This window comes from Pseudoalteromonas sp. NCIMB 1079, from assembly GCF_040567695.1.
In the GTDB taxonomy this organism is placed as follows: domain Bacteria; phylum Pseudomonadota; class Gammaproteobacteria; order Enterobacterales; family Alteromonadaceae; genus Pseudoalteromonas; species Pseudoalteromonas distincta.
Genome location: NZ_JBEWZA010000001.1, coordinates 1,672,475 through 1,730,145, shown reverse-complemented (window position 1 = coordinate 1,730,145; position 57,671 = coordinate 1,672,475). Strand labels below are relative to the sequence as shown.

Below are 57,671 nucleotides of genomic sequence, written 5' to 3'. Positions count from 1 at the left end.
AAGTACTGCGGCATTAAAGCTGTGGATGGAACGCGTTGGCTTTAAAGATGTGCAAATAAAAGATTGCGCTATTACCACGCTTGAAGAACAACGCAAAACCGACTGGATGGAAAACGAATCGTTAATCGACTTTTTAGATCCAAACGATACAAGTAAAACAATTGAAGGCTACCCCGCTCCACTTCGAGCCATATTAACCGCAAAAGCATAGCTGTTAATTTAACGCCGTTAATACTAAAAAAACGCCTACGGGCGTTTTTTTGTTTATTTAAACAACAAACAGCGGACAAGTGTCCTTGTTAATTATTTCGAAATTACATTTACGCTAGCCGCGACCTTGCAATTGTTGTAAAATACGCGCGTTTCTAAGCAACCCAAAACAACTATTTTGAGGAAAACCTGTGAGCGAACAAAAACAGTCTCTAAGCTATAAAGACGCGGGCGTAGATATCGACGCTGGTAATGCACTTGTTGAGCGTATTAAAGGCGTAGTTAAAAAAACTCGTCGTCCTGAAGTAATGGGCGGAATTGGTGGTTTTGGCGCACTTTGCGAAATTCCCGAAGGCTACAAGCAACCAGTATTAGTTGCAGGCACAGATGGCGTTGGTACTAAACTACGTTTAGCAATCGACTTAAAAAAACACGATACGGTTGGTATTGATTTAGTTGCAATGTGTGTAAACGACTTAATTGTTCAAGGTGCTGAACCCCTGTTTTTTCTAGATTACTATGCAACTGGTAAACTAGATGTAGACACAGCAGCTGACGTAGTGACAGGTATTGGCAAAGGTTGTGAAATTTCAGGTTGTGCCCTAATTGGTGGCGAAACAGCTGAAATGCCAGGTATGTATGATGGTGAAGACTACGACATGGCAGGCTTTTGTACAGGCGTTGTAGAAAAATCAAAAATTATTGATGGCACTAAAGTAGCAGCAGGCGATCAGCTTATTGCACTTGCTTCAAGCGGTCCTCATTCAAATGGCTTCTCTTTAATTCGTAAAGTACTTGAAGTGTCAAAAGCTGATACCAGCGCTGACTTTGAAGGTAAAACTTTAGGCGAAACTTTACTTGAGCCAACTCGTATTTACGTAAAACCTTTACTTGAGTTATTCAAAAACGTTGACGTACATGCGCTTTCGCATATTACTGGCGGCGGTTTTTGGGAAAACATTCCACGCGTATTACCCGCTTCAGCAAAAGCTGTAGTTAAAGGTGATAGCTGGCAGTGGCCACCAATTTTTAATTGGTTACAAGAAAACGGCAACATTACTACACACGAAATGTACCGTACATTTAACTGTGGTGTAGGCATGGTTTTAGTAGTCCCTGCTGACAAACTTGAGCAAAGCTTAACAATGCTAAAAGACTTGGGCGAAAATGCATGGCACCTTGGTGAAATTCAAGATGCAGCAGCTGGCGAAGAGCAAGTTGAAATTGTAGGTGGTGCTAAGTAATGGCACCGACTCGTCTGGTAGTTTTAATCTCAGGTAGTGGCTCTAATTTACAAGCCATCATAGATGCCTGCGAACGTGGCGAGATAAACGGGCATATAGCGGCTGTTATTAGTAATAAAGCAGACGCTTATGGCCTAGAGCGTGCAAAACAAGCAGGTATTGCTACAAAAGTGCTCAGTCATAAAGATTTTGACTCGCGCGAAGCGTACGATGCGCAATTAATGAACGTTATCGACTCTTTTATGCCAAATCTAGTTGTATTAGCTGGGTTTATGCGTATTCTTACTCCTGGCTTAGTGCAAAAATATGTTGGGAAAATGTTGAACATTCATCCATCTTTGTTGCCTAAGTATCAGGGGCTGAATACCCACCAAAGAGCAATTGATGCAAAAGACGATGTTCATGGCGTAAGTGTTCACTTTGTTACTGAAGAATTAGACGGCGGTCCCGTTATTCTTCAGGCGCAAATACCTGTACTCAAAGATGATACAGCAGAAACATTAGCAAAACGCGTGCATGAGCAAGAGCATATAATTTATCCTTTGGTGGTCAAGTGGTTCAGTGAACACAGACTTACTATGGAAGCAGATTATGCAGTTCTTGACAAAAAACAACTTCCTGCACACGGCGCGCACTACCCACAATAAAAAAATAAGTGCCCTGTTGTTATGTGCGGGCGCTTTACTTCCAACTAGCCTAATTGCAGGCGAATTGACCCAGTATCAAGCTAATTACGATATTTTACGCAAAGGTAAAAATCATGGTGAGGCTGTTCGTGAGCTCAAAAAAACGGGCGACGATACTTATGAACTTACATACCACAGCAATATTGAGTGGATGATTTTCTCTGACTCTCGTGAAGAAACATCAAAGTTTACCTTTAAAGATGGCAAGGTTACCCCGCATCATTACAACATGATTCGTACAGGGACAGGCCCAGATAAAGATTACAAAATTGATTTTGATACAACAAACAAAGTAGTGACTAGCAGCGCTAGTGAATACCCACTTAAATGCGAATGGACTGATGAATTTCAGGATGCTATTTCGTACCAAGTGCAAGTGCGCGAAGGATTGAAAAAAGGCGAAACAAGCTTTTCATTCCCTCTTATAGATAAAAAAGGTAACCGCCGCGACTACAACTTTGAAGTTGTTGAAAAAGAGATGATCTCCCTACCTATCGGTAATGTAGAAGCCATTAAAGTGAAGCGTTTATACGATAACGATAAACGCCAAGCAATTGCATGGTTTGCGCCAGAAATGGATTACATGCTGGTACGTATGTGGAAAGGCGAGAAAGGGATGGAACAGTTTGAGGTGCAAATGAACTCGTTTACGGTTACTCAACCTGTCGCAGCTCCTGCAGCTATAGCAGACAATAGCGATGCTAGCGTAGAGACGCCATAACATCTATTTGCAATAACTAATTATGTAAGCTGATAAAAATATATATTAAATAAAAAACGCGATTTTAAATCGCGTTTTTTATGTTTTTAATTTTAGCGCTAAATTAGCTCACCCATTTTAAATAACACAAATTCCCCAGGCTCCATTTTTTGCCAGCGCTCATCATTCGTCAAAGGCCTTGTAGCTATAACCGTTACAACATCGTTTGGTGTGGTCTCTTGTTGAAAATCAACCACCATGTCGGCATCAATCAACGTGGCTTTACCAAATGGCGCACGGCGCGTTATGTAATGTAAGTTATTAGTGCAATACGCTAAAACAAACACCCCATCGGTCAATAATATATTGAACACGCCTTTTTCGCGCAGCGTATGCGAAAGCTTAGCGGCGTATCTAAAAACCGACGCCATATTAGATGGACGTTTTGGATATTTTTCGCGAATTTTATCAAGTAACCAACAAAAAGCGAGTTCGCTATCGGTGTTACCTACTGGCCGATAGTACTCTGTTTTTAAATCATGATAATTAGATAATTGCCCGTTATGTGCATAGGTGAGCTCGCGCCCCCACAACTCTCGTGTAAACGGATGGGTGTTCTCAAGGCACACTCTCCCACGGTTCCCTTGGCGAATATGGCTAATAACCGAGACACTTTTAATGGGGTATGCTTTAACAAGCTTTGCTATTTCAGATTGATAACTCGGCTCAGGATCTTTAAAGGTTCTACAGCCTTTACCTTCGTAAAATGTAATACCCCAACCATCTTTATGAGGACCTGTATTACCACCACGCTCTAAAAGGCCTGAAAAACTAAAACAAATATCGGTAGGCACATTGGCTGACATGCCAAGTAATTCACACATTAATAAAATAACCCTTAAAAACCATACATTAAAATAAATAGCGAATATTTATGTATTAAGCGTACACTAAATTGCAGCCTGCTATAACGGCTATACTTACTTAAAAAGTGTCATTTTGCTATTAGATTTATTTATTTTTACGTTAACACTACTTACGGCTAATGCTTTGACTAAACGATAGTTATGGCGCGTTCCTCTGTCGGGTAATTAAATATCGTATTAAAGTTACTTTCTACTACAATTTAACATCGTTATGTACTTGAAAATTACTGTTACTAGCGCTACTCTAAGTGAGGTGGTCTGACCTCTATTAAGGAATAAAAATGACACTCATATTTACACTGGTTCTAATCGCGTTGCTTTGCACTGCGGTTTACCACAGAGCAAGTTGGAACACAGCACTTGGTGTTTCGGCTATAACTTTATTAATTGGTACCTTTGCGGGTGCTTTTGGTTTAATTAGCTGGTTGATCTTTTTGATCATCGCGGTTCCTCTTTCTGTTACTGGCCTTCGTCAGCAATATATCATCAAGCCTATTTTTGCTACGTTTAAAAAAGTAACGCCAAGCATGTCTGATACTGAAAAATCAGCTATTGATGCCGGTACGACGTGGTGGGAAGCTGACTTATTTTGCGGTAACCCAGATTGGAAAAAACTTCACCAATACCCAGTTCCTAAACTTACTATTGAAGAGCAAGCCTTTGTTGATGGCCCTGTTGAAGTAGTTTGTAGCATGTTGGACGATTGGGAAGCAACGCACGAACTAACCGACCTTCCTCAAGATGTGTGGCAGTATCTAAAAGATAATAAATTTTTTGCCATGATCATCAAAAAAGAATACGGCGGTTTAGAGTTTTCTGCATTTGCACAGTCTTGTGTACTTCAAAAACTAACAAGTAAATCAACATTACTTTCGTCAATTGTTGGTGTACCGAACTCTTTAGGCCCAGGTGAATTATTACAACACTATGGTACAAAAGAGCAAAAAGATCATTACTTACCGCGCCTAGCGAGCGGTCAAGAAATTCCATGTTTTGCATTAACTTCGCCAGAAGCGGGCTCTGATGCAAGCTCAATTCCAGACTACGGTGTGGTATGTAAAGGGCAATGGAATGGTGAGGAAGTTGTGGGTGTTAGTTTAACGTGGAATAAGCGTTACATTACACTTGCCCCAGTGGCTACCGTACTTGGTCTTGCGTTTAAGTTACAAGATCCAGATGGGCTAATTGGCGACAATAAAGAGCCAGGCATTACCTGTGCACTTATTCCAACGGACACTCCTGGAGTTGAAATTGGTCGTCGACATTTCCCGCTTAACGTACCATTTCAAAATGGTCCTACTCGCGGTAAAGATATTTTCGTACCACTTGATTATATTATTGGTGGTCCAGATATGGCTGGTCAAGGCTGGCGCATGCTGGTTGAGTGTTTATCGGTTGGTCGTGCAATTACATTGCCGTCAAATTCTGCCGGTGGCATTAAAATGATTGCCGTTGCAACGGGTGCGTATAGCCGCATTCGTCGTCAGTTCCGTTTACCTATTGGTAAAATGGAAGGTGTTGAAGAGTCACTAGCAAAACTTGCTGGTTACGCTTACAGCTCTGATGCTGCGGTTAGTATGTCTACGGGTGCGGTTGATTTAGGCGAAAAGCCATCGGTAGTTTCTGCCATTATTAAATACCACCTGACAGAGCAAATGCGTGATGCAACTATTCATGCAATGGATGTACTTGGCGGTAAGGGCATCATGCTTGGGCCAAATAACTATTTAGGTCGTGGCTATCAAGGGGCACCTATTGCCATTACCGTTGAAGGTGCAAACATCTTGACCCGTAATATGATTATTTATGGTCAAGGTGCAATTCGCTGTCATCCATTTGTACTAACCGAACTAGGTGCGTGCGAAATTGAAGACCGCGAAGAAGCGCTTAACGTATTTGATAAAGCGCTAATGGGTCATATTGGTTTTACTATGTCGAACCTTGTACGTACTAAATGGCTTGCACTTACCGGCGCTCGTTTTACAAGTGTGCCGTACAACGACGAAACCGCTGAGTTTTACCGTATAGCGTCACGCTTTAGTGCATCACTTGCTCTTATGTCAGACATTAGCATGGCAGTATTTGGTGGTTCTCTAAAACGTAAAGAACGTATTTCAGCACGTTTAGGTGACTTACTTAGTTACTTATACTTAGTGTCTGCAACGCTTAAGCGTTACAACGATGAAGGCCGTAAAAAAGAAGATTTTGCTCTAGTAAAATGGAGTTGCCAAGATCACCTTTACCATTGCCAACGTGCACTTGCTGATTTAATTAATAACATGCCTTCGGCTCCACTACGTGCCGTGTTAAAAGTATTGTTATTCCCGTTTGGTCGCCCGGTTCGTAAACCAACTGACCAACTTGAGCATAAACTTGCGCAACTACTACAAGTACCTAGCGAAACGCGTAACCGTTTAGCAAGCTATGTGTATTTAACAAATGAGCCGCTTAACCTTGTAGGTCGTCAAGAGCAAACGCTTAAAGACGTACTTGCTGTTGAGCCATTATTTGACCGTGTATGCAAAGAAAAAGGTCTTAAACTGCCATTCTTCCAGCTTGATAAAGTAGCGCAAATGGGGCTTGAAGCAGGCATATTAAGCCAAGCAGAGGCTGATAAACTAGCTGCTGTTGAGCAATCTCGTTTAGATGTTATTAACGTTGATGACTTCGACCCTGCTGACTTACTTGCAGGCAAAGCCGCGCGTAATAGCGTTAAAAAAGAAGCTGATGCTGCTTAATTAACTAAGTAAGCATTTGAATACTAAAAGCCAGCGCCTAATGCGCTGGCTTTTTTGTGTAAAATAAATTCTTATATATCAAATCGCACATATCAAGCAATCAAATACTCGACGATAAGTGTAAATTAGCGCTTAGTTATCAATCGCTTCCATGCTAAAACTATGCCTGTATACACTAAAAAACATGCGAGCAATGATGCCAAGCCAGCTAATGTTTGCCCTATAAAACCAAAGTATTCACCGGTATGTAAAAATCGAGATGTTCCCCATGCTTGATCGCCTCGCGTCCAATCAGATTTTTTTAGCGTTTTAATTGCATCACCAGTGCGAGTATCTAAAAATAATGAATATGCATATTCTTGGCGATTCCCGATACTGGTATCAATATAAAAACGTGCTTCGTGTTTTTTGTCACCTAATTCTAACCACATCGAATACCAATCAGTGGCACCATTATGAATTGCATGTATTTGAGCTAGTTGGAATAAAGCATCGTAAGGTACTTTATCAGCCGATAAATTTAATACTGGTAGATGCTTTTCTCGCTCGGGTACGTTTTGCCCAAACGCGCCATATAACGCTTTATTCGCCCAATCAAAATGAAACAAAGTAGCCGTTAATGACAAAACGAGTAAAACCGGCAAACACCAAATTCCAAAAACTAAATGCCACTGCCTATTTCGATGATGTGATGATTTGTAACTCTTTGCTAGTAAAAAATATCCTTTTAATGCAGAGCGATTAAATCGCTTTGGTAACCACAGATAAGCACCCGATAGTAGTAAAAAGATAAAAAATAGATTAGCGTAGCCATTTATATTTTTGCCAATCACTTGTGAAGCGCCATGCAGTAATAAATAACGATGTATATCAGTTACAACGTGAAAAAAACCAGCCGCTAGCCCCTCTCCTTCACGAATAACATCTCCCGTATAAGGGTGTAATAAGTAGCTATTTTTTCCCGCCCAGGCAGGAATAGCAGCCCCTTCTCGATTTACCCAACGAATATAAATATGTGATTGACTCGGATGCGATTTTTGCAAAATATCTACAACAGCATCAGTCGATAGCCGCTGTTGAGCATAAGTGTTTTTTACAGTAAATCGCATTTCATCTAGCTCAACAATCTGTCGTTCATAGGTTAATAAAAAACCAGTGAACGACATGCTGAAAATAAATAAACCGGCGATTAAACCTATAATTAAGTGAGCCCAAAAGACCCACTTTTTAAACAATTTTAAGAACATAAAATAAGTTACTTATTCTTAAAACTGATAAGAAATCGATAAGCGAATATCGCGCCCAGATTCGTATGGACCAACAACAGTGTCAAATACTTCACTGTAATCACCCACACTTGAATGATCGATATATAACTCATTAAATAAGTTAGTAACAGCAACATTAAATAATAATGCATTCGTCACATTCCACTGCCCATATAAATCAACAGTGGTATAGCTTGGTTTATTTAGGGTATATAAAGAATCAGTCCAATCAAGGTCAACAGCTTGATGAAGAGTATCAATATCGAGTGAATCGACTTTAGTTACACTAAAACCAACCTTTGCATTGGTGTTAATGTCGTAATCAACGCCAGCAACCCATGTATTGCCTCTACTATTACCTAAACCGACAAACTCATAGCCATTAATATCAATTGCATCATAACTTACACTGTACAACCCATCACGTGGGTCAAGCTCTGTATCAGTAGCTGAAAATCCAATGAAGAAATCAAATGAATTTAAACGATATGCTAGGTCAAACTCAAATCCTTTAGTCTCTAACGTGCCTATATTGTTATAAACCGAGTTTCCTTCATACCCTTCAAATATCACATCATCTAAAGACGAATTATAAATACTTGCCTTAGCGGATAAATTTTCATTAGTGTATGTTATGGATGCTTCAATATTAGCTACGGTCTCAGGTACTAAACTTTCATCCGCTACTGGAATATCTGAACCGTCATATAAATATCCATCAATGGTAAAGCCATCCCCTATTTGTTTACCACGCGCGGCTTCAGCATACCCAAGCCCTACTGTCCAAGCTTCATTAATGTCATATGCTAAACCGATATTAAAGCTCACTTCATTGTCGTCTAAACTCGATGCACTTTCTGTAATTGCAGTGCCATAATATTCATCTAATAGGATGTCTTGTTTAAACTTATAACTATCAAAACGCACTCCATAACTCAGTAAAAGTTGTGGAGTAATATCACTATAACCTTGTGCATAAACACCCAGTACACTGCCTTGTTCTGAATTTTCTTTTGCACCTGCTGCAGACCCACTCGATACTTCATCATTTCTATAATCAACGCCATAAACAAATTTATGTTCATCAATAATACTTGTATTACGAATATCTAAGCCATATGTGTCAATGTCAGCAAGCCAAGCAAATCGGCCGCCATTAAAAGATGATTCGGTTTTGTATGCTGTCGCCTCTAAATACAATAAGTTATTGTGAGAAAATATATAATTAGCAACGTAAGTCTCTCGCTCTGCTTCACTTGGATACAAAGCATCACCTTCTTGTACCGCCCAGTTAGGGCGTGCTGAAAAATCCCCTTCTTCGTCGCGTTTTTCAATACTTACCGACAAATGATGATTATCTGCTAACTCACCACTGGCTTTAATAAACATCATATCTTGATCGGCGGCCGTACCATAAATAGTATCGCCATCACCATTTTCCATGTTCTCGCGATCCACAGTACTGAAATACCCTAGTACGCCCCATGTATCACTTAATTTACCGTATACACTGGTGCTTAAACGCGTACCGTCATTTGAAAAGTAACTTGCTTTAACACGTCCACCAAATTGTTCACCTTGATTAAGTAAGTCTTGCGCGTCTTTAGTTTTAAAGCGGATAGAGCCGCCAATCGCACCAGGACCACTTGTTGCTTCTCCGGCACCTGCTTGCACATCTATTTGCTGTAATAGGTCAGGATCTATTGTTACACGACCAATATGATGAAATAACGTTGATGTTTGCTGTGCACCATCAACCGTTATATTTAATAAAGAATCTTCAACACCACGAATATAGATCTTTTGTGCAACGCCTACCGAGCCACCCACACTAACAGAAGGTGAATGTCGAAAAATGTCAGCCAGATCACTTGCTTGATATTGTTCTATTTCTTCAGCTGTAATACTCAAATTAGTTGCAGAACCAACTACAGATATTTTTTCAACAGACGCTGTATTTTTAGCAAGTTCTTGCGCGTATATAGGTGAACTAAATGATGCACAAATGGCACTCATTAGGGCTAATTTTTTCAAGGGGGACGTTCCTTCTTAATTACAAATAAGAAGAATTATCATTTTCTTTTTATTGAAAGTATAGCAACTTTACATTTGTTACATTTAGGACATATACAAAGACGCGTTAGGTGCAATCTACTTTAGTTGCCTAAAAATATGTAAGTAAGGGCGTGAACAGGACGAGAAAGCGTTGCTCAGTTTTTACAAGCACAATATGAAATGTAATTTATACACCTTTAGGAACCGTTACAGTCATTACTAAACCACCTGCAGTATCATTTTTAGCAAATACTGTCGCAGCAATCGCATGTAATTGCCTTTGTGCTAAAGCAAGCCCTAAACCAAAGCTATCACTGTTGCATGAGCGAGCTGAATCAATCCGGAAAAAAGGTCTAAAAATAGTATTTAAATGCTCTTTAGGTACTCCTGGACCTTGATCTGCAATAATAATTTGATATTCATGTTTATAATCAATGAGGCTAATCCATACTTTTTTATTAATGGGTGTGTAACGTAGTGCATTTCTAAGTATATTCTCCAGTGCTTGACCTAATGCTCTGTGATTACTGTTTTCAATATGGGCTTGATTAGGTAAGTCAGCAAAAATAAGTTTATCTGGGTACTCAAAACGCCCATCTTCAATGAGAATTTCGAGTAAATCGACTAAATCCAAAGATTCGATACGCAACTGAGGTGACTCGTTATCTAACCAGGATAAAGTAAGCGTGTCATCCACTAACTTACGGATGTGCTGTGACTCTTTGTGAATACGCTCTAATTTGATTTGCGTGTCTTCTACACCCTTTTCTCTGTGAGAGAGTAAATTGTCAGTTGCTATATCTAAGCGTGTTAAAGGTGTTCTCAACTCGTGAGACAGATCAGTTAGTAATACACGTTGATGCATAATCTGATCACTGATCCGCTCTGCCATTAAATCAAATGTTTCAGCTAACTGGGATAGTTCATCATTGCGTGAGCCCAGCTGCTCTCGAACTCTGACACTAAAGTCTCCTTTGCTAAATGCTCTACTTGCTAAGTCGAGTTCTTTAATAGGATGCATAATATGGCGATATAACACAATCGATAAACACACCAATATCAGCATTGGCAATAAAACTTGTAACGACAAACGTGTTAAATTCCAAAGTGATCCTGGGCGCATTCTTTTAGGCAACTGCACAACAAGGCTAGTTGCACCATCTTTAAAGGGTAATTGCATAACGGGTGCATGCTCAAAATACAGATGGATTTTCCAATAAATACTTCGCCCCAAGTTATACCCTGTATACTCATAACGATGAGAGCGATTACCAGCTAACTCAACCACATTGGCTTTAGCAATTACAGCCCAAATACTCTCTTGTTGTTGTAAATCATCAACCCAACGCTCAAGTTCGCTCATATCGCCTTGATCAAATATAACCTCAGCCTTTTTTTGCCAATTAATTAACTCTTCTCGACTTGAGTCACTTAGCATGCTCATATCATTTTCAAAATGATTAACCGCGACATTAATTAAATAAAACATCGCAACAACACCAGTACCAATAATTAAGCACAGCTTCCAAAATAAACGTCGTGTCATTTAATACAGTACCCTTGCCCATGCACAGTGTGTAAACGGCTGCCATCCCAGCCGGCGTTATTTAATTTTTTTCGTATACGACTCATATGCATATCTAAACTACGATCGTACTGACTGAAACGCTTGTTAAGCGCCACTTGATATAAAAAAGGTTTTAACAGTATTTGTTCTTGGTTTTTCATTAAAATTTGCAGCAAGGCAAACTCAATAGGCGTAAAAGCTAATAGCTCACGATGCAGAAAAACCTGCTGGTGTAGGCTATCTATTTCAAGTCCATCAATATTAGCAATGTAAGGGGTATTTGTGTCTTGTTTAAAAACGCGCCTTAGTACTGAATCTACTCGTAGTAATAATTCTTGGCTATTAAACGGTTTTGCTAAGTAATCATCTGCACCAGCTGATAAACCTAAAATGCGCTCTTCTTCAGCATGTTTTGCCGATACAATTATTACAGGGGTGTTATTACAACTACGTAAAATATTAAGCACTGCTAAGCCATCTTTGCCCGGCAACATAACATCTAATAAAATAAGACTAAAACGTTGAGCAACCGCTAAATCAAGCGCTTGATTACCATCAAAACACTGTGTAACAGAGTATCCTTGGTTGGCTAGTAATTCAGTAATTTGATCATTAAGTAATGTATCGTCTTCAACAACTAAAATATCAAAATCAGATTTGTTACGTTGATAGGCCTGTGGTGCAGACATAGAAAGCCATAATTTTTATAGTATTAAAACAAATTAAAGCAAATGGTAATACAAATCAATATCAAAATCAGTGAGTGTGGAGAAAGTTGATTTTTTGAGTGTTTTGAGTGTTTTGAGTGTTTTGAGTGTTTTGAGTGTTTTGAGTGTTTTGAGTGTTTTGAGTGTTTTGAGTGTTTTGAGTGTTTTGAGTGTTTTGAGTGTTTTGAGTGTTTTGAGTGTTTTGAGTGTTTTGAGTGTTTTGAGTGTTTTGAGTGTTTTGAGTGTTTTGAGTGTTTTGAGTGTTTTGAGTGTTTTGAGTGTTTTTCGAGCATAAACTTGTCATTTAGGAAATAACAAGTGGCGGAGTGGACGGGACTCGAACCCGCGACCCCCGGCGTGACAGGCCGGTATTCTAACCAACTGAACTACCACTCCGCAGTGGTATGTGCATGGGGTAATGCACTTACTAATTTTAATCATGATATCAAATGGCGGAGTGGACGGGACTCGAACCCGCGACCCCCGGCGTGACAGGCCGGTATTCTAACCAACTGAACTACCACTCCGCAGAGATATCATTATACTTGTTATTACTTAATTTGTTGGCGGAGTGGACGGGACTCGAACCCGCGACCCCCGGCGTGACAGGCCGGTATTCTAACCAACTGAACTACCACTCCAGCATACAAACTTTGTAATATAACGTTGTTTAAATAGTTGGCGGAGTGGACGGGACTCGAACCCGCGACCCCCGGCGTGACAGGCCGGTATTCTAACCAACTGAACTACCACTCCAGCGCATATTTAAACTGTTATTTTTTCTTAATGGCGGAGTGGACGGGACTCGAACCCGCGACCCCCGGCGTGACAGGCCGGTATTCTAACCAACTGAACTACCACTCCATAATAAGAATATGTTTTACAACCATACGTTGTGTAAGTGTTGGCGGAGTGGACGGGACTCGAACCCGCGACCCCCGGCGTGACAGGCCGGTATTCTAACCAACTGAACTACCACTCCAGCTTTTACTTACAAGTTTTACGAAAATGGCGGAGTGGACGGGACTCGAACCCGCGACCCCCGGCGTGACAGGCCGGTATTCTAACCAACTGAACTACCACTCCATATTTTCGTTGCTGTTTAGGTCTCCCTGACAGCGGCGTGAATAATACGAACCAACCCCTATTTCGTCAAGGGCTTTTTTGTTTTTTTATAGGTTTTTTAGTCATCTGTCATCGAAAGGTTTAAAATTTCACCTGATCTGTCATTTTTTGAGCCATTTTTACCGACTTGATTTTTTTCAGTGTCGGCAACATCACCTTCACTTGTTTTCTTTTTCTTTAAAAAAGGCAGCTTCACTTTAAATTTAATCGGTTTTTTCTGAACAAATATACGAATTAACAACCAACCGAGTAATAAAATGAGTGTATTGCAGCCTGCAATTAAACTAATAATTGTCGATGTGGCCATTTTTTCTTCAGCAGGCTCACTCTCGATCATTTTATCTGGCGTAATAATCGTTGCAGGATCAATTTCGGGCACCGCTTCTATGGGTCGTTCTATCTCAAATTTATACGTTGGCAGCGTTGCCATAAATTCACGGCCATTAATATTAGTGCCAAAAACAGACAGTTCAACACTATATCTACCCCAATCATAATTTTTAACACTAAGCTGACGTGAGTCTTTAGCTGCAGCATCTATGGTAAACATTTGCTCTTCGTTATTGGGATAGTAGATTTTTCCCTGGATGATGACTGTCTCTGGCTTAACAATACTTGGGTCTATATTAATAGTTAACAGATGCTCGTCTGTGTCTTGCTCTGCTAACGCGACTTCGGTTACAAAAGGTGGCTCGTGCACTTCTATTGTATTTTGCACAATGCGACGCTGCAGCAGAGGTGTTGCCAAGTAAAGCTCTGGTGTCCATTCACCCGCAGGAAAATCTAAAGTAAACTCGCCGGTAAACACACCATCTTTAGGGCGCTCATCAAATCCACGTCCATCGTCTTTAAATTCCGCTACTTCTTGAATGCCTGCACCAAAGTTAGCAAAGTTTTCATTGTTGGTACTTACAAAGTCAACATTAAGGCTCACAACATCCCTAAATAGGTTTGTGTTAATTGGCTCACCGTCGTTTAGTATTTTCCCGGTGATTTTTATTGTCTCCCCCCTAAACAACATTGAAGGAAGAGGCTCTGCCTCAAGAGATATTTCGCCTAATACAACTATTCTGCTATCAGGCAAAATACTGCCTATTACTTGCCAAGGACCTGCCATAGGTTTCTTTATGGTAACTAAATCGTAGCTGAGTTCGTCAAACCAATCTAAGTTAGGGTTTTTAACTGAGTCAGTAGCAAAGTACTTACTGCCATCGGGCCGCACTAAAATAACAGCAGGTGCAGCTGATTTTCTAAAAAACAGCAGTGTTATTTCATCTATTTTGCTATCTATGCGAAAACGATTATCAAGTAAAGGGATCTCATTTTGATACCCATCGCGCTTGAGCACTTCTACTTGTTTTACGCCATATGCATTGCCAGTAAATAAACTAGCGGCACATAACGCTGTTACAAAATACATCGTTTTCATTAAATCGCCTTATTCAGCGCGCCATATACATTGGCCGCCTTCTTTGTTTACAAGATCTAATCGTGCTTCGTGTGCGCTTTGCTCAGCGTCGCTTGCTCGCAATACAACTAATGGGGCTCTATCGCTATTTAAACGCTTTATACCGCCTTTCTGTTGCTCGCTGCCGTCATCTTTGTTTTGATTCAAATTCAGCTTTGTTTGACCACCCGTCATGGCAAGGTAAACATCGGCTAAAATTTCAGAATCCAGTAGCGCGCCGTGAAGTGTTCGCTTTGCGTTATCTACATCGTAACGACGACATAATGCATCAAGATTGTTCTTTTGACCTGGATGCAAGTCACGCGCCATTTTAAGCGTGTCGAGAACTTGACAAAAAGTCTCTGTTTTAGGATAGCCCTGATTAAGTAGTGCAAATTCATTATCCATATGACCAACATCGAACGGTGCGTTATGAATAACCAACTCTGCCCCTTCAATATAGTCGAAAAACTCTTGGGCAATTTGATGAAACAGTGGTTTATCACGCAAAAACTCGTTAGTAATACCGTGAACGTCGATTGCTTCTTCTTCGCTTGGGCGTTGTGGGTTTATATAAACGTGAAAATTATTGCCTGTTAAACGGCGATTTACTAACTCCACACAACCAATTTCTATAATACGGTGCCCTTGTTTAGGGTCGATGCCGGTGGTTTCTGTATCTAAAACTATTTGTCTACGTGCCATATCGAATTTAGCCTGATTCTGGTATCTTTCTATAATCACTTTATTGTACATAAGATCAAGGTAAAACAGTGCAAAAAACCGTAGAGATTTACACCGATGGCTCATGTTTAGGTAATCCAGGCCCCGGCGGTTATGGTATTTTTATGATTTATAACGGCCACGAAAAAGAAATGAGCCAAGGTTATAAACTCACAACTAATAACCGAATGGAAATGCTCGCGGCTATTGTAGCCCTAGAAACACTCACTCGAGAATGCGAAGTAAACCTAACAACCGATAGCCAATATGTTAAGCAAGGCATTGAATCGTGGATCACTAACTGGAAAAAACGTGGCTGGTTAACATCAGCTAAAAAGCCAGTTAAAAACGTCGATTTATGGAAACGCTTAGATAAAGCCTGTAGCGAGCACAATGTAACTTGGAAGTGGGTTAAAGGGCATAGCGGCAATAAATACAACGAAATAGTTGACGATTTAGCGCGCGATGCCGCTGGCAGTAAAGATTTACTAGAAGATGTAGGCTACCAGCCTTAAATTTATTCTAAGCTAGTTGTTATACCAATTTTATTAAAAACATGTTCATTCTATCGCATTAAATAACTCACTAACTGCGTTAAAAATTATTCATATAGAACAACTATATGTCACAATTTTCGCCTTGTTAATGTGCTATTTTCTTAGCGCTATAATAGCTCACTTATTTAATGCAATTGGTATTATTTTTTTGCTCGCACGATTTAAAGTGTTGCTTTGACGTTTGTCTAAGCCCTGCCCCTTTTACTGGTGCAAATTGCGGCCTAGCATGCCACTTAGGTTTTATTGGCGTAAGTGGCGCAACTCTTTTTCGTGCCACCAGCATATAAACACTGCCCATTGGTTTTAAATACTGTTTTGCAAAAGTCCGCCAAAACTCAAATCTTGATAACCTGTTACCTCTTGCCAGTGATGAATAAATAAAACGTTCGTCACTTACAATTTCAAAACCCAATAAATTTAGCCAATCTTTAACCCTTGCAGGGGTAAAAAAGCGCCCTGTCCATGGTAATTTCTGACCACTAAAAGGCAGCATTTGTGCAAGCCCGCACAAACTAAACGGATTAAAACCAGTCACGAGTATATAACCGCCCGGAATAAGCGTGCGATGTGCTTCTCGTAAAATGTGATGTGGGTCTGAATGATACTCTAAGCAGTGGCTTAGTATGCAGGCATCAATACTGTGCTCGTAAAATGGCAATTCATCTATGTCAGCAACTACCCCGGTGTAAGGTCCTGGCTCTGCAACACACACTTGATGTTTAATCGTACTTATACTTGTGTTTAATTCGCCACTTAAATTACCCAACTTAAGCATATGATAGCCAAACATACGCGGCAGCCATTGCTCCATTTTGCGTTCAATATCTGCACGCAAATAATCCCCATGAGGAAACTGCTGCCACGACAGTGGTTTGGGTCCTTCTTGAAAACTAAGGGCTGGTTTCATTTTTTGAGCTCGTTATACTATGCGATAAGTGTCACTTTATAGAGCAATTTACCATGGTGCAAGTCAAAGCAATTAAAGCCTTTTCTGATAATTACATTTGGTGTTTAACTACCGATAACAGTAACCAAGCATGGGTCGTCGATCCAGGCCAAGCACATCCCGTATTAACGTACTTAGCTGAGCACAAACTAACGCTTGGTGGCATTTTAATTACGCATCATCACTACGACCACACCGATGGCGTAGCTGAATTAGTTAACGCCTATCCAGATATATCGGTTTATGGCCCCGCAAATAGTCCATTTAAAGGCGTCACTCATGCACTCACTGATGGACAAAGCATCAGTGTGCTTAATATTAACTTTACTATTTTAGCAACTCCTGGGCACACGCTTGATCATATTTGTTACACAAATGATGAACTTGCTTTTACAGGCGATACATTATTTAGCGGCGGATGTGGGCGCTTATTTGAAGGCACGCCAAAGCAAATGTGGGAGTCTTTCAATAAACTAAGAGAGCTACCTGCAAGCTGTGTTGTGTATTGCACGCACGAATACACGCAAGCTAATCTTGCCTTTGCCAAAGCCGTTGAACCACGCAATCCAGAACTCCTTGCGTACAGTAAAAAAGTAGATGAATTACGCAGTAATGATCAAATTTCTCTACCTACCTCTATTGGACAGGAGCTAAAAATAAATCCATTTATGCGTAGCGATTTGCCAACCATTACAGAGTTAGTGCCGGAGAAATTTATCTCGGTTACAAAAAACAATGAACCTTGGGGAAACTTTGCTAGTCTGAGACAGTTCAAAGACAATTTTTAATGCACAAACTAATACTTTAACATTTATTTTATTAGAATCATTAACTTAAGATATAGTGATGATTCTATCTCTGCGTTTTAAAAAGTCATTAAGTGGCAATGTTAACTCATAACAGGTAGTATTCGCCGAGTTTTTTACCCGATGTATTGGTATTTATGAATAAATCTCCCCTATTAGTAGCCTTGGCGTTAGCGCTAAGTGGTTGTCAAACACTGACAACATTAGAGTCAGACTCTAAAGTTGCCACGCAAGCAAACCGACAACTCGAAGGCGCAAGTCCTAACGACATTAACAATGCATTGATGGTAAACGCACAATACCAGCAAATTGACCCTGATGAGCAAGAAGCTCCCGTGTTTGATGATGTGTGGGAGCGAATTCGCTACCAACTTTCTATCGAAATACCGCAAAACCGCCCTGTTGTTACTGAACGTAATTATTACGCTCGCCACCAAGCCTATTTAGATCGTATTTCCAAACGTGCAGAACCTTACTTACACTTTATAGTTGAAGAAGTAGAAAAGCGCGAAATGCCAATCGAAATTGCACTACTGCCTATTGTAGAAAGCGCATTTGACCCATTTGGTTATTCTAATCGCAGCGCATCGGGCATTTGGCAGTTTATGCCTGCAACCGGTGAGCGATTCGATTTAAAACAAAACTGGTGGTACGACGGTCGTCGCGACATAGTGCAGTCGACTCACGCAGCACTTGATTACTTATCGTATTTACATAAAACACTTGAAGGCGATTGGCTAAATGCGATTGCTGCCTATAATTCAGGTGAAGGGCGCTTGATGCGCGCGATTAAAAAGAATCGTAAAAAGCATTTACCTACCGATTTTTGGTCTCTTGATTTACCAAGCGAAACAACAGCCTACGTACCAAAGTTATTAGCACTTGCCGATTTATTAAAGCGCTCAGATGATTTTAACGTTACATGGCAACCTGTAATTAATGCACAAGTGGTCGAAGTGGTTGATGTAGGCTCTCAAATAGATTTAGCGCTTGCCGCTGACATGGCTGATATGACGCTTACTGAGCTATACAGATTAAACCCTGGTTTTAATCGCTGGGCAACTGATCCTAATGGCCCACACTCTTTATTATTGCCCGTTGACAAAGCAGAGCAATTTAGCCAAAAACTAGCAAACACTGATGTTAAAAACAGATTACGCTGGCAACGTTATATTGTGGCTCGAGGCGACAGCTTATCAGTAATTGCCAAAAAGTTTACAACGAGCTCAAGTGCAATCCGATCGCTTAATAAACTCAAATCAAATACGATTAAAGTAGGCCAAGAATTATTGGTCCCGCTTACTGATGGCGCTATAAATAGCGAACATTTACCAAAGCAGATGCGTTTAGCTGCTAATAAAGCAACTCGCACAAAGCTTTCGCACACAGTTAAAAGTGGCGACACGTTATGGGACATTAGCCGCGAATATGACGTAACTATGGATGAGTTGGCTAAATGGAATAAGCTAAAGAAAAACTCTGTACTGCGCCTAAATCAAAAACTTACTGTGTATAAGTCAGCTAATAAACCACAAGCAACGGCAAGTACCAACCGTACTATTACATACAAAGTACGCCGTGGTGACTCACTTGCACGTATTGCGTCTAAGTTTAATCTAAGCGTTAACGAAATTATTAAGTGGAATAATTTAGCCGGTCAAAAATACTTACAACCTGGCCAAAAGCTAAAACTTAAAGTAGATGTCAGAAGTAGTTAATTTATAAAACTATATTAAAAGTAAAAAGGAGCGCATGCGCTAATGCCGATCAGTTAAGAAAATGACCGGTTGACCGATCCAAACGATCATGCAAAATCCGTAGTTAGGAAACTAACTACGGATTTTTTTTGTGAATATAGAACAAGCACTGCAAGCAACACTTGAAGAAAGCAGCCGATACCATACCTTTGAAAAATTATCAGAAATTCTTGACCCTGAAATCATTGAACAAGGCTTTCAACAAGCAGGGATTGCAACCGTTCGTAAGCGAAGATTACCGCTTGAAGCCGTTTTGTGGTCAGTTATTGGCATGGCATTGTTTCGAAAAGAATCAGTTTGGAATATCGCTAATAAGCTAGATATCATGTTACCTGGCAAGAACCAACTCGTTGCTCCAAGTGCGATGGTACAGGCGAGACAAAGGTTAGGTGATGATTCCGTTAAACACGTTTTCAATAAATCTGCTCAATCAATGTATAAGCAACAGTCATTCGAAACATGGAATGGTTTGAACCTATTAGCTGTTGACGGTGTTGTGTGGCGAACAGCCGACACGCCTGATAATCGTAAAGCCTTCTCTTCTGGTAGCAACCAATACGGTGATACAGCCTTTCCTCAAATACGCATGGTCTGTCATATGGAATTGACCAGCCATCAACTGCTCAGTAGCGAGTTTGATAACTATAAAACCAACGAGATGAAATTAGCTGAGCGTTTAATTGAACGTACACCAGATAATTCACTGACTATGTTTGATAAAGGATATTATTCTTTAGGCCTGTTAAACCGTTGGCACCAAACTGGGGAGATGAGGCACTGGTTGATACCAGCAAGGCCCGACTTACAGTATGAAATCATCTCCAGCGCGGGTAAAAATGACCATATCATTGAATTGAAAACAACAAAGCATGCACAAAAAAACTTTCCCGATGTTCCTGAAACGATTAAAGCGAGATTAATCAGTAAAACAATAAAGGGCAAAAGCTACCGTATATTAACCTCGATGACGGATAGATTGCGTTATCCAGGTAATGAAATTGTTGAATTATATTGTCATCGTTGGGAGATAGAACTTGGGTTTAGAGAAATCAAACAAACCATGCTTGATAGCGCATACCATTTAAGAAGCAAGCGTCCAGACATGGTGCGTCAGGAGCTATGGGTCGTGTTACTCGCCTATAATTTAATACGAAGAATAATGACGATGGCGGCGACAGTCACAGGGATATGGCCTAACCAGCTTAGTTTCTCTAGCAGTTCGATGGCTGTCATTCAGTATTTCTCGTCAGTATCTATAATGAGCCCAGGAAACATTCCAATACACTGGCAGCACTTACTCAATACACTGGTCTTATTTAAGCTTCCAGCTAGACGAGAGGATAGAAGATATCCCCGATGGGTTAAGCCAAAACCATCTAAGTATCCCCATAAAAAGAAAAATGCCAGTCAGCTTAACTGACTGGCATTAGCGCATGCGCTCCTTTTTAGTGGGTATTAAGCTAAAACAACAGTCACAGCTTGTAGCTTAAACCTAAGAATAAGCGTGGGCCGTAGTCATTCACCTCACCAAGGTTACCTTCAACAAAGAAATCTTGTGATTTAAGTGCGCTGAACAAATTAATTGCTTCTGCTTTAACTCTGAAGTGCTCATCGATTTTGTATGATGCGCGCATTTCCCACACACCTACACCATCAACATAACGAAGTCGAGTACCATTTGTAGTATATGGTTGAAAATACCCACTACGATATTTGTAAATAACGGCAGTATCAAATCCACCAATTTGGTAGTAGAGCTGGCTGCTAAACACGTGCTTAGAGAAACCAGGTACTGAAGCCGACTCAATAATACCATCTTTTAATTGCGTTGTATTACCATCTACGTCAGTCTCAAACGTATCGCCGTATAAGCTATCTTGGAACTCAAAATCAGTGTCTGCATAGTTGTAACCAAACTTCATACCGATGCCGTTATCCCAGCGATAAGAAAATGAAGCTTCAAGACCTAATATTTCACTGTCATCATCTGACGTAACAGAGTTAGTAATTGGTAACGAAACTGTTTCACCACCAACAGTAAAATCTTCAATTACTGTTTGCTGTTGAAAGCCGCCGTTGAACTGTTTGTAGTATAAGCTTAACGCTAAGATTGAATCTTCGTTAGGGTACCATTCAAACGCAGCATCATAGTTCCACGACATAAGCGGTTGAGTGTCTGGGTTACCAGAACCATTTACACCGACTAATAAATCGCTGATTGAAGTTGCTGTACCATCTTTATCTTCTTCGAACGTACGGCTGTATCCTAAATCAGATGGATCTGCACGCGACATACCACGATATATACCTGCACGGAATAAAATATCTTCGCTGTAATCAATAACTAGATTAAAACTTGGTAAATACTTAGTGTAGTCACCACCGCTTTTTATTTTATCCAGTGAACCGTTATCAGACTCACGCAGAGAAAGTACACCTGTGTCGCTTGTTACTACGTCAAAGCTATTTCTAAAACCAATCGAAGTTACTTCTGTGTCTACAATACGAAGACCAAAGTTACCGCGAATGAATTTGCCAAACATTTCAGTATCGTAATTCGCCATTAAGTACACTGATGTTGTTTTTTCTGTTACATCAATTGTACCCGTATTTTCATATTCAACTTCTGGGTAAGCAAACACACCATCAACGTTAGAACCAGCTACAGCTTGTGAGAAACATACGTTGTCGTATGTAGCCCATGATGAACCTGTACCGCTAGCTACAACGTTACCGTCGCTATCAACATTTGTTACGATATCGCCATCAGATACACTCGATAAAAAGCCTGATTCAGGGAAATCGATTTGACAACCTTGTAATACGTCAAGCGCTTCAGTACCAGAGTCTAGTGTAAATTCGTTTCTTGAACCGTTACCTTGGCCACCACCATACTGTAGGAAGGTCATTTCAGATGTTCTTATACCACCTTGGACACTGGTAAAAACATTGCCATCTAGCGCATAGTCAAAATCTAGTCGCGCTGAAATAACTTCGTTTTCACGAACATTTTCACGATCAAGTCGTGTTCTTAGGCTATCTGTAAAGTTTGAAATATCTGTTACGTCAAAGTCTGTTAATGTGAAATGAGGGATTTCATCGCCCATATCCCAAGAAAAGAAAGTTTGGCTTGAGGTTCTACCACGGTTAGATATTTGAAGTTCTTCGCGTTCTGTTTTTGAGTACGCTAAATCTAAATCAACAGTTAATCTATCTGTAACTGTATGTTCTATATTTATGCCATAACCTTGGTAGTTTTCTTCACGAGAAAATTGCTCACCCGCTGATTCAATGCGCTCTTCACCTTCCCAATGTAAAATACCGCCTACATCGTTAGTTACAAGTGTTGGACCGGTTACACCAGGTGTTGCTCGTTTTTGTAAAAAGATTAAATCGTGGCGTGCTTCTTTTTGTGTTCTATCTGATATTTGTGCATCAAAGTTAACATCCCAATCAGCTGACGGCTGGTACTGCAGTGCAAAAAACATTGCATCACGCTCATCTGATGTTTCGTTTTGGCGGTAACTACGGCTACTACCAGTCCAAGCATACGGAGTACCATCACTTTCGGCTTTACCCGTTTCAGAATCAATTTTGGTTTGGTAGCCTTGGTTTTTTAATTTTTCGCCACTTACTTGATCTTCACAGTCGCCTGCTTTACTACGATAAAAACCTTCATTGGTATTATTTGGATCGTTTATACACGCCCATAATGAAGAGCCTGATGGGCTAGAGCTTCTGTATTCAGCTTCTGGTTGACTAATATCTTGGCGCTGTACACCAAAAGACACACCAATGGCTTGGCCATTATCAAATTCAAACTGGTCAACATAACTAAACGTGCCACGGTAACCCGCGTCACTTTGAAGTGAGTTATCTACATTACCTTCATCTGGGTTGTAATTTAGTTTAACTTCAGCTGATACACGTTGCTTGCCAAAATCAAGTGGAGTTATAGTTTCAAGTGCAATAACACCTGCAACACCGCCTTCAATCATTGACGCATCTTGCGTTTTATAAATTGCTACTTTTTTTACAAGTTCAGACGGAAACTGCGAAAAGTTAACTGAGCGGTCACCACTACCATTAGTCGCTTCACGACCATTAATGTGTGTTGCACTTAAAAATGGACCAAGACCACGGATAGTGATTTCTGTAGCACCACCGTTTTCACGGTGAGATGCAGCACCTGTAATTGATTCAAGTGCTTCGCCGATAGAAAGTGCTGGTAAATCACCAATGTCTTCTGATGATAAGCCATCAACAACGGTTGTTGACTCGCGCTTGATCGCTATTTGATCTTGTATCGTTCTACGCGTACCTGTAACACTAATTATTTCAACGTCTTCTTCAACTTCTGTCGCTTTTCCCTGATCTTCCTGTGCGCTTGCTGTAAATACGCAAGAACTTGCCATACCTGCGATGACCGCTGTTCTTACCCATTTTGCAACTGGGCGCATTGCAAACTGCCCTGTTGTAGAATTATTGTTATCTCGTGACTTCAACGACATTTTAATTCTCCGCTGGTTGTTGTTGTGTGATTTTAGTGTGTTAGCTTGTTATGTTGATGTATATTTTATGTAACCTTTAACATTAATATACTTAAACGAAGCACGATGATCAACCAATTTTAGATTTAAATATTACCAATAAGTATACCAATAAGCATACCAATTGCCATTTATTACCATTACCGCAATGTCAGATAGGTTTAAAGCGAAGAATACGAATAATTGAGAACAAGGAATGATTAGTAAAATTCAATCAAATAAAACTAGGTACTCGGAGCTAATAACACCCAAGTTTGAAGGATTAATTAATGCTGTTACTTAGTAGGTATTTAAGAAATTAGATTCTGATACCTATTGAGTAAGAGAAGTGGATATTAGGAATGCGTTAGATAAATTGTTAAAAAATAGGGGTTATTATCTTGCCCCTACTTTATTTATATACTAAGTGATGCTTTATAAAATAGCGTTATTATAAAACTCTACAGGCTCATTTGAACCCAAAGCAACAGGCACACGCTGGTGCAAGCTAGTTGGCGCAATATCTAAAATTCGCGTTCCTCTAGAGGTTGCTTTACCACCCGCGTTTTCAACTAAAAGTGCTAACGGGTTTGCTTCATAAAGCAGTCTTATTTTTCCGTTATCGTTACCACTGCGTTTATCTTGTGGATACAAAAATAACCCGCCTCTGCATAATATACGATGAACGTCGCCTACCATCGCAGCATTCCAGCGCATAGAGCTTTTTTCAAAGCTTTCACAGGTGTAAAGCAACTTATCAAAATACACTTGTGTCGGTTCGTCCCAATAACGGTAGTTAGCCATATTAACGGCAAATTCACGACTTTGTTCTGGCACACTTAACTGCTTGTTTGTTAGTAAGTAACCGCCATGTGTTGAGTCTAATGTATAACAACGCGTTGGGCCGCCAGTACTCATTACAAGTAATGACGAGGGGCCGTAAAGCACATAGCCCGCGCAAACTTGGTTTGCACCTAATTGGTTAAATTGCTCATCGCTATCATAGGGCACATCACCTCGGGCTAAATAAATAGTAAAAATAGTGCCTATTTGGCCATTTACATCTATGTTAGAAGAGCCGTCAAGTGGGTCAAATGCCACTATAAACTTTCCCTCTGGGTTGGCTCCTACTGCGTGGTCTTCTTCTTCTGACGCTACAGTTCTCACTGAGCTGTCCTCTAGCAAAATATCTTTAAGTAGTTGATTGGCTATTACATCAAGCTTTTTTTGCACTTCACCTTGAACGTTTTCATTCAAAGTTGAGCCTAAAACACCGGCTAATTCACCTTGGCTTACTCGAAAAGCAATTTCTTTACTGGTCGCTAAAATTGTGCGAATAAGTAAAATAAGATCGGTATCTACACCGTCTTCTTTCAATACTGTATTTAATCTTTTCATGCGCTATACCTGTTTACACAATTTAGATCGTCAAAGCATTGCTCTAGCCTTGCAACCATACTTTGCTCTGAATGACGCAACCATACACGAGGGTCATAGTATTTCTTGTTTGGCTTATCATCCCCGTCAGGGTTACCAATTTGCCCTTGTAGGTATGCTTGCTTGTCTTTGTAGTAATCTAAAATACCTGTCCAACACGCCCACTGCGTATCGGTATCAATATTCATCTTCACTACGCCATACGTTAAAGACTCTGCAATTTTACTGTACTCAGAACCACTACCACCATGAAAAACAAAGTTAATTGAGTTACTTGGTAGATTAAATTTTTCTGATACGTAAGCTTGTGAATCTTTTAAAATAGTTGGCGTAAGAACAACGTTACCCGGTTTATATACACCATGAACATTGCCAAAAGAGGCTGCAATTATAAAGTTAGGGCTAATACGACTTAAGCGTTCGTAAGCAAATGCAACATCTTCAGGTTGAGTGTATAAAGCAGAACTATCTAAGTGTGAGTTATCAACACCGTCTTCTTCGCCACCCGTGCAACCAAGCTCAATTTCAAGCGTCATACCTAATTTTGCCATACGCGTTAAGTAACGTTCACAAATTTCGATATTTTCTTCTAAAGGCTCTTCTGACAGATCAATCATATGTGAGCTAAACAATGGTTTGCCAGTCAGTTCAAAGTGTCTTTCACCTTCATCAAGCAAACCATCAATCCAAGGTAGTAGCTTTTTAGCTGCGTGATCAGTGTGAAGCATCACTGCTACTTCATAATGTGCTGCAACCGAATGTACATACCTTGCAGCACTTACCGCCCCAAGCACCGCTGATTGTTGCTCTGGTAAAGATAAGCTTTTACCACAAAAAAATTGTGCTCCACCATTAGAAAGCTGAATAATAATGGGCGAGTTTTTCTTTTTAGCAGCTTCTAGCGTCGCATTAATAGATGTTGTACTAACAACATTTACCGCTGGCAACGCATATTGATTAGTACGTGCATGCTCGTACACAGCACTTACTTCGTCGCCAACGATTACGCCTGGTAGTATTGTTGGGGCTAAATAATTCATTTATGAAATCCTTTCTATTTTAAAGCCTGGATACAAGAATCAGTAATTGCTTGCCAATTTTCTTGTTCAACCCATTCTTTTTTCGCTATCCAAGTACCGCCAACGGCGAATACATTATTTAAAGAAAGATAGTCCATTTTGTTACTTTCGCTAACGCCACCTGTAGGACAAAAGCTGACTGCTCTAAATACTGACGACACAGCTGACACAAAAGGAGCGCCACCGGCAAGCGATGCTGGGAATAATTTTTGCTCTTCAAAGCCATATTCAAGCGCCATTAAAATATCACCGGTGTTTGATACACCAGGAAGTACCGGCACATTACATTTAGCAAGTGCTTCAAGTAACGTAGGAGACACCGCTGGGGTTACAATAAAATCAGAACCCGCTTCAAGTGCTTGCTCCAAAATATCAGTATTGATGACTGTTCCCGCACCTACTTTTAGCTCAGGCACCTGTGCCTTAATAGCTTTCAATGCTTCTAATGATGCCTCTGTTCTTAACACTACTTCAACTAAAGTAAGGCCAGCATTGGCCATAGCTTTCGCTATTTGAACACCTTGCTCTGGTGTATCTGCTTGAATTATAGGTAGCAGTGTTTGTCCTGACATAAGTTCAGAAAAGCGAGTCATAACGTTGTTCCTTTATAAAAAGTAATGCGGCCGAGGTATAACGGCCTTTAATGTTTGATTATTTTGTTATACCAATTGCATTAAATTAATGAGCTATTATAGCGACAAGAAAATAGCTCAATAACAAAGCTAAAATTATGATACATAGTTGCTCTATATAAATAATTTTTAACGTAGTTAGTGAGTTATTTAATACGCTAAGGTGATCATGTTTTAATAAAATTGGTATCACATGCCAGCTTCAGCCATTGCTAGCTGAAATATATCTTTTGGAGCAATAGCACCTGGTTGCTGTATAACAGTCCCTGCCGCTTTTGCAGCAAGTTGTACAGCACTTGAAATTGATTTATCAGATAAACGTGCACCTAAGTAAACACCGTTAAAGGCATCCCCTGCTGATGTTGTATCTACAACGTTTTTGACCGGTATTATGGTGTGGCTTTGAAGCGTATCGCCCTCTTTTGTCACTACCGATTCAGGGCCATTTTTAACAACAATTTCTTCAATTTGGTAAGGCTTTAAATATTCAACAACTGCTTCTACGCTATGAACGTCATAAAGTGTTGTTAAATCTTCAACGCCTGGTAGGGTAATATCTGCAAACGTAAAGGCTAAATGATACTGCTCTTTTGTTTCCTCTACACTATTCCACAAACGTGCTCTGTAGTTAGGATCAAAAACGATTTTAACCCCAGCATCTTTAAGCTGCTTTACCACTTTCCAAAAGTCTTCACGTGCACTTTCTTCAATTATTGCTAATGAAATTCCTGAAAAGAAAAACATATCACCTTGGCTAAGCTGCTCGAGTGCATCAGCATCTAAAAAATCAACAACCTTTTTGGCTGCAGAATCATTGCGCCAATAAATAAAGCTACGCTCACCATGCTCATCAGTTTCTATGTAGTACATACCAGGTACTTTGGTGTCGTGAGCAAATACAAGTTGCGTATTTATTTGTTCACTCTCAAAGCGTTCTAGCATTTTTTTACTTAAATGATCTTGACCTAAAGCCGTAACAACCGAAGTAGTAACCTGCGGGAAGCAACGTTTTAAATACACTGCAGAATTATAAACATCGCCTGCAAATGATTGGTGCAGTGTTGCCGCGCTCATAGCTCTAAGCTCGACCATGCATTCACCGATAAAGTAAATATTTTTCATCTTGGAAGTTACCCTATGTAGTTAACTGCTATGCACTTATACAAAATATGTTGGCATAGCAGTTATTATCTAGATTATTGAGGCTTTTTAAGAGGTTCTATTTTTGGAATTAAAATCCAAACAGCTGCCATTGCAATGATGGCTAAAGAAGCACCAATTACAAATGCTGGTGTGTAGTTACCATCAGCAGTAAGAAAAGGTACTAGCGATGTAAGACCTACAGCACCAAGCTTTGCCGCCATACCAGAAAAACCTGATAATGTACCCACTGCTTTTTTACCTAACAAATCACTTGGTAGTGTTTGCACGTTACCAATTGCAGTTTGAAAACCAAATAATATAACAGCCATAATTAGTACCGCTGTTGTTGGTCCGCCTGGATTTGCCATTGCAAGTAGCGCTGGTAACATAATTAAACAACCCAGCGTAATAGTAAGCTTACGTGTTTTATCTGTATTCCAACCTGCTTTGAGTCGATTTTGAGCCAATAAGCCACCAAACCAAGCACCAAACATAGCGCCAACATAAGGTACCCAACCGTATATACCAATAGATTTAACATCCATACCGTATACTTCGTTTAGGTAAATAGGGATCCAAAATACAAATAACCACCAAATTGGGTCAATTGCGGCAGAGGCAATGATTACACCCCAGCTTTGCTTACGAGAAAGTAACTCAGCAGTTGTAGGGTTATATTCCTCTTCGTCTTCACCAGTTACATCACCGTTGTCATCAACACGTCTTTGACCCGTTAAGATATATTCACGTTCTTCGGCAGTCAGCCAAGGATGTGAGCTAGGCGGTGCTTTAACTAAAATTAACCATGGAACTAACCAAAGGAAACCTAATGCACCAACAAAAACAAACACCATTTGCCAGCTAAAGTAGATAGTTAAATAAGCAATTAAAGGAATAGCAATAATGCCGCCAATTGCGGCGCCAGAGTTAAAAATACCCTGTGCTAAAGCACGTTCTTTAGTAGGGAACCATTCTGCGTTACCTTTAGCTGCACCAGGCCAGTTACCGGCTTCTGCTACACCTAAGATTGCGCGAAAAATACTAAGACTAAGTACACCTTGTGCAAATGCATGCGCAACGGTTGCAATAGACCAAACACCTATTGATAGTACAAAACCGAAGCGTGTGCCCACCCAGTCAAATATTTTACCAAAGATTGCCTGACCAAATGCATAAGCAAATACAAACACAATAGAAATATTAGCGTATATTTGTTTGCGTTCTAGCGCTGATTCATCAGGAAATAAATCTTCAACAATGTCCGGCCAAAGCACACTAAGTGCTTGGCGGTCGATATAGTTAATAATGGTAGCTAGCGCTATTAGCGCTATAACCCACCAACGTAAGCCTTTAAGTTGCATAATTAATCCTCAAGAAAGTCTTCACGCGCTGGGCTAAAAGTATCAATCAGGATTCCGCCTGTTGGGCAGGTAGCTCCATGATCAGCAAATGGTGGGATTAAGCAGCTATCACCCGGTTTTAAGATTTTAGTTACGCCATCAATGTTAAAGTGAAACTCACCTTCAACAACATACGTTACTTGAGAATGTCTGTGAGCATGGTTATAACCAATAGCCCCTTTCTCAAACCAAATTTTAACAGCCATTAGCTCTTCGTTATAACCTAGCATTTGACGTTTTAGACCATTTCCTAAGTCTTCTATTTCGGTCTCGTTACCAAATGAAAAGTTTGCGCTTTGCTTTTGCATCCTATTTACTCCTGATTATTGTTCATCATATAAACGCCTAATCGGCCATTTAAAGTGAACTCTTTATTTTGATAATTGAATGTGTTTTTAGCTGATGTTTGTGCTTTATTAATAGCCACTAAATATGAGTTGCCTTTAATATCAAGTTCAACAAGTGTTAAATCGCCCTGCTGACTATATTCAAGCTTTGTAACTCGACTAACAGCTTCTAGGGTATATTCTTTACTTGGGTTGTACTCACCATGTGGCTCTAATACAGATATAAATTTATGATGCTTTTGACCCTCAACACGACGAATAAAACCGTTTTCGTTGCGTAAGTTAAAATCAGGGTCGTTTGCGCCTATTTGAGTAAACAAGAAAGACTCATCACCTTTAACCAAACTCGTTTGCGTATAAAAGCGACCATTTTCGTTTAACCACGTTACTTTAGCTAAACCACTTTGAGGTTGCGCTTGAGCTTTAAGCCATAAATGTTGGTAGCCATTTTTAGTACCTAATGCAGACAGTTGTGTTGCATTCGCTTTTAGCTCAAAGCTGGTATCGATAAGCTGACCTTTATAATGCAAAGGCAAATCAAGCTGATGCGCTTTATTTGCAGCAACATCAAATATATCAAGTGCAACTGTGCTTTGTAGTTCAGGTAAGTTAATAAGTGCAAGCGTACGCTCAAGATCAACGCCTTTATAAGCTGTGCTTATTTCGCCGCTTGAAACCGTGCCGTATTCATTCGTTTCGAAAAAGTTAAGTGTAGGGTAATTACTATTTCCTACTTCAGCATTTGCATTAAAATGCGTTGTTTCGTCAACCACTACCGTATTGTGCGCAACAGTGTGTTTAGCGTAAGTTTCGTTTTCAGGTAAATAACGACCGCCGTATTTAGCTTCTACATTTAAAAAACGTGCTGCGCCATAATCAGATACAATTTCATTACCATGGTCGTAAAATTGCCATGTTAGTTTATCAAAATGACCGTGACCTAAGCCTTGTGCAGCAGGTTTAAATAGTAGCGCTTGATCGCCACCTACCTGCGTTCTCATTACAACTAGAGCACCTTGTTTACCGTCATTACCATCGCCGAAGGCAACAGATTTAAACGAATAAGGTTTTGCCATGTTGTTATCAAGTGCTTGAGCTACTTTTAGTCCATCACCAGAGAGAATTATTTGATCTTGTTGCTTAGCAATATCTAAATAACCCGCATCGTTAGTTAAGCCATATGCTGCCGTTACACCATTAACTAACTCAATAGTATCGATACCTTTACTTTTTATTGCATCGTTAATTGGGAAAAACAAACCGTTGTAGCTAAGTTGAATCGTCGTATCAATCGCTTTTAATAATATGCCATCGCGATATTCAAAGATTTTTCGTTGTGGTTCGTTGTTTTCAATCGCTTTAGCAAACGTTACAAAGGGTAATAGTGCAAAGCGTTGATAGTAAGGACCTTCGTTATAGTAACCTTGTGGTGAAAACAGCATTTCTAGCTGCTTAATAAAGCCACCTTTACCCGACTTTTCTAAATCGTATAATGATTTTTCTACCCACTCAGGTTCACCTAATACATACCCTGCCATGCCAACACCCGCTGTTGCCCATGTTCCATGGTTATGTACTTTATTAAATGTAGAGGGTTGGCCTACTGATGTGAACAACGAAACAGGACGTAGTAAGTCATCCTCGATTGTTTTAATGTTATCGGCATTTAACGAGTCATGAATTAGATCATAAGCTTGTATTGTGTACACAAGCCACATTGCTTCATTTAGGCTTTGCCAAAAAAACTTACCTGGATTTTGCGAGTCCATTTTACGTTTTGGATGCAGACCAAGCGTTGGGTATAATTTTGCATACTCAAGCAACATATCACGCACGTAATTTGCATATTTATCATCTTGGCTTAGTTGATAAATGATGCCTGCGTTATACATAAGCTGATAATTTTTTTTGTGGCGTTCATGTGTATAACCACCACCACCATCTTTTGGTACAGGTACCGCAATTGGTTGAGCTATTTGTTCGTCTACTTGCGCTTTTAATAGCTCAAACGCAGTAGAAAATTTACCTTCGCTGCCTATTGCTTGGCGCATATGACTTACGTCATCAGTAGTAATTACTAAGTTTGGGTGTGCTGCATGCGCACCCAATGATGTAAGTAATGTAAGTGCTGCTACAGCCGCTATTTTAAAACCTGTTTGGCATTTTAATAAGTACATAGTATTTACCCTGCCTTATTTAAAATGTTGTTATTTTTTAATACTGCTGTATGTGGGCCTTTAACTCTTAGTTCTTTAACACTTGGTGCTTTAGTTGCATCAAATGTATTACCTGAGATTTCAGTTTTAGGCTCGCCTACTGTGTGCTCTACGACAATAGGAGCAGATTTAACAAATTTATTATCTTTGATATTAGTAACCTGAACACCGTGAACATAAATGCTCGCTTGCTCTTTGTTACGCTTACCAAGGCCAACGTTATTAAGCGTGTTATTTGTCATTTCAAAATGAGGGCCAAATGTACTTTCATCAGTACCACCACGGTAAAGCTTAAGTACACCACCTTGCACATCATTAAATGTATTATTATTTACAATAACGTATTCCGCGTTATAAACACCTAAGTCTTCAATTTCAGTATTTAGACGTAAAATGTCACCTGTTACTGTATTAAAGGTATTACCTGTAACAATAATTTCGTCAGCCATTGCACCTTTACCTGTGATAAAGAAATGGAATGAATGATTAATATCTAAAGCATTTAACTCTGAGTTGGTCATTACAAAGCGGTAATTATCAACCATACCCCATTTTTGCGTACGAACAATGCTGTTACCTATTGCATCTGGCGCGTTTTCACCTGAAATAGATAAACCATCTAGTTTTAAGCTGCCGCCATCATGTATTTCAAACAAGGTAGAGCGTTGAAAAGTAAGTTTAGACTTTGTGTTCTGCTTTGCTTTAATTGTCAACGTTTTATCAATTTTGACCAGTTTAGAAACATCATACTGGCCAGGCGCTAGCTCTAGAACATCACCCGACTCGGCATTATCAATAGCGTCTAGTAATGCACTTACATCAGCTTTAACAGAATGTGTCTTACCAGAATCAAAATCAACTAAAGCAGGTACTTTTGCATACCAGCTAACACCGGTATCTTCTTTTTTAAGTACTTTTAAATCGCGCTTTGCACCTACATTTAAACTTTTAGATGTTGGGTAAAGTAGACCATTACTTGCTTTTTCAAGCGTGATTTTATCTTTTTTTACACCGTACGTTAGCTCAGAAAGCACTTTTGTATCTGCAATGTTGTTACTTAATACTAACCCACTTACATCGTCGAATGTTGTAAATGGCTGTTCACCATTTTGGTTTATGATTAAGTTGTTTTTCATTACGCTATTTTTTGGGGCTGCGCTACGCTCAGCATCGCTACCTGCAGCAAGTTGAATATGACGCACATTTATAAATGTGTTGTTTTCAATTGTCGCATTTTCAACTTGGTGATAACGATTTATAGATGAATTTGGTACGCCGTTCATCACAGTAAAACCACTGCCAAAACGATACCCTGTTAGACCTTGTAGGTAGTTATTTCTTACAATTTGATCTTTATTAATAACGCGGATACCACCTGTGTGATCAACACCATTACCAATAAAGATATTTTCTTCTATAAGATTGCCGTTACCATGGCGCAGCGTTAATGTACCGCGCGCTTCATAAAATACGTTATTACGAAGGATGTTTTTACCTGATTTAACCGAAACAATTTCTACTTCACCATTGGTACGTTCAAAGTAATTATTTTCAACCAATGTATGCGAATCAGTTAGTGAGTAATGGCTTGTGCCAATACGCAGTGTTTCACCACCGTTAGAACCAAAAGTAGGACGGTAGCCAAAATAGTTGTTATCTATACGATGATAGTTTTCCTGGCTTGCTTTAGTATTTAAACGAACAGCAACTGTCACACCTTTATTTCGTTTGCCAACTAAATGACTATGATCAAAGCGGTTATGTTGTCCATATAAGGCAACCCAATAATCAGACTCTCGCTTGTCTGGATTACTGTAATTATCGATTACTGTTTGAGTAACTCGTGAATTGTAGGCTAATTCATTTTTATTTTTACGAAATTCTATTACAGCTGAGCTCGGTGTGTAGCCGTCTTTAAATACTAAACCAGAAGCTTCAAGGTATTTACCTGCAAGTCTTAGGTTAGATTGACCTGATAGAATTACTTTTCCGTTAGTTTCAGCGGTTAATATAATAGGAGAGTTTTTTGTACCTTGGCCTTCAAGTAAAATTTCGAAGTTAGACCAAGTACCATTTTTAAGTACTACTTTGTCGCCAGCAACTAGATTAGCTGCGATATCATTAAAAGCTTGTTTATTTTCTATAAAATAATCTTTGGCCGCTACTTGTGTGGATATGCAACCGATGAGAACTAGACTAAGCTTTATTGTATTAATCAAACGCATAGTTAACTCTTTTTCGTTGTGACTGAAAGTAGTGCTTCATCAGAATTAAAAAAGGCTGACATTGCACAAAGACTTTAGTCAATTGGTGTCATGTGTGTTAAAGCGCTTTAAGTTAAAGCTCAAAGCGCTCAATAAGGTCGAGAAGTATTACTTTTCTAACTTTTTGAAGTAATCAAAAATTTCAGGAACGTTACCTTGACCCATACCAGCGTCAAACGCTGCTTGTAGGTTAGCTGATGAACCTTCAGCGATTTTTGATTCAGTGCCTAGGTCTTCTACCATTTGTAGGAAGTAGCCTAAATCTTTGTTTGCATTAGCAATCGAGAAACCCAGGTCGCTAACATTATCAACTGCATAATTTTTACAAAATTGCATAAACGGTGAGTTAGATGGGCCAGTCGACATAATGTCGAAAAGTTGTTGACGGTCAACACCAGCAAGCTCTGCCACTGCAAATGCTTGTGACATAGCACATACTGTAGTCATGCCCATGAAGTTGTTGATAAGCTTAGTTGTATGACCTGCACCTAGCTCGCCAAGATGGAAAACGTTTTCACCTTGATCTTCCAGTACTGGTTTAACTTTATTGAATGTATCAATATCGCCTGCAGCCATAATGTTTAAAAGGCCGTCTTTAGCATGTGCTGGTGTACGACCTAGTGGCGCGTCGATCATGCCTGCGCCTTTAGCTGCTAAATCAGCACCAATTTTTTTAGTAGATGATGGGATAGAAGTACCAAAATCAACTAATACTGCACCTTCTTTAATACCCGCTAGGATACCGTCTTCTGCGTAAACAATTTTTTCTACAACGGCAGACGTTGTAAGACAAAACATAACAATATCTGAACCTTCAGCTAACTCTTTTGCAGTGCTTGCTGTTTTTGCGCCTCTAGCAACACATGCTGCAACCGCATCTTTGCTAAGGTCCATAACAATTAGCTCATAGCCTTTGTTTTGTAAATTTTCGGCCATGTTGCCGCCCATTAAGCCTAAGCCGATGAAACCGATGACTGGTTTTGACATGAATAACTCCTAAATATGTGGCGCATACTTTTATAAGAACAAGTAAAATTTACTCTATAAATACGCTGTGTCTTTTGTTTCAATTTGTAGAGTAACTTTAAGCTTGAGTTATTTATAAATTAACCTATGCAAAACGTAACTCTGATTAATTACCAATACATTGTATTCACTCAAACCAAGCAACTTACCAATTGGTATGCAAAAACTGTATTACCATACGCCTTTTTTGTCAACCAATAAGTTAACCAAGCAAACGCCACATTTTTACAAATTACACAAAAATTAATTTAATATACTATTAAAACAAATGGTTACATATAAACAGCACAATTAAGCAAAGGTTAACTTTTGTTGAACAATCAGTAACTTTTTTATACTAATAGGTTGACCAATAATTGAGTACTGGTTATTTAAATATCCAAAATTTAATAAAATGATTCATTAATTGGTAATTTATAAAGGTCGAACTCAAACTGTTTTAAGCCTACTCTCATATTAAGCTTGTGATTTATATGTAATGCCTATATATATGGCTAATACATATAACCCCCCTAAAACGCGCTTAATAATAGCGCTTAGTTAAAAATACCCTTAACTTTGAATAAATAACTAAAGGAACTAAAAATGCGTTTATTACATACTATGCTTCGTGTAGCCGATTTGGATAAATCAATTGCTTTTTATACTGAAATATTAGGTATGAAAGAATTACGCAGAGCTGATAACAGTGAATACAGATACACTCTTGCCTTTGTTGGATATGGCGACGAAGCAGATAACACAGTCTTAGAGCTAACTTATAACTGGGACGAGGATAGCTACGACCTAGGTAATGGATATGGTCATATTGCTATTGAGTTTGATGATATTTACAAAGCATGTGCAGATATTAAAGCTGCTGGTGGCAATGTAAGCCGTGAACCAGGGCCTGTAAAAGGCGGTACTACTGAAATTGCTTTTGTAAAAGACCCTGATGGCTATGCAATTGAGTTAATTCAGAAAAAAGAAGACATGAGTAAATTTTAAATTACTTAACAACCAATTCAAGTAATAACAATTTGCTTAATGCCAATCTGCTTTTATATGGGGTCTATTTAACGTTAAGAAAATTACGCTAGAACTAGGCAAAAATTTTTGTATCTAGTTGTTCTAAATAAAAAATTTTCAACGACGTTATAGTGCAATTTAATTCGTTAAATTGATCAAAGATTTATGCTGGTTGGTATAACTATGGAGGGGTTTAATTTTATATATTGTTCAGATGGTTATGCAGATTGGTATTAAATAAAAGGTGCTTTGCAGCACCTTTTTTTAACGCAACTGACTATCTTTACTACCACGCCTATTAAACGATTTAGCGCTAGCACCATTACCTTCTATTGCAGCTTGGCATTGCACACAGTAGCGTACACCCGGTAACGCGAGCCTTCGTGCTTGTGGGATTTTCTCATCGCACTCGTCACATAGCTCAGCACTTGCACCAGATATTAAATTGCTTCTTGCATACTGTACGGCGTCGTTAACACTTGCATCAATTTGATCTTGAATTGCACCGTCTCGCGCCCATCCACTTGCCATAAATCCTCCTAATAAAGTTGGATGTTTAAATTTATGCTACCAAATTGAATCTTTATAAGTACTGAATATTTTTAGATTTTTGGATTTTTGGATTTTTGGATTTTTGGATTTTTGGATTTTTGGATTTTTGGATTTTTGGATTTTTGGATTTTTGGATTTTTGGATTTTTGGATTTTTGGATTTTTGGATTTTTGGATTTTTGGATTTTATCTTAATAACACTACACTTCCCTATTAAAAAACGAGTAAGTTGCGTCCTCAAGAGATTAGTACTCTTGATAACGTCGTGCATAGAGAGTGCGGTGTCACACTGATTTACACAATACTTAAAATAGTAAGTGGCGTCCCCAAGGGGATTCGAACCCCTGTTACCGCCGTGAAAGGGCGGTGTCCTAGGCCTCTAGACGATGGGGACACATAAATGTGTCACTAGGACAACTGAATTTTTAGACTCGTTTCAGGCGAGCTTTCTTAATAACACTTCACTTCCCTATAAAAAATAAGTAAGTGGCGTCCCCAAGGGGATTCGAACCCCTGTTACCGCCGTGAAAGGGCGGTGTCCTAGGCCTCTAGACGATGGGGACACATAAATGTGTCACTAGGACAACTGAATTTTTAGACTCGTTCCAGGCGAGCTTTCTTAATAACACTTCACTTCCCTATTAAAATAAGTAAGTGGCGTCCCCAAGAGATTAGTACTCTTGATAACGTCGTGCATAGAGAGTGCGGTGTCACACTGCTTTACACAATACTTAAAATAGCAAGTGGCGTCCCCAAGGGGATTCGAACCCCTGTTACCGCCGTGAAAGGGCGGTGTCCTAGGCCTCTAGACGATGGGGACACATAAATATGTCACTAGGACAACTGAATTTTTAGACTCGTTTCAGGCGAGCTTTCTTAATAACACTTCACTTCCCTATTAAAATAAGTAAGTGGCGTCCCCAAGGGGATTCGAACCCCTGTTACCGCCGTGAAAGGGCGGTGTCCTAGGCCTCTAGACGATGGGGACACATAAATGTGTCACTAGGACAACTGAATTTTTAGACTCGTTCCAGGCGAGCTTTCTTAATAACACTTCACTTCCCTATTAAAATAAGTAAGTGGCGTCCCCAAGGGGATTCGAACCCCTGTTACCGCCGTGAAAGGGCGGTGTCCTAGGCCTCTAGACGATGGGGACACATAAATGTGTCACTAGGACAACTGAATTTTTAGACTCGTTTCAGGCGAGCTTTCTTAATAACACTTCACTTCCCTATTAAAATAAGTAAGTGGCGTCCCCAAGGGGATTCGAACCCCTGTTACCGCCGTGAAAGGGCGGTGTCCTAGGCCTCTAGACGATGGGGACACATAAATGTATCACTAGGACAGTTGATAAGTTTAACTCACATCATGAGCTTTAAGGTAATTGCGTTTAATACAAGTAAAGACTCGAGCTTTAATTGTGACGCTATTTTCTCGGTAAAACCGCCTTTAACTAATAAAAGTTAAGTGGCGTCCCCAAGGGGATTCGAACCCCTGTTACCGCCGTGAAAGGGCGGTGTCCTAGGCCTCTAGACGATGGGGACACAGAAAACTGCTACCCTAGGACAAAACACTAATTTTTGGTGGAGCCATGCGGGATCGAACCGCAGACCTCTTCACTGCCAGCGAAGCGCTCTCCCAGCTGAGCTATGGCCCCAACTTAATCAATACCCGCCGTGATAAACACATCGTGTATCGCTTAGTGCGGGGCGCATTCTATGCACCACCCAAAATAAAGTCAACAGTTTTTTACCTAGCTTTATTTAAATGGTTTAATTTTCAACAAACTGGCTATCAAGCGTGCTAAAAAATACAATTTGAATAAGATTCTAGCCCTACTGCTTATAATAACATCACTATATTGCAGCGAATACTTAACAACACCCTACTCCCCTATTTAATGCAACAAAATTGCATCAAAGCAAAGGTATACATTTATATGCAAATTAAACTTATCTAAAAAACTACCAATTAAGGCCCCGCCAATCGCTTTAATCTTTTAAAAGTTACAATTGCTTATAATAACCAAAACTTAAATGTAGGTTTGAGAGTACCCGCAGCCTTTACTTGCTTAATAACCAGCGTAACTCGTACTAAAAAATTCGATTATTGTTTAAAGAGCATTTTTAAAAGAGCACTGTTGCTTCGTAATTCTATGTATAAAACTTCAGGGCGGGTTGATCTTTGGTGGGTGAAGCGGAAGCTTTGCTCGGTTTTTACTTATTCTTACATGGATGTAAGCCATTAGGGTAACGCAGGAGCAGTTACCGAGCCCACTAGGTTACAAACCTCGCGCCGCGATTTAATCGTCCTAGATTGAACAAATTTGAATCCACAAAGGTCAACACGCCCTAGTTATATGTGAGCTATTTAGTCTTAATCCGAAGGCTAGTAGCGAGGAATACGTATTTACGAGATGGCTAGGTTGGCTTATAAAAATAAAGTAAGTACAAAAATAGAGTTTAGAATGCTGAAATAGCATTTGTTTTGGGAAGTTTAGATTAAATTCATTTTTAAAGGACCGCTCTATTCACTAAATAACTCGCCCTAATATTAATCCATCTTGCTCATAATCATAAAAACGACTCCAGTAAAAAAACAATGAGTATCGTAAAACTAAATTTAAGGTTAATAAAGTACAATTCCCTACTCACTTTTAGGTGCTTAATTGAACTGCAATATCAAATTTGATGATAAAATAGACTTCAACCATATCCTATTGTTTATAAAACCTTCATTCAGCACATTTTTATCATTCAAGTGTTGACACATTTCCAACTCTATCTATAATAGCGCCCCACAACAACGCAGCAATGCAATGTTGTTTAGATGTGGGTGATTAGCTCAGTTGGGAGAGCATCGCCCTTACAAGGCGAGGGTCACTGGTTCAAGTCCAGTATCACCCACCACTTTTTAGTTAAAGTGTTCACATCTAAATTCTATATGGGTCATAAGCTCAGTTAGAAAATAGAGAGCATTACCGCTACTTACAAGTAACGGCAAAGTTCACTGGTTAAAGTCCAGTACTATTTATTTAATAGTAGCGTTTTAATTTATATGTGGGTGATTAGCTCAGTTGGGAGAGCATCGCCCTTACAAGGCGAGGGTCACTGGTTCAAGTCCAGTATCACCCACCACATATAAAACCTATTACTATATTAATAGTCGTGTTTTAAAATTGTAATATGAGTCGTTAGCTCAGTTACAAGAAAAGAGAGCATCACCGCCTTTTATAAAAGATGGCGAAGTTCACTGGTTAAAGTCCAGTACTATCTATATCGGTAGTAGCATGTAATATGGGTCGTTAGCTCAGTTGGGAGAGCATCGCCCTTACAAGGCGAGGGTCACTGGTTCAAGTCCAGTACGACCCACCATTTTTTAAATGGTGCATATTACAAAAAAATCTAAATGGGTCGTTAGCTCAGTTAGAAAAAAGAGAGCATCACCGCTATTTACAAGTAACGGCGAGGTTCACTGGTTGAAGTCCAGTACTATTTATTTTAATAGTAGCGTTTTAATTTATATGTGGGTGATTAGCTCAGTTGGGAGAGCATCGCCCTTACAAGGCGAGGGTCACTGGTTCAAGTCCAGTATCACCCACCACATATAAACCTATTATTGTATCAATAGTCGCGTTTTAAAATTTAATATGGGTCGTTAGCTCAGTTGGGAGAGCATCGCCCTTACAAGGCGAGGGTCACTGGTTCAAGTCCAGTACGACCCACCATTCCTAGAATGGTGCATATTAAAATGTAATTTGGGTGATTAGCTCAGTTGGGAGAGCATCGCCCTTACAAGGCGAGGGTCACTGGTTCAAGTCCAGTATCACCCACCAAATTACATCAAGCGGTCAATTGATAATAAAGAATTAAATAACAGGCATACCTATTATATGTGGGTGATTAGCTCAGTTGGGAGAGCATCGCCCTTACAAGGCGAGGGTCACTGGTTCAAGTCCAGTATCACCCACCACATATAAATACCATCAGATAACCTCTCTAGTAATAACTTTTTCCCATATTAAATACGTTTAACTCCTCTTTTTACCTTAAATACATTTCATATTTTTATTAAAATCTAAATTACCATATCAAAGCGCTCATCAAATATAGCGTTTCCATTTTACTTATTTAGTTTTTAATTATGCTATTCGGCTCAGTACTTTCGAAGTTAGATAAACGTATTAGACAAAGTTAAGTACCTAATAAATACAGCTATCATTTAAATTCCCTTGTAAGGAGTTAAACTGTTGATTATAGTCTGTGTTAAATACAATTACGCTTAAGCCAATGCCAACTAAGATCTATTCAAAAGCCAAAATACTTATAGTAGAGGAGCAGCCACTTGCTCAAAGCTATATGAAACAATCGTTAGAAAGGCTTGGCTTTCGGCAGTTGCGCTTTGCTGATCATGCAAACTCTGCAAAAGAGCAGTGTTTAAGTGAAGAATTTGATCTAATAGTTTGCTCATTCAAGTTAAACAAACACCAAGATGGCTACCAGCTTTATGAAGAGCTACGTGTAAAGCAGCTCATAAAAAGTTCGACTGGCTTTATTTTTATCTCAGCAGAAACAAGTGGCTCACTCGTTCATAGTGTTCTTGAGCTGCAGCCAGATGACTTTTTAGTTAAGCCTTTTACAGTACAAGAGCTTAAAACACGCATTGAACGAATCTTAAAGCGTAAACACGACTTACAAACAGTGTATTCATTAATTGATGATGGTAACGATTCAAAAGCTATTAAATTTATTGATACCGCTCTGGATAAAAAAAATAATAATTACAGTCCTATCCTACTTCGCTTAAAAGGCGATGCCCTACTTCGCTTAAAGCGTGCTCAAGATGCAAAAGACTTTTTTAAGTCTGTTCTCGATATTCAAAAATTTGCTTGGGCAAAAGTAGGTTTAGTAGAGGCACTTATAGCGAATAACGAACATATTTTGGCGCAGCGAATGCTCAAGACAATGTTAGAGCGCCAAGAAACTCGTTTAGTAGCCCTTGATTTGTTGGGCAGATTAGAAATAAAGCTAAATCAGTTTGAGCTAGCACAAAGTTTTTTAAGTCAAGCAGCAGACATTGCACCGCGAAACATCACACGCCAAAAATCGTTAAGTAATGTGTCGCTAATTAATCACGACTACGAAAAAAGCTATTTAACTCAAAAAGATATAGCCACCTTTGCAAAGCACTCAATACACGACCACCCCGATGTATATTTGAATGCAGCACGTGCCGGTATCGACTTTGCGTTAACGACTGATCAAACTGATCAAATTCAACGAATTTCTAGACAAACAAATCAGTACATTAATGATTTAAAAAAACAGTTTCCTAATAATGCAAATCAAGCTCAGATTGATGTACTTAATGCACGACTTCATTACTTAAAAGACGAGCATCAAAAAGCAAAAAAACTAATTGAGCAGCTTGATGACGACGATACTCATATCCGATCGGTTGATGGAGCACTTGATAAAGCAAAAGCATTTCATGAACTGGGGTTTCATCAGAAGGCGCAAACCTTATTCACACAAATAATTAGCCACTGTGAAAGACACCCTGCAGTTAGCGACACAACTTACTTGCGTTATATTCAGCAGCAACAAAGTGAGCGACGCGATATTAAAATGGGTCCAAAAGAGCTTAATAACCATGCCGTTAATCAATTTAATAAAGGGCAGTTAAATACTGCGCTGGAAGCTTTTACGCAAGCGTTTAGAGTCATGCCTCGCAATCAAAGTATTGCACTTAATTTATTACAGTGCCTATTTGATTCAACCAAGCAATCTGGCAGCTCATTTAATATGGATCTTGCTAGAAGATGCTACGCCCTTCTTGATAAAACTAAATTACAAGCAGATCAGACGCAGCGTTTAGATAAGATTTTACATATAGCAAAAGAAATGAATTTAGATATTCAAAGCGCTAGTAAATAAAATATTAGAGCTTTTTCATTGCTGCAGCATTAACGCAATAACGTAAACCTGTTGGTAATGGGCCATCTGGAAAAATATGGCCTAAGTGCGAATCGCACACATTACAAACCACCTCTATGCGCTCCATACCATGACTTGTATCATTTACATAACCAATCGCTTCAATTGTCGCAGGTAGCGTAAATGACGGCCAACCAGTGCCACTATCAAACTTTTCATCGGCATCAAACAATAGGTTATCACAGCAAATACACACATACTTGCCAGGTTCAAGTAATGTACAACTACCCGAGCTATCTGGGCGCTCTGTTCCTTTCTTACGTGTTACGTAATATTCATCTTCTGATAGTTGCATCCGCCACTGCTCGTCAGTTTTGACTACTTTTTTACTTGGGGTAGGATTGCCGTTGGTGGCAAAGTTAATAACATCATTCCACTTCAACATAATAGCCTCATTGAATAGTTGATTAACCGTACTTAATAAATTTATAAGAAGTACGGTCAATTATTACGTTATTTAATACACTAGAGATCAGCTAAAGAGTGTTGACCGTTTAAAACTAAAACTCGTTCAATCTTAAAGGTAATCTCCTCAGCTAAAGGTAATATTTTGTTTTTCTGAGTCGGTAAGTATTCGTTTAATAAAACTATCTAGCTCTGCTTTTTTTACAGGTAAACTAACACTCATTTGGCGCTCGTTATTACTGTAAATAATTAGCTCATCATCCTTTGTTGTTATGCGTTCAATACTCTCAATAACTAACCAATTTGGACCATGCTTTTTATCAAAAAATCCCATCAAACTAAAAAGCAGTAAATGTTGGGCATCTCGCTGAATAAAATCCTCTAGCCTGTTTCTTGATTTAAATAAGGGCGTTAGCCTATAAACGCTTGAGCAAAAAACAAATACCCACAACCCAAATAGCGCTTTAAACCACATAGACTCTAAAAGCTCAGTGCTAATCATTAAAATAATAAGCACTAACCCTATTAACGATATAGCTATCGCTATTTTTTTATTTACAGCGTCCAAAACTAATCCCTTTTAAGTCGCTTTTTTTCTTCTGATGCTTTTTCTGTTGGCTCAGGCCAATCATTAAAAAAAACGGTTAAATAACGGCTTTTCACCAAATACCACAATACCCATAAAACAATCATCATTTGTACTGCTAAAAATGACGAAAATCGATAATGGCTATGCGCGGCTTGAATACTTAACCATGTTAAATCAACAACAGCACATACAATAAGGGGCCAGCGCATATGCCGCCATATTTTTGCTAACTTATCGCTCGCACTGTGTGAATCTCGTGGTCTGCGTAAACAAAATAAAATAGTTGGTATTATTGCGATACTTCCAATTGCTATTGCAATAAAAAAATCATTTTTATTTTTAAAAAATAACGACATTAAATCAAGTTCAGGCCTGCGACTTAAAGCCGCAATCACCCAAATAAAATAGCCACGTAATAGCACAAGCAAACTTAAATTAAATGCAATAGGAGTTCGGTAACTTCCGTACTTATCCCAGTATTCTGGACCGTATCGGCTCATTGTTGCGTCCTAACCATTATGCTTTTGAAGCAGCTCAATTAATTCATCTTCCGTGAGTATGTCGATACCTAAATCTTGGGCTTTAGTCAGTTTTGAACCTGCTTTTTCACCCGCGACTAACGCATCAGTTTTCGCTGATACGCTACCAGATACTTTAGCACCTAGTTGCTGTAAGCGTGCTTTTGCGTCATTACGATTAAGCGTATTTAGCGTACCAGTAAGTACATAAGTAAGCCCAGCAAGCGGTTGTTCTTCTTCAGAAGGTGCACTCAACGCTGGCCAGTTTATGCCTTGCTCTATAAGCGCATTAACAACTTCTAAATTATGCTCTTCATCAAAAAAGCTTCGAACATGTGTTGCAACTATTTCGCCTACATCACTTACCTGCGTTAAACTATCAATGCTGGCATTTATTATATTTTCAAGGGTAAGGAAGTGATTAGCTAAATTTTGTGCTGTTGCCTCACCTGCTTCGCGAATACCTAATGAATATAAAAACTTAGCAAGCGAAGTGCCTTTCGCCTCTTCAAGGGCTGTTACTAAATTTTGGGCTGACTTAGGTCCCATGCGTTCAAGTGATTCAAAATGTCCTTGTTTTAAAATAAACAAATCAGCGGGCGTTTTTATAAGCTCTCTGTCTACCAACTGATCAACAATTTTATCGCCAAGGCCGTCTATATCCAGCGCTTTGCGTGACGCAAAGTGTTTAATTGCTTGTTTGCGTTGTGCAGGACATACAAGCCCACCCGTACAACGAGCGACAGCTTCGCCTTCAACCTTTTCAACATGAGAGTCACAAATAGGACAAGTTACTGGAAATTCGATATCTCTGGCATCATCAGGGCGGCGCTCAAGTACAACTTGCGTTATTTGTGGGATTACATCTCCTGCGCGGCGAATAATAACTGTATCGCCTACTTTTACGCCTAAACGTGCAACTTCATCACTGTTATGAAGCGTTGCATTTGATACGGTAACGCCACCCACAAAAACAGGCTTCAAACGTGCAACAGGTGTAATGGCGCCAGTACGACCGACTTGAAAATCAACATCAAGTAGTTGGGTTATTTCCTCTTGCGCCGGAAACTTATACGCAATAGCCCAACGAGGAGCACGTGCCACAAAGCCTAAACGCTCTTGTAAGGCCTTTTGGTTTATTTTTATTACTACGCCATCAATTTCATATTTAAGCTCACCACGGCGCGTTAAAATATCGCTGTAGTACTCAAGCGCGGCTTTAGGACCTTCAACTAATTTTGTTTCTGGGCACAGTGGTAACCCCCAGTCAGTCAGCTTTTCTAGTTGCTGATAGTGATCCTCAGGAATGCTGCCATCTGCTACAAGCCCGGTACTATAGGCATAAAACATGAGTGGGCGTTTAGCTGTAATTTTAGAGTCGAGTTGACGCAAACTCCCCGCGGCTGCATTACGCGGATTAACAAATACTTTTTCACCGCGTTTTTGCGCTTCAGTATTTAATTTATCAAAGCCAGCGCTGTCCATAAATACTTCGCCGCGCACTTCAAGCTCTTTTGGGTAATCGCCACGTAACTTAAGTGGTACATTACGAATGGTTTTTACATTTTGAGTAATGTTTTCACCGGTAAAACCATCACCTCGCGTAGCCGCTTGTACAAGTACACCATCACGATAAATAATTGATACAGCTAAACCATCAAGTTTTGGCTCACAACAAAAAGTAAGCTCATCGGTACTCATTAAACGCTCTTTTATACGGCGATTAAACGCAGTGAACTCTTCTTCACTAAAGGCGTTATCAAGCGATAACATGGGTACTTGGTGCGCTACTTGCTCAAATTTACTCAGTGCGGCACCGCCTACTTTTTGTGTCGGAGAGTCGGCGGTTAAAAATTCAGGGTGCTGCATCTCTAGTGCGCTTAATTCGCGTAATAACCTATCGTATTCAGAATCAGGAATACTGGGGGTGTCGAGCACATAATAGTTATAGTTGTGTTGCTCTAATGTAGTACGAAGATGATTAATTTGCTCACTAATGCTGCTAGACATTTAAACCTCAATAAACATAAAAAAAGCCACTTTGACGATTCACCGTCCAGTGGCTTATAAAAATATAATGTATGCGTTATTTACGCTGAAAAAGAACGAACCTGTTCAACATATTGCCTGATGCGCTCTACTGTCATTTCATTTCGCTCAGCATCTAAAATTTGTGCACCAAATTCATCCGCTAACTTTTTAGCTGCGCTGTGCAACATATTAAATGCCGCTAGACCATCGCCGTCGCACGGTAACGTCATAAATAAGCTTACCCCAGCGGTACTAAATTGTTCCATATTATCAATATCAAACGTACCTGGGTTGTACATATTTACTAATCTAAACAAAACAGGACCTTGGCCAGCCGGATCTAAGTGGCGATTAAAAAAGCCTTCCTCAGAATATTTAAAACCTAAAGTATTAACTGCTGGTAATAGTTTACTGCCCTGCATACTAAGCTCTTCTGGCATTTGAATATGCACAATAACAAAGTCAGACATTTGAGCAGGCGCTTCTTCAGCACTTTGATCTTTTGTTTCAAGATCATCAACTATTTCTAAGTCATCTTCAATCGGTGTTTCTGGCACGCTTGTATCAATTTGCGGCTCATTTGCATCAAAGTTAAGCTCGCCAAATTGTGGCTCATCACGTTCGTCTTGCATTGGCTCTTTTGGCTCAGCCTCAGTACGAAACGGTTTAGATGAAGCTGGTGCGCTTTGTTGTAATGGCTCAACCCGTTCATTATCCGATACTTCTGGGCGGTCTTTTTTTCTAACTGACCACAATCCATGTATTAATAAACCACCAATGACAATTACACTGATAACGATTAAAACCCATCTTAATTGTTCGGCCATCCCCTCACCTTTTATTATTTGATATGCCTAAAACCTGTATATTAATGAAAAACTAATACACTTGTTATAAAAATTTATGCGTGTGCAAGTTGCACAGCTTGCTCTATATCTACAGCAACCATACGCGATACGCCAGGTTCTGCCATAGTAACACCTGTTAATCTACCTGCCATTTCCATCGCAATTTTATTATGACTAATATAAATAAACTGCACTGATTGTGACATTTCTTCAACCAAACGGCAAAAACGCACAACGTTGGCATCATCTAGTGGTGCATCTACTTCGTCCAGCATACAGAAAGGAGCTGGATTGAGCCTGAATATAGAAAACACTAATGATAATGCGGTCAGCGCTTTTTCTCCACCACTTAACAAATGAATTGTTGAATTTTTCTTACCCGGTGGTCGTGCCATTATACTAACACCACTTTCGAGTAAATCGTCACTGGTTAATTCTAAATACGCGCTCCCACCACCAAAAACTTTAGGAAATAGCTCAGCAAAGTCTTCGTTAACTTGATCGAACGTCGCTTTAAAGCGTGTTTTGGTCTCACTATCAATTTTACGAATTGCACCTTCAAGGGTACTTAACGCTTTTGTTAAATCATCTAATTGATTATCAAGATAATCACTACGTGCTTTGGCTAAATCAAACTCTTCTATTGCCGCCAAGTTTACTGCACCTAATTTATCTAACTGATTAGTAAATCCTGTTAACTGATTTTGTGCTGCACTTAAATTTAATGAATCTGGTAATTCATCAAGTATTGCTTTTAAGCTTTGTTTCAACCCTTCTAATGGCTCAAGCGCAACTTGCGCTTTTATTACTAAGCTTTGTTCTTCAATTGTTAGCTTTTGGTGCTGCTCTTGTAAGCCCACCAGCTCACCTTGTGAATTTTTAAGGCTTATTTGCTTAGTGTTTAAGCTCTCTTTCGCCTGAGCTAATTCTTTTTGTAGCAATACTAATGCCTGCTCACCTTTTTGATGCTGTGCTAAAAGCTGCGTAATTTTATCGCTAAGTTCTTGCTCTGGTATCAGCAGCTCTTCTATTTCATTTAGTAGTTCTTGCGCACCTTCTGATGCACTAACGTGCTCTTGCTCCGCATGGCTCAATTTGGTTTGGCTTAACTGCCATTCACTGCGTGCCTTTTGCTCTAAGAGAGTTGCCTTATGTGCTTGTGTTTTATATTGCTCAAGCATGCTTAATGCTTCGCTATAACTTTTATCACTTTGTGAGCGCAAGCTATTTGCAGCGTCTACTTCATCCGCTAAGTTGAGTTGCTGCTCATTTAACACTTCAAATTGCGCTACTTGCTCATCAAGCACGGTATTTAATTGTAAAAGCGCAGTGGTTAATTGCTGTTTTTGTTGTTGTAGCTTTTCTAGTTGTAACTTAAAGTGCGCTACTTGCTGTTTGAGCATATCGCTGCGCGTACTGGCTACCGCTATATTTTGCGCAAGCTCATGTATGGCCTCTTTTAGCTCGCTTTGTTCGTTAATTAATTTTATTTGCTCAGCTGTATGTTCGTCACGAGTGTGTGTTACTTGTTGTAACTCGTCCTCGGCATTGATTAACTGCTGCGCTTTATCTTGCAATTGCTTATGCTTTAAAAGTAATGAGTTTTCTGCATTACATTCAGCATTTACATGCCAATTACGACCATATAAAGCACCGTTTTTATCCATAACGGCTGTATAAAAACTATCTTTTAGTATTTCTAAATCACCGCTTTTACTATAAGCAATACGTGCTAAATGCTCTGGATAAACACCGCTTGTTATATATGTAGCTAAGCTATTTGTTGGCACACTTTTATCACTATTTGGCCACACACTGTTATCAGCTTGCTGCTCACTTACATTTAAATGCTCTAAAGATTTAAGTGCTTGCTCTATTAGAAGCTCAAAGCCTTCTTTAACACTTAGCTGATTAAACAAACCATTAGTACGTTCACTTTTCTCATCAAGCCCTAATGTACTTTTAAGCCCCGTTATACTGGCTTTTAACTCGTTTATTGTTTGAGTGAGTGTCGAATATTGTTTTTGTGAGTTATTAACAAGCTCATTTTGCACTTCAAGCTTAGCAGTGCACTTCGTATGTGCTGTTTGTTTAGCGGCAAGTTCTTGAGTTAAGGTTTGTGTTTGCTGTGTTTGCTGTATTAACTGCTGCTCTACATCACTACTTTGTAGCTCGCTAAGCTGAACAGTTAACTGATCAATTTGCTCGTTAACGTGGCTTATTTGCTGCTGAGTTTGTTTAATGTGACTACTATGTAGTTGCACGTTATTATTAAGCTGTTGCTGTTGCTCACACAAAGCTTGCCAATAAGTATGGTGGCGCTGCTTAAGTGCTAATAATTCCTCAAGTTCATGCGTTAACCCACTAACTTGCTCTTCACATATTAAGGTGTTTTCACTTGCCTCTTGCAGGGCTTCGTTGAGTTGCTCGCACACAATTTGCTGCTGCGATTTTACCTCAGCACTTTGAATTTGGCGTTGCTGTAATTTAATTAAACTTTGTTTAAGCGTTTGGGTTTGCTGCTTTACATTGATTTGTTGTTGCTCAGCGCGAGTAAGCTCTGTGTGTATTACATGTTGCTGATGCTGTGCATCGCTTAGTTTATCTTGCTGAGCTTGTACTTGCCCTTCTAAGCTTGCAAGTACATCGTCATGCCCTGAGTTAGCGGTTTTAAAAAACAAAATTTGATCATTAAGTTTTTTAATTTGGGCACTTTTTTCAAGTTGCTGCTGATGTAACTTTTGCCATTTTAAAACGGCAATTTGGCCTTTTAGCGTACGTTCTTGCGCTTTTAATTCGCGGTATTTTTTTGCATCAACCGACTGCACAGCCAATTTATCTAGCTGGCTTTGTAGTTCTTTACGCACATCTAACAAACGTTCAAGATTTTCGCGAGTGCTCTTTATACGAGTTTGTGTTTCACGGCGACGCTCTTTGTATTTAGAAACGCCAGCGGCTTCTTCTAAAAATACGCGCAGCTCTTGTGGTTTACTTTCTATTAAGCGCGAGATCATCCCTTGCTCAATAATTGCGTAACTACGTGGACCAAGACCGGTGCCTAAAAATATATCGGTAATATCGCGCTTACGGCATTTACTGCCATTTAAAAAATACAGTGACTGTCCGTCGCGCGTTACTAAACGCTTAATAGCAATTTGGTTTCGATCGGCAAATGTGTTTGAAGGACTTCCTTTATCGTTATCAAAAACAAGCTCTACAGAGGCTTGTGATATGGCTTTTCGATTAGTTGAGCCATTAAAAATAACGTCGGTCATGGCATCGCCACGCAGGTTTTTAGCAGAGCTTTCACCTAGCACCCATCGTACTGCATCAATAACGTTAGATTTGCCACAGCCATTGGGGCCAACAACACACGTCATTTGATCAGGAAATGGAATTTTAGTGGGCTCTACAAACGATTTAAAGCCCGCTAATTTAATAGTGCTTAAGCGCATCTTATTGTTATTACCGATTATTATTGTTATTGATTACAAACAATTTAACTCATTAACAGTTAAATTGTTAAGCTTGTCGTTTAAAATTATCTAAAATAATACCGGTCGCCATTGCCACATTAAGCGACTCTGCACCACCAAAAGCGGGGATGGTGATTTTATTAGTTACTAACTTTGCACATGTCTCGCGTATTCCATGCGACTCACTGCCCATTAGTAAAACGCCTGAGCCCGTAAATTGGGTTTTATGCACGCTATGCCCATCTAAAAAAGCACCGTAAACAGGTAAATTTAAAGACTGTAGGTAATCAGGTAAATCTACTTGGCTTACCGATACCCTTACAAATGAGCCCATCGTGGCGCTAATTGTTTTAGGGTTGTAAGCGTCTGCGCTGTCGGTGCTAGTTACTATATGTTTAATACCGTACCAGTCTGCCACTCTTATTATTGTGCCTAAATTACCAGGGTCTGACACGCCATCAAGCGCGAGTATTAAGCCATTGGCTTTAGGTAGCTCTGCATTTGGCATATGAACAATAGCAATGGCTGCATTATTGCTAACTAGCGTGCTGGCTTTAGTGAGGGCTTCTTCATCAGCTTCAATAAAGTTAGCTTGCGGATATTTACCTTGGTACGCATTTATAAACTCGTTTGTAGCAAAAATATTAACCACATTTAATGGGCTGTTTAATAACTCAAGTACGTTTTTTTCACCCTGTACAAGGTATTGATTATATTGCTTTCGGTACTTTTTTTGGCCAAGTTGGCGAATAAGTTTGAGTTGGTTTTTTGAAATCATAACAGCCCCATAAAATTATCCAGCAAGTATAACAGATTTAGCTATAACATCTGAACTCGAAAAGCAGCGAATGGGCCTAATTTATCTTACTCGCACTTCTTTCGAAGGTCAGATCAATGCGAATAAACATGCCTTTTATCGCTTCTAATTGATTTGAATCGTCAACCGTCTGAGCCAATTCCTCATAAAGATTATCTGACGCTTGCTTAAACTTATTATTAAACTTGCCCTTGGTTGCCAACATAAATGCATCGGCTAATGTACGCTGCCACTCATTTAAATACTTTAGCTTTGTATTACCAGCCAAATTTTCACAAATTGAGTTTAATCGAACCGACGCATGCCCTAAATTTAGAGCGGTTAGTGCAAGATCAGTAATTACGCGTGAGTGTGAACCTTGATCGTAATTAGTTAGGCGAATTAACCTATCGGCCATGCGGCGGTTATACCAAATACTTGGGGTTGGATGGTTATTTATTTCGAGTAAATCTTTATAAGTGGCCTTAAAAACACGATGAACAAGTAATTGCACACTCGGGCCTGTGAATAACTGAAAAATCCAAAATAAAATACTCACCCCCGCAAAAATTGCCATGGCAGAGCTAAGTGTGTAATCGATTGAAAACGCAAGGCTCATATCGGTACTGGGTCTTACCAAAATCGTAAATGGGATACAAAACCCCAAGCCATATGGCAATGTTTGTTGATCAGCTAGCAGCAGTAAACCCAGAAAATAAGGCCCTGCTAATACAAGTAGCAATATTTCTAATTGCCCACCACTTTGTGATAATAAATTGAGTGCGTAAAAAATAGTTACAATAGCAGCAACCACCACGCCTACCAATAAACGCTTTATTACCACCTGTAAAATAGCTAACGGTATTCTCGCCAACATTATCGAAAATATGACCGGTAAAATCATAATTAATAATGCAGCAGAAGAGCCTGTATTAATCCAAATAAATGCGCCGATAGAAAATACCAAAGCAGTTCTAAATCCAACAATAATGCCAGCTAATGGGTCGCGATATGTAAGCATACTGGGTGCATTTAATAATGTTTTATCACGCTCTTCTAACGCTCTGTATGCGCGTAGTAAAATTGTTAAGTCGGCTGCTACCTCTAAGCTCACATTGAGCATGTGATATTCAAATGGCGAATCACACACCGTATTTGCTCTATAGTCGGTTAGCTCTTTACGCAGCGTTTTAACTTGTTCGGCGCAGTAATCAAAATCGTCAGACTCTTTAATTTGCGCAAATACGTGCTTAAGTTTACTTATTAATTTATCTAAAGTTGGTGTAATAAGGTCTTCGTGGTTTCGTTGCAGGCGGCCAATTATTTGAATTAAGGCCAATAAAGAAAGTACTTTTTGCGACAACTGATTTGCAGCACGCGAGCGCCCTGGACCTTTTGGTCCTTCGTACCTTACTGCGCTGGAGTCTTCGTTTATAGATCCTAACGTTGCCATAATGCCATCTATTTGTTGATGGCGATTTTCGTGAGAGCCCTTAGAATCAAGCTCAATAACTAAATAATGTAACGTTTGATTTATAACCGACCGCGCTTGTACTTGTAGTAAATGTTTAACCTTTACAGGCCAAAATAGATGACTCACAAGCCCAGCACATACAGACCCTATTATTATTTCGCTTACTCGCGCTTGTGCAATATCAAATATACTTTGGCTGCTCACCATTGCCGGAGTAACCATGACTAAAAGCACAATAATGGCGGCTGTTACACCTGCCATAGCAAACGCATAAACAAAGTTTGCTTGGCGTACCATTGCCGATAACGCAGAGTTTACCCCCAACCATAATGCCAGTGCACCGAGCGCTAAATAAGGGTAGAGAATTAACTGAGTTAAAAGCAATATGCCAAATAAACCGCCCACTATGGTGCCTATTATTTGGCAAATTGCTTTTTCAATAACCAATCCGCTTTGCGGGCGTAATTGCAAAAAAATAGCCGAGACTAACGCCCAATAAGGCCTTTCAAGATTAAGCGACATAGCAATAGTGAGCGCCATCACCATGGCTATAACGCCCTTAGTCGCAAAAATAATTGCCTGTTTTTTAGGAAAAAACAAATTTTGTAATACAACGCCCACTGTATTCCCCTTAACGTGTAGCAAGATGTATAGTGGCGGTCATTCCTGCGCTAAGCTGTGTATTTTCGGGCAACGAATCTAACTTAATATCAACAGGAATACGTTGCGATAAACGCACCCAATTAAATGTTTGTTGCACTTGCGGTAAAAGCTGACCGTTACTTTGTGTATTCGTATTTGCAATGGCTTTACCTACACTCACTACATGCCCTGTTAATTGCTTACCACCACTTAAAAGGGCTATTTTAGCTTTTTGATCAGGATAAATAAGCGGTATTTTACTCTCTTCAAAGTAACCCGTTACATAAAATGAATCTGACTGAACAATAGCAAAAACAGGTGTGCCTTGAGCTACATAGTTGCCTTGGCGTAAATTCAAATTAATTATTTGCCCTGATGCAGGCGCAACAATTTTAGTTCTATCAACATTTAACTGCGCAATTGTTTGCTCTGTCTTGGCTAGGTTATAATTTGCCTCAGCAATTTTAGTATTAATACGTGTTGATTCTAGCGTTTCTTCACTAATTGCCTGTTGAGTGTTTAGCTCAACACGTCTTTCGTATTTGTGCTTGGCAAGTTCCCATGTATACAATGCGTTTTCTGTGTTTGCTTTACTTTTATCAAGCGCTGCTTGATAACGCTTTTTATCAACATTAAAAAGTACTTCGCCTTTTTGTACGTTTTGACCATCTTTAATATTTAAAGCAGTTACCCAACCCGACACGTCTGGAGCAACCGTGACAATATCGGCTCGAATACGCCCATCACGCGTCCAAGGAGTATGCATGTAGTCAGTCCATACCCAACGCCCAGCAAAGACCGCAGCTATAACAACTAAGATAGTAAAAGTAATACGCAGATATTTAATCATTCAATTTATCTTCCACTTAGTAATACCAACCCGCAATAATACTTGAGTAATTTGAGGGCTTAAACCTGACGCTAACTATGTTAAAAATTTCTGATATAGAACAACTAAATAACGAAATTTTTGCCTTGTTATCGACACGGTTTTCTTGCCTCAAAATAGCTCAATTAATTAAACAGATTGGTATAAATAGACGGCGAGTGCCAAGTAACAAACAAATAGTGACACCTCAAACCAAGACACTTTCCAAATACGGTCATGCCAATCTAGTCGATGCAAAGCAAAACGAGTCAACGCCGTTAAAATAAATGCAATTGGGAAGTAAACAATCAGCGGGCTAAACTCTAATCCCCCTAACACGACTGCTTGGAACATAATAAATATCCTAATGTTATTTAAAGCGGTGATAAAAGCTGTAAAACCTAAATAAATTTACATCCGCACTACTCTTACAATCTATTATTTTGGCATATAAATCAATTAGCTTAATTGTACGTAGGTGTGCTTAATACATAATTAATGCCATTACATTTAAGCAGCACTAACTATGTATAGTAGCTAAATCGCATATTAAAAAGCTAAAGATCCCAGTTACCAGCCAAATAAATAAAACCAGCGAGGTTTATTTATAAAAAAGTATTAGAGTATTTAACTTAATACTTAAAACGCCTATTTATAGCTGTTTGCAGAAGGGTTGGATAATTATAAACATTGAATTTTGCACTAAAAATGGGTAAATTAACAAAAAAACAACATGGATATAATTTTAATGGAATCAATACACCCTACCCCATCTGAAACAACCCCACCAATAAATGAACCTGCTGAACCAATTTTTAGCGGAAAAGTGCAATTTAGTGGTAAAGGCGGTGAGTTTTTTGGAATTTGGATTGTAAATATATTACTTAGCGTTATTACGCTTGGCATATATTCAGCGTGGGCTAAAGTACGTACGCATCGCTATTTTTACGGCCACACCCGTATAGATGGTCATAGCTTTGACTACCTAGCAACACCAATACAAATTTTAAAAGGTCGGATTTTAGCGGTTGTTGTATTTTTTATTTACACATTCTCTATTAGCTTTATGCCTATTTTAGGCCTGTTTATTGCTCTTGGTTTTATCTTTTTAATGCCATGGATTATTAATCAAGGTTTACGTTTTAATCTGCGTATGACCCGCCATCGTAATGTTCGTTTTGCTTTTAAAGGCAATTACGGCGAAGCCTTTATTAACTTTATACTTTTGCCTATCGCCAGCATATTTACACTTTATTTATTAATGCCTTACGTTATAAAGCGTATTGATAGCTATATACATAGCAATATTAGTTATGGCGATAAACCACTTACTGTAAATTTAAAAGGCGAAACCTATTACTTAACAGCGCTTATTTGCTTTGTAGTGAGCTCTATCACCATGGTGGTATTTATGGGGATTTTAGGGTTATTTGGCCTCAACTTAGTAGATATTGAAAATCAACAAAATTTAGAAAGCTCCCCTGCAATGGTTATGCTACCTATACTTATGATGATTGCCTATGTGCTGATGATTGCCATTGTTTCTGCTGTATGGCACGCCGCTATTCGTAATCACATTTTTGATAACAGCCATTTTGAAGGCATTGCTACATTTAAATCTGAGCTAAAACCAGTTCCTTTCGCTGTTTTACTATTAACTAATATGTTGGCTATTGTATTTTCTTTAGGGCTTGCATACCCATGGACAAAAGTACGTACATCAAAAATGCTCGCTGATGTAACTAACGTTACTATTTACCCTGGCGCATTAAACCTAATCGATACCGCGCAAGAACAGCAATCATCATTTGCTGAAGAAGCTGCAAACGTATTTGATATTGACCTTTCTTTAACTTAAGAGCTCACCATGCATGTAAAGGGACATTTTTTTCCCATCGCATCGAGTAACTATCAAGTGTGTGTTGCAACTATTAGCGACACACACATTGACGTTATTAACGATGAACACGTTATAGCTCGCCACGCAATCTCAAGTCTTAATTTAAGTTCGGGGATGGCAGGACTTGCCGACGAACTAAACTTTGAAGATGGCAGTCGTTTTATCCCTCTTGATGTAAATTACAGATGGCCATTTAAAGCAAATAACCATCACGTAATGGAACGCCTTGAAAAAAGTAAATGGGCAATTTTAGCCGCAGTCATATTTACACCACTTTTTATGTGGTTAGTACTTTATAAAGCCGTACCCGCCATTGCTGTTTACAGTGTTGATACCCTGCCACGTAATGTTGTAGAACAAATGGGGGAGCAAAGTTTTACACTAATTAAAAAGATTGCGCTTGACCCAAGTGAGCTGCCCGCAGAGCAGCAAACTAAAGTACAAGCACATTTTACAAGTATGCTTAATGCGTTATCGCTTGATCAATCGGTGTATAGATTATCGTTTTATAAATCAGACAGCTTTGGTGCTAATGCGTTTGCACTACCTCATGGCCGTATCGTGGTCACAGATGATTTAGCAAATTTACTTGCCGATAAACCCAATGCACTAAAAGCGGTATTGCTACACGAGATGGGCCATGTAGTGCATCAACATAGCGTACGTATTACAGCACAATCTGCCGCAAGTACGATTGTACTAGCGGTTGTATTTGGTGATTTAGAGGGAGTGGCAGAGGTAGCATTAGGTACAGGCGCATCATTTGCTCAGCAGGGGTTTTCACGAGATATGGAACGCGAGGCAGATACCTTTGCACTCACTCAATTAGAGTCGCTTGGGTATTCGAGTAATGACTTTGCTGATGCAATAGAAGACCTACAAGAAAGCCATACCAGCGAAAACGAGCACCTCGAAAAAGTAAATGACTTTTTAGAGTACTTATCTAGCCACCCAAGTGCACAAGAGCGTATTGACAATGCTAGGAAATAATCGCGGCTATATTCAACTTACTCGCTACATAGTGAGTTTAAGTT

At 39.4% G+C, this 57,671-nt stretch carries 42 protein-coding genes and 22 tRNA genes (1 of these 64 cut by a window edge); 20 read left to right on the top strand and 44 right to left on the bottom strand.

Annotated elements, in window-relative coordinates; genetic code table 11:
* The 4 genes from cmoB to ABX891_RS08040 form a co-directional block, all read left to right on the top strand.
* A protein-coding gene (cmoB, locus tag ABX891_RS08055) for a tRNA 5-methoxyuridine(34)/uridine 5-oxyacetic acid(34) synthase CmoB (RefSeq protein WP_354629254.1) crosses the window boundary here: on the top strand, nt 1–211 show its final stretch. It extends 758 nt beyond the left edge of the window; the window shows 211 of its 969 coding nt (coding positions 759–969); its start codon lies beyond the left edge, outside the window; it ends in the stop codon at nt 209–211.
* Between the two features lie 190 nt (nt 212–401).
* Nucleotides 402–1,454 carry a phosphoribosylformylglycinamidine cyclo-ligase gene (gene purM / locus ABX891_RS08050; protein WP_002959993.1) on the top strand — a complete coding sequence of 351 codons (1,053 nt, stop codon included), beginning with the start codon at nt 402–404 and terminating at the stop codon, nt 1,452–1,454.
* Complete coding sequence (purN, locus tag ABX891_RS08045; RefSeq protein ID WP_002959994.1) at nt 1,454–2,101, top strand: phosphoribosylglycinamide formyltransferase; 648 nt, start codon at nt 1,454–1,456, stop codon at nt 2,099–2,101. Before purM ends, purN begins: the two co-directional genes overlap by 1 nt.
* A gap of 16 nt (nt 2,102–2,117) precedes the next feature.
* Complete coding sequence (locus ABX891_RS08040; protein WP_354630126.1) at nt 2,118–2,861, top strand: DUF3108 domain-containing protein; 744 nt, start codon at nt 2,118–2,120, stop codon at nt 2,859–2,861.
* A gap of 98 nt (nt 2,862–2,959) precedes the next feature.
* Here ABX891_RS08040 and ABX891_RS08035 read toward each other — a convergent pair whose 3' ends face one another.
* Complete coding sequence (locus tag ABX891_RS08035; protein WP_354629253.1) at nt 2,960–3,724, bottom strand: class II glutamine amidotransferase; 765 nt, start codon at nt 3,722–3,724, stop codon at nt 2,960–2,962.
* Nucleotides 3,725–4,047: 323 nt separating this feature from the next.
* Between ABX891_RS08035 and fadE the strand changes: the two genes are divergently transcribed.
* Nucleotides 4,048–6,504, top strand: a complete 2,457-nt coding sequence (gene fadE / locus ABX891_RS08030; protein ID WP_008172549.1) for an acyl-CoA dehydrogenase FadE — start codon at nt 4,048–4,050, stop codon at nt 6,502–6,504.
* A gap of 125 nt (nt 6,505–6,629) precedes the next feature.
* On the opposite strand, the gene ABX891_RS08025 is transcribed toward fadE, so the two are convergent.
* The 13 genes from ABX891_RS08025 to dnaQ all read right to left on the bottom strand — a co-directional run bounded on the left by ABX891_RS08025 (nt 6,630) and on the right by dnaQ (nt 15,378).
* Nucleotides 6,630–7,751: a PepSY-associated TM helix domain-containing protein gene (locus ABX891_RS08025; RefSeq protein WP_024604906.1), complete on the bottom strand. Its 1,122-nt coding sequence runs from the start codon at nt 7,749–7,751 to the stop codon at nt 6,630–6,632.
* 18 nt (nt 7,752–7,769) lie between these two features.
* A complete protein-coding gene (locus ABX891_RS08020) occupies nt 7,770–9,806 on the bottom strand; it encodes a TonB-dependent receptor (protein ID WP_354629252.1) in 2,037 nt (678 codons plus the stop codon).
* Between the two features lie 208 nt (nt 9,807–10,014).
* Nucleotides 10,015–11,373, bottom strand: coding sequence for a histidine kinase sensor domain-containing protein (locus ABX891_RS08015; protein WP_354629251.1), 1,359 nt, complete (start codon nt 11,371–11,373; stop codon nt 10,015–10,017).
* Nucleotides 11,370–12,083 (bottom strand): response regulator transcription factor, encoded by a 714-nt coding sequence (locus ABX891_RS08010; RefSeq protein ID WP_354629250.1) that lies wholly within the window; start codon nt 12,081–12,083, stop codon nt 11,370–11,372. Before ABX891_RS08010 ends, ABX891_RS08015 begins: the two co-directional genes overlap by 4 nt.
* Before the next feature lie 337 nt (nt 12,084–12,420).
* Nucleotides 12,421–12,497 (bottom strand) — tRNA-Asp (locus ABX891_RS08005).
* 54 nt (nt 12,498–12,551) lie between these two features.
* Nucleotides 12,552–12,628 (bottom strand) — tRNA-Asp (locus ABX891_RS08000).
* 37 nt (nt 12,629–12,665) lie between these two features.
* Nucleotides 12,666–12,742, bottom strand: a tRNA-Asp gene (locus ABX891_RS07995).
* A gap of 38 nt (nt 12,743–12,780) precedes the next feature.
* Nucleotides 12,781–12,857: transfer RNA gene (locus ABX891_RS07990), tRNA-Asp, on the bottom strand.
* 31 nt (nt 12,858–12,888) lie between these two features.
* Nucleotides 12,889–12,965 (bottom strand) — tRNA-Asp (locus ABX891_RS07985).
* A gap of 41 nt (nt 12,966–13,006) precedes the next feature.
* Nucleotides 13,007–13,083, bottom strand: a tRNA-Asp gene (locus ABX891_RS07980).
* A gap of 27 nt (nt 13,084–13,110) precedes the next feature.
* Nucleotides 13,111–13,187, bottom strand: a tRNA-Asp gene (locus ABX891_RS07975).
* A 97-nt stretch (nt 13,188–13,284) separates the two neighbouring features.
* Complete coding sequence (locus ABX891_RS07970; RefSeq protein WP_354629249.1) at nt 13,285–14,655, bottom strand: TIGR03503 family protein; 1,371 nt, start codon at nt 14,653–14,655, stop codon at nt 13,285–13,287.
* Nucleotides 14,656–14,664: 9 nt separating this feature from the next.
* Nucleotides 14,665–15,378: a DNA polymerase III subunit epsilon gene (dnaQ, locus tag ABX891_RS07965; protein ID WP_024606537.1), complete on the bottom strand. Its 714-nt coding sequence runs from the start codon at nt 15,376–15,378 to the stop codon at nt 14,665–14,667.
* 68 nt (nt 15,379–15,446) lie between these two features.
* Here dnaQ and rnhA point away from each other — a divergent pair, with 68 nt between their 5' ends.
* Nucleotides 15,447–15,911: a ribonuclease HI gene (rnhA, locus tag ABX891_RS07960; protein WP_354629248.1), complete on the top strand. Its 465-nt coding sequence runs from the start codon at nt 15,447–15,449 to the stop codon at nt 15,909–15,911.
* A 163-nt stretch (nt 15,912–16,074) separates the two neighbouring features.
* Here the strand turns inward: rnhA and ABX891_RS07955 are convergent, their stop codons facing one another.
* Nucleotides 16,075–16,860 carry a methyltransferase domain-containing protein gene (locus ABX891_RS07955; RefSeq protein ID WP_354629247.1) on the bottom strand — a complete coding sequence of 262 codons (786 nt, stop codon included), beginning with the start codon at nt 16,858–16,860 and terminating at the stop codon, nt 16,075–16,077.
* 53 nt (nt 16,861–16,913) lie between these two features.
* On the opposite strand from ABX891_RS07955, the gene gloB reads away from it, so the two are divergent.
* The 3 genes from gloB to ABX891_RS07940 all read left to right on the top strand — a co-directional run bounded on the left by gloB (nt 16,914) and on the right by ABX891_RS07940 (nt 20,882).
* Nucleotides 16,914–17,687, top strand: a complete 774-nt coding sequence (gene gloB, locus ABX891_RS07950) for a hydroxyacylglutathione hydrolase (RefSeq protein WP_354629246.1) — start codon at nt 16,914–16,916, stop codon at nt 17,685–17,687.
* A gap of 155 nt (nt 17,688–17,842) precedes the next feature.
* Nucleotides 17,843–19,423 carry a LysM peptidoglycan-binding domain-containing protein gene (locus ABX891_RS07945; protein WP_354629245.1) on the top strand — a complete coding sequence of 527 codons (1,581 nt, stop codon included), beginning with the start codon at nt 17,843–17,845 and terminating at the stop codon, nt 19,421–19,423.
* Nucleotides 19,424–19,553: 130 nt separating this feature from the next.
* A complete protein-coding gene (locus ABX891_RS07940; protein ID WP_502936043.1) occupies nt 19,554–20,882 on the top strand; it encodes an IS4 family transposase in 1,329 nt (442 codons plus the stop codon).
* 52 nt (nt 20,883–20,934) lie between these two features.
* Here the strand turns inward: ABX891_RS07940 and ABX891_RS07935 are convergent, their stop codons facing one another.
* The 10 genes from ABX891_RS07935 to ABX891_RS07890 all read right to left on the bottom strand — a co-directional run bounded on the left by ABX891_RS07935 (nt 20,935) and on the right by ABX891_RS07890 (nt 35,496).
* A complete protein-coding gene (locus ABX891_RS07935) occupies nt 20,935–23,973 on the bottom strand; it encodes a TonB-dependent receptor (protein WP_354629244.1) in 3,039 nt (1,012 codons plus the stop codon).
* A 453-nt stretch (nt 23,974–24,426) separates the two neighbouring features.
* Nucleotides 24,427–25,389 carry a class 1 fructose-bisphosphatase gene (locus ABX891_RS07930; protein ID WP_354629243.1) on the bottom strand — a complete coding sequence of 321 codons (963 nt, stop codon included), beginning with the start codon at nt 25,387–25,389 and terminating at the stop codon, nt 24,427–24,429.
* Nucleotides 25,386–26,468, bottom strand: coding sequence for a class II fructose-bisphosphate aldolase (gene fbaA, locus ABX891_RS07925; protein ID WP_354629242.1), 1,083 nt, complete (start codon nt 26,466–26,468; stop codon nt 25,386–25,388). The genes ABX891_RS07930 and fbaA overlap by 4 nt, the downstream gene beginning before the upstream one ends.
* A gap of 14 nt (nt 26,469–26,482) precedes the next feature.
* On the bottom strand, nt 26,483–27,100 hold the full coding sequence (gene eda / locus ABX891_RS07920) for a bifunctional 4-hydroxy-2-oxoglutarate aldolase/2-dehydro-3-deoxy-phosphogluconate aldolase (RefSeq protein ID WP_341604028.1): 618 nt from the start codon (nt 27,098–27,100) through the stop codon (nt 26,483–26,485).
* Nucleotides 27,101–27,328: 228 nt separating this feature from the next.
* Nucleotides 27,329–28,261, bottom strand: coding sequence for a sugar kinase (locus ABX891_RS07915; RefSeq protein WP_354629241.1), 933 nt, complete (start codon nt 28,259–28,261; stop codon nt 27,329–27,331).
* Between the two features lie 74 nt (nt 28,262–28,335).
* Complete coding sequence (locus ABX891_RS07910; protein WP_002962964.1) at nt 28,336–29,643, bottom strand: MFS transporter; 1,308 nt, start codon at nt 29,641–29,643, stop codon at nt 28,336–28,338.
* Between the two features lie 2 nt (nt 29,644–29,645).
* Nucleotides 29,646–29,990: a cupin domain-containing protein gene (locus tag ABX891_RS07905; protein ID WP_002962963.1), complete on the bottom strand. Its 345-nt coding sequence runs from the start codon at nt 29,988–29,990 to the stop codon at nt 29,646–29,648.
* Nucleotides 29,991–29,995: 5 nt separating this feature from the next.
* Nucleotides 29,996–32,206, bottom strand: a complete 2,211-nt coding sequence (locus ABX891_RS07900; RefSeq protein WP_354629240.1) for a heparinase II/III domain-containing protein — start codon at nt 32,204–32,206, stop codon at nt 29,996–29,998.
* Between the two features lie 5 nt (nt 32,207–32,211).
* Nucleotides 32,212–34,470, bottom strand: coding sequence for a chondroitinase-B domain-containing protein (locus ABX891_RS07895; RefSeq protein ID WP_354629239.1), 2,259 nt, complete (start codon nt 34,468–34,470; stop codon nt 32,212–32,214).
* A gap of 147 nt (nt 34,471–34,617) precedes the next feature.
* Nucleotides 34,618–35,496 (bottom strand): NAD(P)-dependent oxidoreductase, encoded by an 879-nt coding sequence (locus ABX891_RS07890; protein WP_002962960.1) that lies wholly within the window; start codon nt 35,494–35,496, stop codon nt 34,618–34,620.
* A 624-nt stretch (nt 35,497–36,120) separates the two neighbouring features.
* On the opposite strand from ABX891_RS07890, the gene gloA reads away from it, so the two are divergent.
* Nucleotides 36,121–36,522 carry a lactoylglutathione lyase gene (gene gloA, locus ABX891_RS07885; RefSeq protein ID WP_024594782.1) on the top strand — a complete coding sequence of 134 codons (402 nt, stop codon included), beginning with the start codon at nt 36,121–36,123 and terminating at the stop codon, nt 36,520–36,522.
* A 285-nt stretch (nt 36,523–36,807) separates the two neighbouring features.
* Here gloA and ABX891_RS07880 read toward each other — a convergent pair whose 3' ends face one another.
* The 9 genes from ABX891_RS07880 to ABX891_RS07840 all read right to left on the bottom strand — a co-directional run bounded on the left by ABX891_RS07880 (nt 36,808) and on the right by ABX891_RS07840 (nt 38,751).
* Nucleotides 36,808–37,074 (bottom strand): DksA/TraR family C4-type zinc finger protein, encoded by a 267-nt coding sequence (locus tag ABX891_RS07880; RefSeq protein ID WP_197099219.1) that lies wholly within the window; start codon nt 37,072–37,074, stop codon nt 36,808–36,810.
* A gap of 338 nt (nt 37,075–37,412) precedes the next feature.
* A tRNA-Glu gene (locus ABX891_RS07875) sits at nt 37,413–37,488 on the bottom strand.
* A 93-nt stretch (nt 37,489–37,581) separates the two neighbouring features.
* Nucleotides 37,582–37,657: transfer RNA gene (locus ABX891_RS07870), tRNA-Glu, on the bottom strand.
* A gap of 181 nt (nt 37,658–37,838) precedes the next feature.
* Nucleotides 37,839–37,914 (bottom strand) — tRNA-Glu (locus tag ABX891_RS07865).
* Nucleotides 37,915–38,006: 92 nt separating this feature from the next.
* Nucleotides 38,007–38,082 (bottom strand) — tRNA-Glu (locus ABX891_RS07860).
* A gap of 92 nt (nt 38,083–38,174) precedes the next feature.
* Nucleotides 38,175–38,250 (bottom strand) — tRNA-Glu (locus ABX891_RS07855).
* A gap of 92 nt (nt 38,251–38,342) precedes the next feature.
* A tRNA-Glu gene (locus tag ABX891_RS07850) sits at nt 38,343–38,418 on the bottom strand.
* A 144-nt stretch (nt 38,419–38,562) separates the two neighbouring features.
* A tRNA-Glu gene (locus ABX891_RS07845) sits at nt 38,563–38,638 on the bottom strand.
* A 37-nt stretch (nt 38,639–38,675) separates the two neighbouring features.
* Nucleotides 38,676–38,751: transfer RNA gene (locus ABX891_RS07840), tRNA-Ala, on the bottom strand.
* A gap of 1,176 nt (nt 38,752–39,927) precedes the next feature.
* On the opposite strand from ABX891_RS07840, the gene ABX891_RS07835 reads away from it, so the two are divergent.
* The 8 genes from ABX891_RS07835 to ABX891_RS07800 all read left to right on the top strand — a co-directional run bounded on the left by ABX891_RS07835 (nt 39,928) and on the right by ABX891_RS07800 (nt 43,030).
* A tRNA-Val gene (locus ABX891_RS07835) sits at nt 39,928–40,003 on the top strand.
* Nucleotides 40,004–40,155: 152 nt separating this feature from the next.
* A tRNA-Val gene (locus ABX891_RS07830) sits at nt 40,156–40,231 on the top strand.
* A gap of 161 nt (nt 40,232–40,392) precedes the next feature.
* A tRNA-Val gene (locus ABX891_RS07825) sits at nt 40,393–40,468 on the top strand.
* Between the two features lie 153 nt (nt 40,469–40,621).
* A tRNA-Val gene (locus ABX891_RS07820) sits at nt 40,622–40,697 on the top strand.
* A gap of 48 nt (nt 40,698–40,745) precedes the next feature.
* A tRNA-Val gene (locus ABX891_RS07815) sits at nt 40,746–40,821 on the top strand.
* 32 nt (nt 40,822–40,853) lie between these two features.
* Nucleotides 40,854–40,929: transfer RNA gene (locus tag ABX891_RS07810), tRNA-Val, on the top strand.
* Between the two features lie 61 nt (nt 40,930–40,990).
* A tRNA-Val gene (locus ABX891_RS07805) sits at nt 40,991–41,066 on the top strand.
* A gap of 317 nt (nt 41,067–41,383) precedes the next feature.
* Nucleotides 41,384–43,030 (top strand): response regulator, encoded by a 1,647-nt coding sequence (locus ABX891_RS07800; protein WP_354629238.1) that lies wholly within the window; start codon nt 41,384–41,386, stop codon nt 43,028–43,030.
* 4 nt (nt 43,031–43,034) lie between these two features.
* Here ABX891_RS07800 and msrB read toward each other — a convergent pair whose 3' ends face one another.
* From msrB to ABX891_RS07750, 10 genes are all read right to left on the bottom strand, one after another.
* Nucleotides 43,035–43,475, bottom strand: a complete 441-nt coding sequence (gene msrB, locus ABX891_RS07795; protein WP_354629237.1) for a peptide-methionine (R)-S-oxide reductase MsrB — start codon at nt 43,473–43,475, stop codon at nt 43,035–43,037.
* A gap of 147 nt (nt 43,476–43,622) precedes the next feature.
* Nucleotides 43,623–44,063, bottom strand: a complete 441-nt coding sequence (locus ABX891_RS07790) for a hypothetical protein (protein ID WP_138489371.1) — start codon at nt 44,061–44,063, stop codon at nt 43,623–43,625.
* Between the two features lie 2 nt (nt 44,064–44,065).
* On the bottom strand, nt 44,066–44,584 hold the full coding sequence (locus ABX891_RS07785; RefSeq protein WP_138489372.1) for a DUF2919 domain-containing protein: 519 nt from the start codon (nt 44,582–44,584) through the stop codon (nt 44,066–44,068).
* 9 nt (nt 44,585–44,593) lie between these two features.
* Nucleotides 44,594–46,612 carry an NAD-dependent DNA ligase LigA gene (ligA, locus tag ABX891_RS07780; RefSeq protein ID WP_354629236.1) on the bottom strand — a complete coding sequence of 673 codons (2,019 nt, stop codon included), beginning with the start codon at nt 46,610–46,612 and terminating at the stop codon, nt 44,594–44,596.
* A gap of 80 nt (nt 46,613–46,692) precedes the next feature.
* On the bottom strand, nt 46,693–47,460 hold the full coding sequence (zipA, locus tag ABX891_RS07775; protein ID WP_024596342.1) for a cell division protein ZipA: 768 nt from the start codon (nt 47,458–47,460) through the stop codon (nt 46,693–46,695).
* A 74-nt stretch (nt 47,461–47,534) separates the two neighbouring features.
* A complete protein-coding gene (locus tag ABX891_RS07770; protein WP_354629235.1) occupies nt 47,535–50,936 on the bottom strand; it encodes a chromosome segregation SMC family protein in 3,402 nt (1,133 codons plus the stop codon).
* Nucleotides 50,937–51,003: 67 nt separating this feature from the next.
* On the bottom strand, nt 51,004–51,735 hold the full coding sequence (locus tag ABX891_RS07765; RefSeq protein ID WP_354629234.1) for an RNA methyltransferase: 732 nt from the start codon (nt 51,733–51,735) through the stop codon (nt 51,004–51,006).
* Between the two features lie 76 nt (nt 51,736–51,811).
* Nucleotides 51,812–53,848, bottom strand: coding sequence for an FUSC family protein (locus ABX891_RS07760; RefSeq protein ID WP_354629233.1), 2,037 nt, complete (start codon nt 53,846–53,848; stop codon nt 51,812–51,814).
* A gap of 10 nt (nt 53,849–53,858) precedes the next feature.
* Entirely contained in the window at nt 53,859–54,719 is an 861-nt protein-coding gene (locus ABX891_RS07755) for an efflux RND transporter periplasmic adaptor subunit (RefSeq protein ID WP_138489375.1), read from the bottom strand.
* 168 nt (nt 54,720–54,887) lie between these two features.
* The gene (locus ABX891_RS07750) at nt 54,888–55,091 is read right to left on the bottom strand and encodes a DUF1656 domain-containing protein (protein WP_354629232.1); all 204 of its coding nucleotides are present in this window, start codon (nt 55,089–55,091) and stop codon (nt 54,888–54,890) included.
* Between the two features lie 394 nt (nt 55,092–55,485).
* On the opposite strand from ABX891_RS07750, the gene ABX891_RS07745 reads away from it, so the two are divergent.
* Together ABX891_RS07745 and ABX891_RS07740 are read left to right on the top strand one after the other, a co-directional pair.
* Nucleotides 55,486–56,595: a YjgN family protein gene (locus tag ABX891_RS07745; RefSeq protein WP_354630123.1), complete on the top strand. Its 1,110-nt coding sequence runs from the start codon at nt 55,486–55,488 to the stop codon at nt 56,593–56,595.
* Nucleotides 56,596–56,604: 9 nt separating this feature from the next.
* Complete coding sequence (locus ABX891_RS07740; protein ID WP_354629231.1) at nt 56,605–57,627, top strand: M48 family metallopeptidase; 1,023 nt, start codon at nt 56,605–56,607, stop codon at nt 57,625–57,627.
* Nucleotides 57,628–57,671: the final 44 nt, after the last annotated feature.

Coding starts and splice junctions, on each gene's coding strand:
- purN (WP_002959994.1), top strand. CDS start 1,454: ATGGCACCGACTCGTCTGGTAGTTTTAATCTCAGGTAGTGGCTCTAAT.
- ABX891_RS08035 (WP_354629253.1), bottom strand. CDS start 3,724: ATGTGTGAATTACTTGGCATGTCAGCCAATGTGCCTACCGATATTTGT.
- fadE (WP_008172549.1), top strand. CDS start 4,048: ATGACACTCATATTTACACTGGTTCTAATCGCGTTGCTTTGCACTGCG.
- ABX891_RS08025 (WP_024604906.1), bottom strand. CDS start 7,751: ATGTTCTTAAAATTGTTTAAAAAGTGGGTCTTTTGGGCTCACTTAATT.
- ABX891_RS08015 (WP_354629251.1), bottom strand. CDS start 11,373: ATGACACGACGTTTATTTTGGAAGCTGTGCTTAATTATTGGTACTGGT.
- ABX891_RS08010 (WP_354629250.1), bottom strand. CDS start 12,083: ATGTCTGCACCACAGGCCTATCAACGTAACAAATCTGATTTTGATATT.
- ABX891_RS07970 (WP_354629249.1), bottom strand. CDS start 14,655: ATGAAAACGATGTATTTTGTAACAGCGTTATGTGCCGCTAGTTTATTT.
- dnaQ (WP_024606537.1), bottom strand. CDS start 15,378: ATGGCACGTAGACAAATAGTTTTAGATACAGAAACCACCGGCATCGAC.
- ABX891_RS07955 (WP_354629247.1), bottom strand. CDS start 16,860: ATGAAACCAGCCCTTAGTTTTCAAGAAGGACCCAAACCACTGTCGTGG.
- gloB (WP_354629246.1), top strand. CDS start 16,914: ATGGTGCAAGTCAAAGCAATTAAAGCCTTTTCTGATAATTACATTTGG.
- ABX891_RS07945 (WP_354629245.1), top strand. CDS start 17,843: ATGAATAAATCTCCCCTATTAGTAGCCTTGGCGTTAGCGCTAAGTGGT.
- ABX891_RS07935 (WP_354629244.1), bottom strand. CDS start 23,973: ATGTCGTTGAAGTCACGAGATAACAATAATTCTACAACAGGGCAGTTT.
- ABX891_RS07930 (WP_354629243.1), bottom strand. CDS start 25,389: ATGAAAAGATTAAATACAGTATTGAAAGAAGACGGTGTAGATACCGAT.
- fbaA (WP_354629242.1), bottom strand. CDS start 26,468: ATGAATTATTTAGCCCCAACAATACTACCAGGCGTAATCGTTGGCGAC.
- eda (WP_341604028.1), bottom strand. CDS start 27,100: ATGACTCGCTTTTCTGAACTTATGTCAGGACAAACACTGCTACCTATA.
- ABX891_RS07915 (WP_354629241.1), bottom strand. CDS start 28,261: ATGAAAAATATTTACTTTATCGGTGAATGCATGGTCGAGCTTAGAGCT.
- ABX891_RS07910 (WP_002962964.1), bottom strand. CDS start 29,643: ATGCAACTTAAAGGCTTACGTTGGTGGGTTATAGCGCTAATAGCGCTA.
- ABX891_RS07905 (WP_002962963.1), bottom strand. CDS start 29,990: ATGCAAAAGCAAAGCGCAAACTTTTCATTTGGTAACGAGACCGAAATA.
- ABX891_RS07900 (WP_354629240.1), bottom strand. CDS start 32,206: ATGTACTTATTAAAATGCCAAACAGGTTTTAAAATAGCGGCTGTAGCA.
- ABX891_RS07895 (WP_354629239.1), bottom strand. CDS start 34,470: ATGCGTTTGATTAATACAATAAAGCTTAGTCTAGTTCTCATCGGTTGC.
- ABX891_RS07890 (WP_002962960.1), bottom strand. CDS start 35,496: ATGTCAAAACCAGTCATCGGTTTCATCGGCTTAGGCTTAATGGGCGGC.
- gloA (WP_024594782.1), top strand. CDS start 36,121: ATGCGTTTATTACATACTATGCTTCGTGTAGCCGATTTGGATAAATCA.
- ABX891_RS07880 (WP_197099219.1), bottom strand. CDS start 37,074: ATGGCAAGTGGATGGGCGCGAGACGGTGCAATTCAAGATCAAATTGAT.
- ABX891_RS07800 (WP_354629238.1), top strand. CDS start 41,384: ATGCCAACTAAGATCTATTCAAAAGCCAAAATACTTATAGTAGAGGAG.
- msrB (WP_354629237.1), bottom strand. CDS start 43,475: ATGTTGAAGTGGAATGATGTTATTAACTTTGCCACCAACGGCAATCCT.
- ABX891_RS07785 (WP_138489372.1), bottom strand. CDS start 44,584: ATGAGCCGATACGGTCCAGAATACTGGGATAAGTACGGAAGTTACCGA.
- ligA (WP_354629236.1), bottom strand. CDS start 46,612: ATGTCTAGCAGCATTAGTGAGCAAATTAATCATCTTCGTACTACATTA.
- zipA (WP_024596342.1), bottom strand. CDS start 47,460: ATGGCCGAACAATTAAGATGGGTTTTAATCGTTATCAGTGTAATTGTC.
- ABX891_RS07770 (WP_354629235.1), bottom strand. CDS start 50,936: ATGCGCTTAAGCACTATTAAATTAGCGGGCTTTAAATCGTTTGTAGAG.
- ABX891_RS07765 (WP_354629234.1), bottom strand. CDS start 51,735: ATGATTTCAAAAAACCAACTCAAACTTATTCGCCAACTTGGCCAAAAA.
- ABX891_RS07755 (WP_138489375.1), bottom strand. CDS start 54,719: ATGATTAAATATCTGCGTATTACTTTTACTATCTTAGTTGTTATAGCT.
- ABX891_RS07750 (WP_354629232.1), bottom strand. CDS start 55,091: ATGTTCCAAGCAGTCGTGTTAGGGGGATTAGAGTTTAGCCCGCTGATT.
- ABX891_RS07745 (WP_354630123.1), top strand. CDS start 55,486: ATGGAATCAATACACCCTACCCCATCTGAAACAACCCCACCAATAAAT.
- ABX891_RS07740 (WP_354629231.1), top strand. CDS start 56,605: ATGCATGTAAAGGGACATTTTTTTCCCATCGCATCGAGTAACTATCAA.